This window comes from Nonomuraea sp. MG754425 (assembly GCF_021699195.1).
Lineage (GTDB): Bacteria > Actinomycetota > Actinomycetes > Streptosporangiales > Streptosporangiaceae > Nonomuraea.
Genome location: NZ_SSXE01000025.1, coordinates 1 through 56,197, shown reverse-complemented (window position 1 = coordinate 56,197; position 56,197 = coordinate 1). Strand labels below are relative to the sequence as shown.

Below are 56,197 nucleotides of genomic sequence, written 5' to 3'. Positions count from 1 at the left end.
TTGCCGCCGTGCGCGTCGGGGGTGATCGTCATGCGGGCCTCGTTCGCGCCGGGGGCCACGCCGACCGTGCCGTGCATCGGGTCGAGCGGCAGCGCCACGCTGAAGTCGCTGTTGCGGGCGTGGTAGACGGCCACGCCGCGGCCGAGGTCGATGTCGTAGCGCCAGACGCGCTCCTCCAGCGGCGGCTGGAGCATGGCCGTCGTGTGGGTGCCGGTCAGCGCCCCGAAGTGGGGGAACGTCGTGGACACCGCCCAGTCCCTGGCCGGGGTGATCGAGACGAAGTGCAGCGCCAGCGTGTCGCCCGGCTCGGCGCCCTCGACGTGGAAGGGACCCGAGACGGGGTTCAGGTAGGGGAACTCGCACACCCGGGACGGCAGGTCGGCCACGGTCCGGACCCGGCCGCCGAAGCAGTCTTCGGTGTACAGCTCCAGGATCGTGCCCGGACGTACCGTGCCGACCGGCGGCCGGCCGCCGAAGGTGTAGCTCAGCTCCTCCGGCTCGGGACGGTAGGAGACGACGTTCATCAGACCTCCGGCGGTAGGACGGCCCGGCGGACCCGGGGCGGCGGGCGCGGCGCGACCGGGCGGGCCCGGCAGCCGGGCCGCACGCGGACGGACGGTCGCCGCGCCGCCGACGAGTATCCTCCCTCTGCGCTCCCCGGCGGAAGGACCTTCCCGCGCGTGGCGGCCCGGCCTCAGCCCCGGTCGCGTTTCCTGGCGTTGTCGGCCAGGATCAGCACCACCACGCCGGCCGCCGCCACCCCTAAGTACGCCGGCACCGGCAGGTCCACCAGCCGGTGCAGGAACCCCCACTCGCGGTCGAACCACACCCGGCCGGCGAAGCCCGCGAGCCCCTGGATGACGGCGATCACGGCGACGAAACTGATGAGCCCTCTCATGCCTCCACGATCGCGGCGAGGGGCCCGCCCCGGCATCGAACCTTGGGCGAGCCCCCCGCTACTTAAGTCGCGCTCACGGGTAGAGGCCGCGCATCTGGTGCACCTCGGCCACCCGGCCCACGCCGATCACGTGGGCCGCCTCCCGCAGCGTCAGGCCGCGGTCGGCGGCCAGTGACGTGACCTCGGAGAAGGCTCCCAGCATCAGCTCGCGCAGCTTGAGCTCGACGTCACCCGAGCTCCACGTGTACGCCTGCATGTTCTGCACCCACTCCAGGTACGACACGATCACCCCGCCCGCGTTGGCCAGGATGTCGGGCACCACCGTGGTGCCGTTGCCGACGAGGATCTCGTCGGCCTCGGGCGTGGTGGGGCCGTTGGCGCCCTCGACGATCAGGCGGGCGCGGATCCGGGGCGCGTTGGCCTCGGTGATCACGCCTTCGAGCGCGGCCGGGACGAGCACGTCCACGTCCAGCTCGAACAGCTCGTCGTGGCCCAGTGCGTCGGCCTGGTGGAAGCCGCGTACGCCGCCGGTCTCGGCCGCGTACGCGCGCAGCTTGGCGATGTCGAGGCCCCCGGCCGCGTGGACCGCGCCGCTGACGTCGGAGACCGCCACCACCTTGCACCCGGCGTCGGACAGGTACTGCGCGGCCGGCGCGCCCACCTTTCCGAAGCCCTGCACGGCGACGGTCACGCCCTCGGGCGAGCGGCCGAGCGCGGCCAGCGCCGCGATCTGCACGCCGCGCGAGGTCGCGCCGGAGCGGCCGAGCGAGCCGCCCAGCGTCGTCGGCTTGCCGGTGACCACCCCGGGCACCGAGTAGCCGGCGTTGACGCTGTAGGTGTCCATGATCCAGGCCATGGTCTGCTCGTCGGTGCCGACGTCGGGTGCCGGGATGTCCTTCTCCGGGCCGATCAGCGGCAGGATCTCGTTGACGTAGCGGCGGGTCAGCCGCTCCAGCTCGCGGGTGGTGAGCACGGCCGGGTCGATGGCCACGCCGCCCTTGGCGCCGCCGTACGGGATGCCGACCAGCGCGCACTTCCACGTCATCCACATCGCGAGCGCGGTCACCTCGTGGATGTCGGTCGCGGGATGAAACCGCAGGCCGCCCTTGGCCGGGCCGCGCGAGACGTTGTGCTGGACCCGGTAGCCCTGGACGACGTCGAGCCGGCCGTCCTCGCGCCGCACCGGGACGGAGACGGTCAGCGAGCGGCGCGGCGTGGCCAGCATCGTGCGCAGCCCGTCGTCGAGCCCGAGATGCCCGGCCGCCTGGTCGAGTTGGTGGAGAGCGGAGTCGAGGGCCTGACGGCCCGGAGTGATCAGGGCCGGCGTCTTTGACGGCACCATGATGCTCATGGAGAACTTCCTCCTGGTATGTACGCCCTTTTGCGGAAAAAGCGCCGTTGCCTTTCCCTTTTTGGGCGTTGTTGTCACGATCATCCTACGGCGGGTGGTTTGGCCTTGCCTAGTTGTTGGAAGAAATCCAAGCCGGCGATCGGATGCTGTGGACCGTGCCACTCTGGCAGGCTAACGATGCGAGAGTGTGCCGAACCGTCGAACTGAGGGGTGGAATGCCCGCACTGGTGGTGGGGCCGATGTTGCGTCACGTCGACACCGACAGCGCCTCGATCTGGGTGGAGACCGCCGAACCCTGCACGGTCACTGTGGAAGCGGACGGCAGGTCTTACCGGTCGCCTACCTTCACCGTGCACGGACACCACTACGCGATCGTGGATCTCGTTGCGTTGTCCCAGGATATCGCGTCGTACTCGGTGAAGCTCGACGGGGAGCAGGTATGGCCCATGGCGGGTCGCCCGCCGAGCCGGATCCGGCTGCTGCCCGCCGAAGGGGCGCGGCGGGTGGCGTTCGGATCGTGCCGTACGAGCGTGCCGCACGACGCCGCCCACGTACGCAGCCACGGCGACGACGTCCTGCGCGCCTTCGGCGAGCACCTGCCCGACGCCGCCGAGGAGGAGTGGCCCGACCTGCTGCTGCTCCTCGGCGACCAGGTCTACGCCGACAACCCCTCGCCCGACATGCTGGCCTACATCCACGCCCGCAGGGACACCGAGCCGCAGGGCGAGATCGCCGACTTCGAGGAGTACGCCGAGCTGTACCGCCAGGCGTGGACCGAGACGGAGATCCGCTGGCTGCTGTCCACCGTGCCGACCGCGATGATCTTCGACGACCACGACCTGCGCGACGACTGGAACACCTCGCAGCCCTGGCGCGAGCAGATGGCCCGCACGCCCTGGTGGCGGCGCAGGGTCGTGGCGGGGCTGGGGGCGTACTGGATCTACCAGCATCTCGGCAACCTCTCGCCCGCCGAGCGCGCGGACGACGAACTGCTGGCCAAGCTGATGGCCGGCGACGGCGGCGCGGCTCTCGACGAGTTCGCCGAACGGGCCGACGCCGAGCCGAGCAGCAACCGCTGGAGCTACGCCCGCGACCTCGGCGCCACGCGTCTGATCATGGTGGACACCCGCTGCGCCAGGCAGGTCACCCCCGGCGACCGGCGGATGCTCGACCCGGGGGAGTGGGCCTGGCTGGAGGACCAGGTGCGCCGGCCCGCCGAGCGCATCATCATCGGCTCGTCGATCCCGTTCCTGCTCCCCGAGGGCGTCCACGGCGTGCAGAACTGGAACGAGGCCCTGTGCGACGGCAAGTGGGGGCCGCTCGTGCGGCGCTGGTCGGAGGCCCTGCGCCAGGCCATCGACCTGGAGCACTGGGCGGCCTTCCGGCGCTCGTTCGACGACCTCGCGCGGCTGCTCGTCGGGCTGGGCAAGCCGGTGCTGATCCTGTCGGGCGACGTGCACTACTCCTACCTGGCCAAGGTCGACCGGGGCCCGGTCTTCCAGATCGTCTGCTCGCCCATCCGCAACCCGCTCAGCCGGCTGCTGCGCTGGGCCAACGTCTTCACCCAGTTTTCGATCGCCACGCTGGTGGGCAGCCTGCTGGCGCGGCTGGCGGGCATCCCGCGCCCGCCGTTCCGCTGGAAGGTCGTCAAGGGCCCGTGGTTCCAGAACGCGCTGGCCATGCTCACCCTCCCCGACCAGATCACCTGGTACGGCTCCACCGGTGAGGTGGTCAAACCGATCGACACCGCCCGCCTACGCTGACACCCATGCGTGAAGATGCCTGTGCCGTCGCCGTGCCCTTCTACGACCTCTGGCACGGGGACGGCCACGTGCCCATGGTCCGCGAACTGCTGCCCCCGCTGCTGGCGGGCGTGCGGCGGAGCGTCGTCGAGATCGGCGCCGGCACCGGCCTGATCACCGAGCTGATCGCCCGCGAGACCCCCGCCGAGATCTACGCCGTCGAGCCGTCGCTCGGCATGCGCTCCGTGCTGCTGTCCCGCCTGGCCGCCGACCCCGGTCTGCTGCGCCGGGTGACCGTGCTGCCGTGCGGTGCGCTGGATCTTGAGGTGGACGAGCCGGTCGAGGCCGTCGTGATGATCTCGGTGCTGCAGAGCTTCGCCGCCGCCGGGCGGGCCGAGCTGTGGCGGGTGCTGCGCGACGGGCTGGAGCCGGGCGGGCGGCTGGTGTTCAACTGGCGCGACCGCGCGCCCGCCGTGCCAGGAGACCTCGAGGTCCTGGGCTCCTACCAGGTCGGCAGGCACACGTACGCGGTCGCCGGGCAGGTCCTGGCGGCCGAGGGGGAGCGCGTCACCTCGCGGTTCGTCTACCGGGTCGAGCGGCGCGGCACGGTGCTCAGCGCGGACGAGGTGATCACCACCGCGCACTGGCCCGCCGGGCACGTCGTGGCGGCCGAGCTGAAGGAGGCGGGGTTCGAGCCGGGCGACGCCCCGGCGGGCATGCAGGTGTGGCACGCGGCAGGGCCCGCCCACGTACGGTGAACGGGCCCCGCTGATCGATCGCTCAGCGGATCACGTGGTTCTCAGCTCGTAGAGCGCGTCGGCGAGCTGGGAGACCGCCCACAGCAGGTCCTCCTCCGAGACCGCGATCGGCGGCGCCAGCCGGATCGTGGAGCCGTGCGTGTCCTTGGCCAGCACGCCCCGCTTGAGCAGCGCCTTGGACACCTCGCGCCCGGTGGCGATCGACGGGTCGATGTCCACGCCCGCCCACAGGCCGCGCCCGCGCACCTCCACCACGCCCTGGCCGATCAGCTCGCGCAGCTTCGCGTGCAGCACCTCGCCGAGCTTGGTGGCGCGCGCCTGGAACTCGCCGGTGTTCAGGATCTCGATGACCGCGTTGGCGACCGCGCAGGCCAGCGGGTTGCCGCCGAACGTGGACCCGTGCTGCCCCGGGTGGATGATGCCCAGCACGTCGCGGTCGGCGGCGATGGCCGAGACCGGCACGACGCCGCCGCCGAGCGCCTTGCCCAGCACGTAGATGTCGGGCACGACCCCCTCATGGTCGCACGCGAACGTCTGCCCCGTGCGTCCCAGCCCCGACTGCACCTCGTCGGCGATCATCAGGACGCCCTCGGCCGTGCACAGCGCCCGGAGCTCGCTCAGGTACCCGTCCGGCGGCACCAGCACCCCGGCCTCGCCCTGGATCGGCTCGACCAGCACGGCCACCGTGTTCGCGTCCATGGCCGCCCGGACCGCCTCGACCGACGCGTACGGGACGATCCGGAAACCCGGCGTGTACGGGCCGAAGTTGTCGTGCGCCTCAGGGTCGGTGGAGAAGCTGACGATCGTGGTGGTGCGGCCGTGGAAGTTGTCCTCCATCACGATGATGTTGGCCTGCTCGGGCTCGACGCCCTTGACCTCGTAGCCCCACTTGCGCGCCACCTTGATGGCGGTCTCGACGGCCTCGGCGCCGGTGTTCATGGGCAGGACCAGGTCCTTGCCCGTCAGGTCGCCGAGGCCCGTGCAGAACTGCGCGAACTGGTCGTGGTAGAAGGCGCGGCTGGTCAGCGTGAGCCGTTCGAGCTGCTCCTTCGCGGCCTCGATGATCTTCGGGTGGCCGTGGCCGAAGTTGAGCGAGGAGTAGCCCGCCAAACAGTCGAGATACCGCTTGCCCTCGACGTCGGTGACCCACGCGCCGTGCGCCTCGTGGATCACCACCGGCAGTGGATGGTAGTTGTGCGCCCCGCGGCGCTCGCTCACTTCGATCAGCTCTGCGCTGGTGGTCATGATCAGTTCTCCCCCCTGATCTCAAGTGTGCAGCACTTGGGCCCGCCGCCCGCCTTACGCAGCTCCGACAGCTCGACCGGGATCACCTCGTACCCACGCCGCTTGAGCTCCAACTGCAGATCGGACGCCTCGGAGCTGACGACCACGTTCGTGCCGTCGCTGACCGCGTTGAGGCCGAGCACCTCGGCGTCCCGGGCGGTCGCGATCACCGCGTCGGGGAACATGCGGCGCAGCACCGAGAGGCTGCCCGGCGAGAAGGCCGCGGGGTAGTAGGCCACGTTGTGCCCGTCGAGCGGGAACAGCGCCGTGTCCAGGTGGTAGTAGCGCGGGTCCACCAGCGTCAGCGAGACCACCGGGCGGCCCAGGTACTCCTGCGCCTCCTGGTGGGCCACCACGTCGGTGCGGAAGCCCGTGCCGGCCAGGATGACGTCGTCGAGCGTGAGGAAGTCGCCCTCACCCTCGTTCACGTGCGACGGCTCCAGCGTCGGGTAGCCGCGCTCCTCGAACCAGCGCAGGTAGGCGGGCCCCTCGGGGCCGCGCTGCGGGTAGGCGAAGCGCGCGCCGTAGGCACGTCCGCCCACGACGAGCGCGCCGTTCGCGGCGAACACCATGTCAGGGAGCCCATCGATCGGGTCGATCAGGCTCACCTCGTGGCCGAGTTCCTCGTACGCCGCCTTCAGGCCCTCCCACTGCCGGACCGCCACGTCGCGATCCGCGCCGGCCTCGGGGTCCATCCACGGATTGATGGCGTACTCGACCGTGAAGTACTCAGGGCGGCACATGAGGAAGTGTTTGGGCATGCATCACTCCATCGGCTCTTACGCAGGGGAAATCCCCACCTCAGGGGATTGAGGACAGCCTAAGAACGCGCGTTTGCGCAGGCCAAGTGGGCGGCATTGCGTGTCGGTGCGATTTTGTTGCGTCTGTCAGCCCGCGGCCGTGGATTCGTTGCGCGGCTCCGGCGGAGCGGCTCCGGGAGGCGTGTCGACCAGCCTCGACAGCACGATGGAGCTCTTGGTCCGGACCACGAACGTCATCGCCGCGATGCGCTCGATCACCCGCTCCACGTGCCGGACGTCCGTGGCCCTGATGTGCAGCAACGCGTCCGCCTCGCCGGTGATCGTGGCCGCCGCCACCACCTCGGGGAACCTGGCCATGGCCAGCGCGATGTCCGACGGCTTGGTCTTGCCCTGGCAGAACAGCTCGACGTACGCCTCCGTCGTCCAGCCGAGCGCCCGCGGCGAGACCCGTGCGCTGAACCCCGTGATCGCCCCCGTGTCGCGGAGCCGGTCCACCCGCCGCTTCACCGCCGACGCGCTCAGCCCCACCTGCTGGCCGATCTCCGCATAGGTCCGGCGGGCGTCGTCGACGAGCGCCGCGATGATGTCACGATCGAGCTGGTCCAGTTCCACGCGCTCTGTATACCGCCTGGCCAGGCTGGCGCGCGACGAGCGGCGCGCGGGAGACTGGGCGGGTTGACCATGACCGAAAGGCATCCGCCAATATGAGCACCACGAGCTTCCCCGAGGGCTTCGTGTGGGGAGTTTCGACGTCGGCATTCCAGATCGAGGGGGCCACGGCCGCGCACGGCCGTCTGCCGTCCATTTGGGATGACTTTTCCGCGGACCGGGCGGAGGCGTGCGACCATTACCACCGGTATCGCGAGGACGTTCAGCTCATGAAAGAGCTGGGAATGCCCGCCTACCGGTTCTCGGTGAGCTGGGCCCGGATTCTCCCCGAAGGGCGCGGCGCACCCAACGCGGCCGGCCTCGACTTCTACGACCGGCTGGTGGACGAACTGGCCGGCGCGGGCGTCACCCCCTACGCCACCCTCTACCACTGGGACCTGCCGCAGGCCCTGGAGGAGCGCGGCGGCTGGCCGTCCCGCGACACGGCCGAGCGGTTCGCCGAGTACGCCGCCGCCGTCCACCAGCGGCTCGGCGACCGGGTGGACACCTGGTTCACGCTGAACGAGCCGTGGGTGGCGGCCTTCCTCGGGTACGGCTCCGGCATCCACGCCCCGGGCCGCAGGTCCGCCGCCGACGCCTTCCGGGCCGCCCACCACATGCTGCTCGGCCACGGCCTGGCCGTGCAGGCCCTGCGCGCGGGCGGGGCCGCCAAGGTCGGCGCCGTGCTGAACATCTCGCCCGTCATGACGCCCGCCCAGGTGAGCGACTTCGGCAGGGAACTGTCGGCGGAGGACGCCGCGGCGGTGGCCAGGATCGACACCCTGGTCAACCGGCAGTTCCTGGAGCCGATGCTGCGCGGGGCGTACCCGGCCGAGCTGCTGCCCGTCGTCGAGCGGCACGGCGGGCTCGACCACGTCCACGACGGCGACCTGGAGACCATCGCCCAGCCCCTCGACCTGCTCGGCGTCAACTACTACACCCCGCTGGTCGTCCAGGCGCAGCCGAGCGAGCCCGCCGACCCCGCCTATCCGGGCAGTGCGGGAATCCTGTTCTGCACCATTCCCACGGCGGTCACCGCCATGGGCTGGCCGATCGTGCCGAATTGCCTCTCGCTGCTTCTCCGCCGCCTTTCCCGGGAATATCCGGGGCTCGATCTGATGATCACCGAGAATGGCGCGGACTTCGTGGACGTGGTGACCGGCGACGGCATTCACGACGTCGAGCGGATCAGTTTCATCGAGGAGCACCTGCGCGCCCTGCGCGCGGCGATCGACGACGGCGCGCGGGTGCGCGGATATCTCGTCTGGACCTTGCTCGACAATCTCGAATGGGCGGACGGCTACCGGCGCAAGTTCGGCCTCGTGCACGTCGACTTCGCCACCCAGCGGCGGCGGCTCAAGGACAGCGCGCTGTGGTACCGCGACGTCATCCGGCGCAACGGCCTGGCCGAGACGCGGCCCAGGCGGCCCACCCTGGAGACGGTGGCCGCCCGCGCGGGCGTCTCCAGGGCCACGGTCTCGCGCGTCGTCAACGGCGAGTCGTCGGTGAGCGACGAGGTCAGGACCTCGGTGATGCAGGCCGTCAACGAGCTCGGCTACGTGCCCAACCTGGCCGCCCGCAGCCTCGTCACCCGCCGGACCAACGCGGTCGCCCTGGTCCTGTCCGTGCCCAGGCAGGGCGGCGACGCGCTCACCTCCGCCGTGGTCCAGTACGTCACGAGCCTGCTGGAGGGGGCCGGCAAGCAGATCACGCTGATGCTCGCCGACACCGCCGAGAGCCACCGGCGCATCGCCGCCCACGTCGAGGCCCGGCTCGCCGACGGCGTCGTGCTGCTGCCGCCCGACCGGGGCGACACGCTGGCCGAGCGGCTCTCCCGGACCGGGGTGCCCCTCGTGCTGCTGGGCAAGCCGCCGATCGCGTCGCTGGTGCCGTACGTGGACGTGGACAACGCGGGCGGGGCGGCCACCGCCACCGAGCACCTGCTCGCGCTCGGCCGCCGCCGCATCGGCATGGTGTGCGGCCCCACGGACCTGGTCACCGTCCAGGACCGGCTGGCCGGCCACCGTGCGGCGCTCCAGCGCGCGGGCCTGACGCCGCACCTGGGCCTGGCCGACGACCTCACCCGCGCCGCGGGCGCCGAGGCCACCCGGCGGCTGCTCAGCGACTCGCCGTCGCTCGACGCCGTCTTCGCCGCCACCGACCAGCTCGCCATCGGGGCCCTGCGGGCGGCGGGGGAGCTGGGCCGGCGGGTGCCGGAGGACCTCGCGATCGTGGGGTTCGACGACGTGGACGCCGCCTCGGCCACCACCCCCGGCCTGACCACCGTGCGCGTGCCGGTGGCCGACCTGGCGCTGGCGCTGGCCCGGCTGCTGCTCTCACGTCTGGAGGGACGGCACGCGACCTCGGTCGTGCTGCCCGCGCGGCTCGTGATCCGGGGCTCGGCGTAACCTTCGACGATATTCCATGGCGCTGTCAGCGCCGCGCTAGTTTGATGACTAAATGATCACGAAATCGCGAACCTTCGCAACGAGGGCGGAAATAGCGCGAAGAGCTGGATATCTTCCCCGGGGGTACTGACGACGCCCGGACGACGGGAGGCAGGCTCGTTGAGCGAGGAGTTCCGGACGGCCATCGAGGACATGGCCAAGGAGTACAACCAGCAGGCCGTCCGGCTGCGGGCGGCCTACGGCAAGCTGGTCGAGCTGACGGCGACCGCCGAGTCCGCCGACCGCATGATCACGGTGACCGTGGGCCCGCGCGGCCAGGTGCAGCGCATCGACCTGGACCCGCGCGTGTACCGCAGGCTCTCGCCGTCGCAGCTCTCGCGGGCGATCCTGGAGCAGATCGGCGCGGCGACGAGCGACGTGGCCGAGCAGACCGAACAGCTCATGCGGCCGTTCGTGCCGAAGGGCCTGCCCTTCGACCAGCTCTACGGCGACGGCGCGAGCTTCGAGTCGTTCCTCCCGCAGCCGGTGCGGCTGCCCGGCGAGGACGCACGTGGTCAGTGACGGCGGCTACCAGGTCACGTGGCAGGACATCCGGCGCCGGTCGGCGCGGGCCGACGCCGACGCCGGCGTCCTGCGCGAACAGCGGGAGAACCTGCGCCAGGGCTTCGACGAGGTGGGCAACCCGCTGGGCGATGACCAGTACGGCGCGGAGCTCGAACGCAACCTGCCCGCCGTCCGCGAGAGCCTCTTCGCCTCCTTCGACGCCTACATCGCCCAGGTCGAGTACCTGCGCGATGGCCTGTGGAACACCTCCCGCACCTACGAGTACGCCGAAGAGCTGACCTCGTACGAGCCGGCCCCGGACGACCGGTGAGCCCCTTTGGGGTTCGACGGCTTCCTGGTGCCCGACTGGGCCAAACCGTACGTGGGCTACGCCGTCGGCATGGACTGGCCCGAAGGTGACGAGGACGGCTGCTTCCGGCTGGCCGACCTGTGCGTCGCCACCGCCACGAAGGTCGGCGCGCGAGCCGGGCTGGACGACTACCTCGGGATCGGCGAGAGCTGGGACGGCGACGCGCTGGAGGCGTTCCTCGGGCACGTCCGGCTCACCGCCGACCCGGCTCTGACGCAGCTCGTCGAGGAGCTCGTCGACACCGCCGTCGGCCTCAACGAGCTGGGCGTCCAGGTCCAGTACGTGAAACGGATGATCGAGGTCTCGGTCTGGTTCCTGATCTTCCAGATCGGCTGGCTGCTGGCCATGGCGTTCGGGCCGTGGGGCGGGCTGTCCTTCGCCCTGATCGGGAGCCGGGTGCAACTGGCCCGGCTGACCATCGCCCAGCTCGGCAAACGGCTGCTCATCAACGTCGGCCTGTTCGGCGTGCTGCTCGCCGGCATGGACGCGATCGTGCAGGCCACCCAGGACCGGCGGGACCACCTCGATTGGGAGCAGCTCATGACGTCCGCCGGCACCGGCGCCACGCTGGGAGCCTTCCTGACGCTGTTCACCGGGCTCGCGCCCGCCAGGTCGATGTGGGGGCTGATGGGCCGCTCCGGGCTGGCCGGCGGGGCGAGCGACCTGTTCGGCCAGCTCCTCGCCGGGGAGCCGCTCGACGCGGACCGGCTGCTGAAGAGCTTCACCTCGGGCGTCCTGGGCGGCGCGGACGCGCAGTGGGCGAGCTGGTCACCCGGCGCGCACCACCTCGACGACGGCTCCGGTCCTGGCGGCCCCGGCTCCGGCGGTTCCGGCGACGGCCCCTCCGCGAGCGCGGACCACACCGCGCCCACCTTGGAGCCGGCCACCTCGAAGGCGGCGCCGTCGGAGTCAGCCACGTCGCTGTCGGCCATGTCGGAGTCGGCCACGTCATCGCCGGCCACGAAGCCGTCGTCCACGACGGCCGCGCACGCCGGGCAGGCCACGGTCCACGACTTGTCCGGCACGGGAAACGCTCAGGAGATCATCCCCACCAAGCAGAACAGCAGCGTCGACGAGCTGATCAACAAGTCACCGGACCCGCCCGCCGCCCCCAAGCCGGGCCAGACCGGGCCCGCCGGGGCGCATCCGGCGGACCCGTCCGCCGCCGCGCGCGAGGAGGCGAGCCCGTTTCAGATCCTCGACGACACCGGCATCCCGGGCGACGGGTACACGCCGTCCGGGCTGTGGGGCAGGTACGGCGCCGCGGGGGTGCTGATCCAGACCCTCGATGCCGAGGGGCGGCCGCGCTATCTCCTGATGCAGCAGGGCGAGATGGACTACCTCTCGAACGCGGGGCGCTGGCAGTTGCCCGGTGGCGCGCTCGACAGCCTGGAGAGCCCCACCCAGGGCGCCGCCCGCGAGATCAGCGAGGAACTCGGCGTCAACCAGGACTACCTGGACCGGCTTGAGCTGGTCGGCGCGCTCCCGATCGAGATCGAGCCGGGCTGGACGTACACCAATCTGGCCGCCAGGGGCGAGAAGTTCACGGCGAAGCTCGACCCGTACGAGGTGAGCTCGGCCAAATGGTTCACCGCCGGCGAACTGGCCGGGATGGCGAACGAGGGCTCGTTGCATCCCGCCCTGGCGGAGGCCCTGCCCGAGCTGCTGTCCCTTTACGACGGCGATGCCCACCCCAGCGGGCGGACCGCACCTTCGAGCCTCGCCGACCTCGGCCTCCATTCCGCGACCCCGCCGCCCCTCACCGGACTCGCCGCCGAGGCGAACGGCCCGTTCACCGGACCCCTGCGCAGGAGCGACTCGGGCCTGCTGTACGTCGCCCCCGCTCCGCACGTCCCCTTGGACGCGCCCTTCGGCGCCCGCGCGGTCGAGGGCTCCTTCGGCGAGGCGATCTGGGCCGACGTGATCGGCAACGTGTCCGGGAAGGAGGCCCGGTCGATCACGCGTTACGCCGGCGACCACTACACGGAGATCAACGGCCTGCTGCGGGAGTTCGGCGGTCTGCCTCCTGAGAGGGTGATGAGGCGGCCCGGGGTGCGGTTGCTGGTCGCCGACATCCTGAACCTCGACAACGTCGTGAGCCGTCAGCCGGTGCCGGTGTCGATCGACGTGGTCCGCGGCCTGTTCGGGGTGGAGATCGTCTTCAGCGTGCCCGTGGAAGAGCTGCCGGGCACCGTGCAGACGGACCCCGCCTTCTTCTCGACCGGCCTCCAGAAGAATCCGAACCTCGAGCACGACGCCATGCTGCGCCTGCGGGTGCCCGAGGGCACGCCCGCCATGTACGCGGCCCCGTTCAGCGAATATTCGTGGGAAGTGGAGCTGCTACTGGGCAGGGGTGTTTCGTACTTCGTCGAGGACGTGCGGATGCAGGATGGAATCTGGCAGATCTTCGGATGGGTTCTGCCGAGAGGTGCCGGGTGACGGAGGAGAGGCGGACATGTCGCTGAAGGACCAGCCCCGGTTCCGGACCGTGCGGAGTCCGGAGAGTTACGAGCGGACGACGTCCGGGGCCGTCCGCTACGTTCCCGTGCTCATGGGCGAGGCCGTCGTCGGTTACCTGTGGGCCGCGGTCGCGGGTGACGCGGCCGGATTCGTCCGGCGGGAGAGTGGCGGGGACGTCGCCGCCAACGCCGCCGTCGCGTGGGTGCGGCGGCTGCGCTGGGCGAAGGCGGGCGGCCTGACCCCCGTGCGGGCGCTGCGGCACTGGGCCGGGCAGGACGAGGACGAGCGGGCGGGCCGGGTGCCCGCGGACGCGGAGTCGGAGCTGCCCGCCCTCCGGGAGCTTCAGGACCTGGCCGCCGCGGAGTGAGGCGGCCTCACAGCCGCTGCTCCCTGAACAGGTGCGGGAAGACCTTGGAGACCTTGGACAGCAGGTACTCGCCGTAGGTGCCGGTGAAGTCCACCTGGCCGTCCCAGCGGCGTCCGGGCGCGTAGGGGAGGGGCGGGACCTCGCTGTCCCAGCCGGGGTCGAAGAAGAACGGGAAGCTGAGGCGCTCGTTGCCGCTGCGGTTGCGGACGCGGTGCGGCGTCGAGCGGTACCGGCCGCCGGTGAGCTTGTCGAGCATGTCGCCGATGTTGCACACGAACGTGCCCGCGATCGGGGGCGCGTCGATCCAGCCCTCCTCGGCGCGGACCTGGAGGCCGCCGTTGCCGTCCTGGAGCAGCAGGGTCAGCAGGCCGTAGTCGGTGTGCTCGCCGACGCCCCAGGTGTCGGGGTCGTCGGCCTGGCCCGGCGGATAGTGAAATATCCGGAAAAGGATGGTGGGGTGGGCCGTGTAGCTCGTACGGAAGTAGTCCTCCGGCAGTTCCAGGCTCAGCGCGATCCCGCCCATCACCGCCTGCCCGACGTCCGTCATCCGGCGAAGGTAGTCCAGCACCGCCTCCCGCAGCTCGGGCACCTGGGCGGGGAAGAGGTTCGGCCCGTGCAGGGGCGTAGTCCCCGGCGGCTGCTCGGCCCCGAAGTAGACGCCCTCCTTCAGGTCGGGCCGTCCCGAGGTCAGCTCGCCGCCTACCGGGAAGAACCCGCGCCAGGCCCGGCCGCCCCGTTCCATCGAGATCTCGTTCTTGGCCTGCTCCGGCAGCGCGAAGAAGCGCCGGCTCGCGGCGTCGAGCCGCTCGACGAGCGCCTGTGGCACGCCGTGGCCCGAGACGTAGAAGAACCCGTTGTCGCGGCAGGCCGCGCCGATCGCGTCCGCGACGGCCTGCTTCCCGACGCCCGCCGCGCCCGCGACGAGGAGCGGGGCGATGTCGATCACCGGCAATTCGCTCACCACACCATTGTCGCCCGGGACACCCACAACCGGACGGGGCCCCGCGCGGGGGCTGCGGGCCGGACGAGGCGAGCACGGAAGACTCCGCCACGAGGGGCTGCCGCGAGGGGCTGCGGCGAGGAACCGTCGCGAGGCCGCCCCAAGGCCGGCGCGAGGTTGTGGCGCAAGGCCGCCGTGAGGGCGTCGTGAGGGCGGCGTCGGACGTGGGCGGGACCGGGCGGAGACGCCTCCCGCCCGGGCCCGTCAGGACGCCGCCGAGCCGTGCCGGCTCAGGACGTCGCGAACGTGAACCAGTTGACGTTGACGAAGTCGGCCGGCTGGCCGGAGGAGAAGGTCAGGTACACGGTGTGCGTGCCCGTCACGCCCGAGATGTTCGCCGGCACCGTGCGCCAGCTCTGCCACCCGCCCGTGTTCGAGAGCGCGAAGTCGCCGATCGGCGTGGCCGTCGGGCTGTCGAGGCGGACCTGTACCAGACCGCCCACGCCGGCCCCGGCACCCGAGGCGACCCGGGCCCGGAACTGCGTGGCGGCCGTCGAGCCGAAGTTGACGCCGTCGTAGCGCAGCCAGTCGCCGTTGGCGATCGCCCCGACGTTCTGGCCGCCGCCGCTGTCGGTGGTGGTCTCGACGATGGTGCCCGACTGCCCCTGGTAGCTCTCGGCCTGGATCGTCGAGCGGGCGTCAACGCCGCCCGGAGGGTTGGTCGGGTCGGTGCCGCCGCTGCCGCTCTGCCACACCGCCACGTAGTCGACCATCATCGGCCGCCCCGAGACGGTGGCCGCGGTCGGGGTGGAGCCGCCGAGCGCGTTGGGGAAGGCCCCGCCCATCGCCACGTTGAGCAGCAGGAAGTAGCCGGCGTGACCGGTCATGTTGGCCCAGGTCGTGGCGTCGAACTGGGACTGGGTCACGCTGTGGAACTGCTGGCCGTCCACGTACCAGCGCAGTTGGTTGGGGCTGACGCTGCGGTCCCACTCGAAGCGGTAGGTGTGGTAGGCCGCCTGGCAGGTCGAGCCGGGGCAGGCGCGGTTCGCGCCGAGGCCGGTGGTCTCGTTGCACGGCCCGCCCGGGTTGACGCCGCAGTGCAGCACGGCCCAGACCGAGTTGATGCCGTTGACGTTCTCCATGATGTCGAACTCGCCGATCGCCGGCCAGTTCCAGTAGTTCCCCCGGTACGGCGCGCCGAGCGCCCAGAACGCCGGCCAGTAGCCGAGCGCGGCCTCGCCGGTGACGTTCGGCATCTGGATGCGGCTCTCGATGCGCAGGATGCGCCCGTCGGCGGGCTTGAAGTCGGCCCGCCGGGTCTCGATGCGCGCCGAGGTCCACTCGCCCGAGGAACTCTTCAGCGGGGTGATGCGCAGGTTGCCGGAGCCGTCGAGGCTGAGGTTGGCGGTGCTGGAGGTGTAGTTCTGGACCTCGCCGGTGCCCCAGTTGGCCGGGCCGCCGGGGTAGGCGTGGCCGGTGTCGATGATCCAGTTGCTCGACGAGGGCAGGGTGTTGGCGGTGCCGTTGAAGTCGTCGGACCAGACGAGGGACCAGCCGGACGGGGTGGCGGGGACGCTGGCCGAGGCGCTGACGGCCGTCTTGACGAGCAGGCCGCTGAGCGCGACGAGCACCGCGGCGACGGCCGCCATGCGGCGCCGGCGCCGGATCGTGGTTGTCATACTCGCTCCAGGGGGGGGTACCGGAGCGCGCTGGGAGAGAGCGCTCTCTCAACGATCTGAGCACAGCGTTTACCGGCTGTCAACAAACCACACAGACGTCCAGGCGGCGCGGTGCGGGGCGTCCCGGAGAGCGCTCTCGAACGGATCCGGCGGAGAGACGCGGACGGCGCCGCACCCCCGGGGGGTGCGGCGCCGCGCGAGCGTGGGGAAAGGGCAGGCTACCCCTTCTCCGCCTCTCCGTTCGCCTGCTCCATGGCGTCCTCGGGCGAGGCCTCGAGGTCCTGCTCGGCGTCGGCGGCGGCCTGGGCGGAAGCCTTGTCCAGGCGCACCCAGCTCGTCACGCTCTCCACCGCGAACAGCACGAACAGGTAGGCCGTCAGCACCGCCAGCACCGGCGTCAGCGCGCCGAGCGCCGCGCCCACACCGATCACCAGCAGGCGCAGCTCCCAGCCGAGCCCGGCCCGGAACACCCAGGCGGGCGGCCAGATGCTCTGCCGCGTGCGGTAGACGGTGTCGTAGGTGTGGTAGCCGACGACGTACACAAGCACGAACAGCAGCCACTTCGGCGCGTCGGCCGCCAGGCCGACGGCGATGATGGTGAAGAACTCGGCCGCGCGCACCAGCGGCGGGGTGAGCCAGTCGAAGCGGCCCAGGTGGTTGCGCGGCGTCGTGGGCAGCACGAGCAGCAGCACGATGGCCACGGGAAGCAGCAGGATGGGGCCACCGGGCTCGAGCAGCCCCGTGACCGTGAGGGCGATGACGGCGAGCAGGGCCACGAGCGTGGCGGGCACGGGGGTCAGGCCGGTGCCCAGCCTGGTGGACAGGGCCTGGCCGAGCGGGCCGTCGTCGCGGTAGGCGACGATGCGGGCGGTCTGGATGCGGCGGCGTTCCTCGTCGGGGTCCGGCGTGGGGGTGGCCATGGCCTGCGGGTGGGTGATCATACGAGCGACCTCATGAGGCGTCCGGTGAGGGTGTAGGCGGCGGCGACGGAGCCCCAGATCACGAGGGTGATGAAGGTGATCCGGGCGTCGAAGAGGGCGGCGGTGATCGCGATGGCCGCGAAACGTTCGCCGATGGGGAAGACGATCATCTTACGCGCCCAGTGGACCGCACGGTACTTGCCGGCCTTCGTCCACATCTTCAGCACGCCCCTGACACCCTGGCTGCGCTGCTCCTTGCGGGTGGTCAGCTTCTGGCGCAGCTCGCGGTCGTCGGGGGCGTCGAGGGAGATCGTGGGCAGCGGGGACGGGGGCTTGCGGCGGTTGGCGGCGCCGAAGGAGAAGTCGAGCAGGTGGCGTACGGACTGCAGGCCGAGCGCGGCCAGCGCCAGGATCCAGATCTCGTCGCCGTTGCCGGAGGCGATCCAGCCGACGGCCAGGCCCGCGAAGACGACGTACTCCTTGAACCGGTCGAACGTGGCGTCCAGCCAGGCCCCCAGCACGCCGAACTTGCGGGCGTAGCGGGCGACCTGCCCGTCGACGCAGTCGAAGACGAAGGCGAAGTAGATGAGCACCCCGCCCGCCACCATCCAGGGCCGGTCGCCGGTGGCGAAGCAGGCGGCGGCGGCCACGCCGAGCAGGATCGAGATCAGCGTCACCTGGTTGGGCGTCAGCCCGCGCCGGGCGGCCCAGCGGGCGATGTAGCGGGAGTAGGTGGAGACGAAGTACGTGGTGAAGAAGCCGTCGGCGCCCTTGACCGCGTTGTTGAGCCGGGAGCGGTCTTCGTTCATGCCGGCCATCTCGGAGCCGGCCTCGTTGACCTCCTCCTGGGTGGTGACCCGGCGGTAGAACAGGTCGCGGCGGCCCCGGATGCCGACCGACACGCCGCTGCGCACCAGGCCGAACACGATGAGCTGGAGGAGGTCGTCGTCGTCGCCGAAGCGGTCGGTCATGGCGGCCAGCTCGCGGCAGGTCTGCGCCAGTGTCGGGGCGTTGCGCGCGCTGATGTGGAGCGGGCCGAGCAGCACCGCGTTGGGTCTGGTCACGGCGTGGGTCGCGGTGCCCACGGAGATCACGCGGCCCGACTTGCTGATGCGGGCGCGCACCGGCAGCCCCTCGACGCGGTTCATGCCGATCTCGGGGTCGGCCTCGTCGACGGGGATGCGCTCCTCGGTGGCACTGTCGTCGGCGGTGTTGTCCTCGGTGCCGAGTTCGCTGTCCTCCGTCACCTCCACCCGTGGCTCTTTCGCGACGAGCGCCAGCGCACCACGCTTGGTCTTGGTGATCTGGTAGATCAGCTCGTCGTGGACGACAGAGTTCTCAGGGATGATGAACAGGCTCTCCGTCGCTTGCTCGGCGACGTCGGCCAGGGCGCGCAGAGCGGTCGCCACGTTGTCCGTCGGGATGGCGGCCAGGCGCGGATCCATCGAGGTGAGCTGGCTGCGCAGCCGTTCGGACACGGTGGGATTGCCGGGAAGCGCGGCCAGCCTCAGGCCGGTCGGAGAGATGTCGGGGCCGGGCGAGGCGCCCAGCAGGACCACGCGGGTCATGACTCCCTTTCGAGGCGGTAGCGGGGGGTTGAACGACGGGTAATGCGGGGACAGACGTCAAAGTGTAGTGAGAGTGACGCAAAGTCGCGTCACCGAAGCATGACCGTAACGTCCCGTCCGCCGGTATACAGGTCGGCCGTAAGATGTGCGAGTGAGTCTCTACCGTGACGAAGGCGTGGTCCTGCGCACTCAGAAGCTCGGTGAGGCCGACCGTATCGTCACGATCCTGGCCAAGCGTACGGGCAAGATCAGGGCGGTGGCGCGCGGCGTGCGCCGCACCAAGTCGCGCTTCGGGGCCAGGCTGGAGCCGTTCACGCACGTTGACCTGCAGTTGCACACCGGCCGCACCCTCGACGTCGTCACGCAGGCCGAGACGATCAGGCCCTACGGGGAGGCGCTGACCGCCGACTACCCCCGCTACACCGCCGGCAGCGCGATGCTGGAGACCGCCGACCGGCTGACGCACGGGGAGAAGGAGCCCGCGCTGCGGCAGTTCCTGCTGCTGGTGGGCGGGCTGCGCACGCTCGCCGACCGCGATCACGAGGCCCGGCTGATCCTCGACGCCTACTTCCTGCGCTCCCTGGCCGTGGCGGGTTACGCCCCGGCCCTGGAGGCGTGCGCGAAGTGCCAGGCGCCGGCGATCAGGGCGTTCGCCATCGTGGCGGGCGGCGTGGTGTGCGGGGCGTGCAAGCCGGCCGGCTCGGCCGTGCCCGCGGCCGAGACGATCGGGCTCATGACGGCGCTGCTGCGCGGCGACTGGGCCGTCGCCGACTCTTCGGAGTCACGCCATCGCAGTGAGTGCAGCGGCCTGGTCGCGGCGTATCTGCAATGGCACCTCGAACACGGAATACGCTCTCTCCGACACGTCGAAAGGGAGCCCGCGTGAACGTACGTCCTCCGTCCCCGCACCCGTCGGGGGCGACCCCGCCGGCCATTCCGCGCGAGCTGGTGCCCCGGCACGTCGCGATCGTCATGGACGGCAACGGCCGCTGGGCCAAGTCCAGGGGCCTGCCCCGCACCGAGGGGCACAAGGCGGGGGAGTCCTCGCTGTTCGACGTCATCGAGGGGGCCATCGAGCTGGGCGTCCCCTACCTGAGCGCGTACGCGTTCTCGACCGAGAACTGGAAGCGCTCGCCCGACGAGGTGCGCTTCCTGATGGGCTTCAACCGCGACGTGATCCGGCGGCGGCGCGACGAGCTCAACGCCATGGGCGTGCGCGTGCGCTGGGCGGGCCGGCCGGGGCGGTTGTGGAAGAGCGTCATCTCCGAGCTGCAGACGGCCGAGGAGATGACGGTGGCCAACCGGACACTCACGTTGCAGTTCTGTGTCAATTACGGCGGTCAGGCCGAGATCGTGGACGCGGCGCTCAAACTGGCCGCGGACATCGCGGCCGGGCGGGTCAAGCCGGGCAAGGTCAACGAGAAGGTGTTCGGCCGCTATCTCGACGAGCCGGACATCCCGGCGGTCGACCTGTTCCTGCGCTCGTCGGGGGAGCAGCGCTTCTCCAACTTCCTGCTGTGGCAGTCGGCCTACGCCGAGATGGTGTTCCTCGACCGGCTGTGGCCCGACTTCGACCGGCGCGACCTGTGGGAGGCGTGCGAGGTCTACGCCAAGCGCGACAGGCGCTACGGCGGAGCCATTCCGAACAAGGTCTGACCGCCGTGGCGGCCCTGCTGAGGGGGTTGACCCTGCTGCCGTCGCGACTTCGGCGGCTGAGCGCGGCTGAGCGTGGTTGAGCGCGGTTGGAGTGCTCTCGGGGACGTCCTGGCGGGGGTGGTCAGGCGGGGGTGGTCAGGCGCGGCGGCGGGCGCGGTAGGCGGCCACGTGCATGCGGTTGCCGCAGGTGCGGCTGTCGCAGTAGACGCGGGAGCGGTTGCGGGACTCGTCCACGAAGACGCGGTCGCAGTCGGGGGCCGAGCAGGTGCGCAGGCGTTCGGCCTCGCCCTCGACCAGCAGGTGGGCCAGGGCCACCCCGCAGTCGGCCGCCACGTGCTCGGCAAGGGTGGCGTCGGCGGCGTGGTAGTGCACGTGCAGGGCGTGGCCGTCGTGCTCGGTCAGGCGGGGGGTGATGCGGGTCTCGCCCAGGAGACCGTTGAGAGTGTGCACCGCCGTGTGCGGGTCGGGGGCGGTGAAGACGCGGTGGAACGCCTCCCGCACGATGCGCACCTGGCCCAGATCGCGGGACGTGAGCGTGCTGACGCCGCTGATCTTGTGGGATTCCACGAACGCCTGCAGCTCCGCCAGGCTGGACAGGCCCTCCTCGCCGCCGGTGGAAGGCGAGGTGTTGACCAGTTCGACAACGGTGGCGAGAGAATGCACCATGTCATGGCCAAACGGCATGTTGACTCCTGTCCGCGCCGGGTTCTAGCGTGGTCGCAGCGTATCTCTTGTGCGGGGTTCGGGGGTTTCCATGAGCGCACATCGCCGTATCGTGCTGATCGCGATCGCCGGCGCGCTGATCATCTCCACCTCCGCCCCGCTGGTCCGGTTATCCGGTGTATCGCCGGCCACCTCCGCGCTGTTCCGCTGCGCGTACGCGGTGCCGCCCATGCTGCTGCTGGCCTGGATGGAGCGGCGCAGGCTGGGGCCCCTGCCGCGCAGGGCCGTGCTGACGAGCTGGCTCGCGGGCGTGGTGTTCGCGCTCGACCTGCTGCTCTGGCACCACGCGATCGACTTCGTGGGCGCGGGGCTGGCGACCGTGCTGGGCAACCTCCAGGTGTTCATCGTGGCGTTCGCGGCCTGGGCGCTGTTCAAGGAGCGGCCCTCCACGCCGCTGATGATCGCCGCGCCGGTCGTGTTCGCCGGGGTCGTGCTGATCTCCGGGGTGTTCGACGACGCCGCCTACGGCAGCGATCCGCTGATGGGCGTGCTCGCCGGGGTGGCGACGTCCCTGGCGTACGCGGCGTACCTGCTGCTGCTGAAGGGCGGCTCCGCACGGGCCGCGGGGCCGCTGGCGCACGCGACCGTGGTGGCCACGGTGGCCATCGCGCTGCTCAGCCCCGTGTTCGGCGGCGCGGACTTCGTGCCCGTCTGGCCGGCCCACGGGTGGTTGCTGCTGCTCGCGCTGGGGCCGCAGGTGATCGGGTGGTCGCTGATCACGTACTCGCTGCCCCGCCAGCCGGCGGCGCTCACCGCGCTGCTGCTGCTCGTGCAGCCCATGACCACGGTGGCGATCTCCACGGTGGCGCTCGGCGAGCGGCCCTCGTCGGTGCAGCTCGCCGGATGCGCGGTGATCGTGCTGGGCGTCTTGTACGGCTCCCGCCGCGCGGCTCAGCCCGTGCCGGCCGGGACCGGGCAGGACGAGCAGGACGCGCAGGTGCCGAAGACCTCGACCGTGTGAGTGATCTCGGTGAACCCGTGCTCACTGCCCACCGCCTCGGCCCAGCGTTCGACGGCCGGGCCCGCCACCTCCACGGTGCGCCCGCATCTGCGGCACACCAGATGGTGGTGATGGGTGTCGGTCTCGCACGCGCGGTAGACCGACTCTCCGTCGTCGGTGCGCAGCACGTCGACCTGGCCCTTGTCGGCCAGGGCCTGCAACGCCCGGTAGACGGTGGTCAGCCCGATCTTCGCTCCGTGCAGGCGCATCTCGGCATAGACGTCCTGCGCGCTGCGGAATCCCTCGCTCTGGCGGAGAGTGTCGTGCACTGCATCGCGCCTTGTGGTCATGCGACCTCCTCGACGCGCAGCTTTGGTCGCTCGCTCAATGTCGACTCCTGGGTACGTCCTCGGCGTACGAATTTACCGACACCGAGGGCCAGGACGAAGCCGGCGAGCGCAAGAAGCACGATCGCGGCGCCCGGCGGGACCCTGGAGGAGTAGGTGGAGGCGAGCAGACCGCCCACGGAGGCGAGCACGCCGAACACCATGGCCAGCCCCATCGTGGTGCGGAAACCGCGGGTGAGCTGCTGGCTGGTGGCCACCGGGATCACCATCAGCGCGCTGACGAGCAGCAGGCCGACCACCCGCATGGCGATGACGACGGTGAGCGCCGCGGTGACGGCGATGAGCAGGCTCAGGAAGCGCACGGGCAGGCCGCTGGCCCTGGCCATCTCCTCGTCCTGGCAGAGCACGAACAGCTCCCTGCCGAAGATCAGGACGACCGCGATGACGGCGGCGGCCAGCGCGCCGATGACCCAGATGTCCTCGACGGTGACGCTGGCGATGGCGCCGAACAGGTAGGAGTTGAGCTTGGCGTTGCTGCCGCCGGGCGCGATGGCCATGAGCAGCACGCCGCCCGCGATGCCGCCGTAGAACATCAGCGCGAGCGCCACGTCGCCGCTGGTGCGCCCGCGCGCCCTGACCAGCTCGATGGCGACGGCCCCGGCGATCGACACGAGCACGGCGGTGAGCACGGGGGCGGTGCCGGTCAGGAAGCCCAGCGCCACGCCGGTCAGCGCCACGTGCCCGATGCCGTCGCCCAGCAGCGAGAGCCGGCGCTGCACGATGAACGTGCCGACGGCCGGCGCGCAGAGCCCCACCAGCAGCGCCGCGACCAGCGCGAGCTGGAACAGCTCCTCCTGAAGAAGTTCGACGATCAACTCGGTTCTCCCTGCCACCCGGTGAGCGGGCCCGCGACGGGGCTGGTGACGTGCTCCGGCGCGTGCGGGTGCTGGTGCTCGTGGCCGGGTCGGGCGCAGTCGCCCTCCGGGCGGGGCGGCCGGCCGTCGTGGGCGACGCGGCCCTCGCGGATCACCACGCCGCGTGTGATGACCGGTTCGAGCGGGCCCAGCTCGTGCGCCACCAGGACCACGGTCTTGCCCGCGCCGACCAGCCCGGACAGCGTGTCGGCGAGCAGCCGCTGGGTCTCGGCGTCCACGCCGGCGGTGGGCTCGTCCATCACGTACGTGTCGGGCTCGCCGGCCAGCGCGCGGGCGATGAGCACCCGCTGCTGCTGCCCCCCTGACAGTGACTGCACGGGGTCGCCCGCCCTGTCGGCGAGCCGGACGGCCTCCAGGGCGTCGGACACGGCGGCCCGGTCGGCCGCGCTGGTCCGGCGCAGCCTGCTCTGCCTGGCGATCCGGCCCGAGGCGACGACCTCGCGGACGGTGGCGGGCACGCCGCCGCCGACCTGGAGCCGCTGCGGCACGTAGCCGATGCGCCACCAGTCGCGGAACCGCGCGGGCGGCCTGCCGTACACGAGGGTCTGGCCGCCGGTCAGCGGGGTGAGGCCGAGCAGCGCGCGCACCAGCGTCGACTTGCCCGAGCCGTTGGCGCCCAGGAGGGCGACGACCTCACCGGGACGGACGGTCAGGTCGATCCCCCGGAGGACGGGCTTGCCCTCATAGGAGACCCGGCCACCGGTCATCGCGAAGGCCGTTTCGCTCATGCTGTACACCCCAGTGCTGTTTGTATGGTTTTGAGGTTATCGCGCATGGCGGACAGATAATCGCCGGAGGGCTTGCTCTCCAGCGGGTCGAGCACGGCGGTCTTGGCCCCGACCTGGCTCGCGAGCACCTCGGCCACCTTGGGGCTGACCAGGGACTCGGTGAAGATCGTGGTGACGCCCTCGGCCTTGGCCAGCTTGGCCACCTCCGACAGGCGGGCGGGCGACGGCTCGGTCTCGGGGTCGAGCGTGATGCCGACCTGCTTGAGCCGGTACCGGTCGGCCAGGTAGCCGAACGCCTCGTGCGCGGTCACCAGCGTCTTGGTCGCGCACGTGCTCAGGGCCTGGGTGAACTCCTGGTCGAGCGCGCCGAGCGTGGCGGCCGTCTTGGCGGCGCGGTCCTGGTAGCCCTGGGCGTGCGCGGGGTCGGCGGCGGCCAGGCGCTCGCCGAGCTTGGTGGCGACGGTGGCCAGGCGGGAGGGGTCGAGCCAGAGGTGCGGGTCGTAGGGGAGCTCCTCGTGCCCGTGCTCCTCCTCGCCTTCCTCGTGCCCGTGCTCGCCCGCCGGGATCGTGGTGACGGCGGTGGCGGCGTCGAAGCTCGTGTCCGGCTCGACGGCCTCGTCCACGGCCGGCTGGATGCCCTTGATGTAGACGGTCAGCGCGGCGTTCCTGATGTCGGTGACCTGCTGGATGCCCAGCTCCACGTCGTGCGGCTCGACGCCGGGCGCGGTCACGGTCGTCACCTGCGCGTCGGGGCCCCCGATCTGCTCGGTCAGCCACTGCAACGGGTAGAACGCGGCGACGACCTCGGGCTTCTCGCCGGTGGCGGCGCCCGGCCCGGCAGCGGTCTCGGCGGAGCCGGAGCCGCAGGCCGAAGCGGTGAGCAGAGTGGCTCCGACCAGCAGACCGGCAGCGGACGACCGGGAAAATCCTGACATCATGGGAGTCAGTATGCGCCAAAATGAAAACGGTTGTCAAAATCCGGCCGGACGGGTGCGGAGGGATGCCGACGGCGGCTGGGGGCCAGGCGCGCCGTGCGGCATCCCGTCATCACCCCGGTGATCGTGCGCCGGCAGAGCCGTTGCCGGAGCCCGGGGTGACGTCTTCCCGCGCGCCCAGCCGCCGCTCGCCCGTGTAGACGTTCATGGAGTTCCCGCGCAGGAAACCGATGAGCGTCAGCCCCTGCTCCTCGGCCAGATCGACCGCGAGCGAGGACGGCGCCGAGACGGCGGCGAGCACCGGCACACCACCCATGACCGCCTTCTGCACCAGCTCGAACGAGGCCCGCCCCGACACCATGAGCACGGTGCCGCGCAGCGGCAGCCGCCCGGCGCGCAGCGCCCAGCCGAGCAGCTTGTCCACGGCGTTGTGGCGGCCCACGTCCTCGCGTACGCACAAGGGCTCGCCGTCGGCCGTGAACAGGCCGGCCGCGTGCAGGCCCCCGGTCCGGTCGAAGACCCGCTGGGCCGCGCGCAGCCGGTCCGGCAGAGCCGCGACGGTGGACTGCGCCAGCTCGACCGGGTCGTCGCCGGAGCGCCAGCGGGCCACGGTGCGCACCGCCTCCAGCGACGCCTTCCCGCAGACGCCGCACGAGGAGGTGGTGTAGAAGTTGCGCGGCTCGGGGGCGGGCACGCCGGGGGCGAGCCGCACGTCGAGCACGTTGTAGGTGTTCCCGCCGTCCACGGTCGCGCCCGCGCAGTAGCGGATCGTGGAGATCTCCTCCGCCGCGGCCACGGCCCCCTCGCTGACCAGGAACCCGGCGGCCAGGTCGAAGTCGTCGCCCGGCGTGCGCATGGTCACGGTCAGCGGGGTGCCGTCGAGCCGGATCTCCAGCGGCTCCTCGGCGGCCAGTGAGTCGATCTTGCGCATTCTGGAGGCGTCCTGCACGCGCAGGATGCGCTTCTTGACGGCGACCCTAGACATATCCGTACCCGAAGCGCCCCTTCACGCAGAGGTTGCCCTTCGTGACCGGGTTGTCGTGCGGCGAGGACACCTTGACGATCTTGTTGTCCTGCACGTGCAGGGTCAGGTTGCAGCCGACCCCGCAGTAGCTGCAGATCGTCGTGGTCTCCGTCTGCTTCGTCTCGTCCCAGGTGCCCTCCGCCCGCATGTCGAACTCGGTCTTGAACGACAGCGCGCCCGTCGGGCAGACCTCGACGCAGTTGCCGCAGTAGACGCAGGCCGAGTCGGTGAGCGGGGCGTCGAACTCCGTGGAGATCTCCGAGTCGAAGCCCCGGCCCGCGACGGAGATGGCGAAGGAGTTCTGCCACTGGTCGCCGCAGGCGTCCACGCACTTGTAGCACAGGATGCACTTGGCGTAGTCGCGGACGTACAGGTCGTTGTCCACCTTGGCGGGCTGCTCGACCGTGGCCGCGGTGTCGCCGAACCTGGCGGGCTCGGCGCCGTACTCCTCGCTCCACTCGGCCGCGCGCGGCGTCGTGGACAGGTCGACCGAGGAGCCGAGCAGTTCCAGCACGACCTTGCGGCTCTGCCGGGCCCGCTCGGTGTCGGTGCCGACCTTCATGCCGGCCTCGGCCTTCCTGGAGCAGGCCGGGGCCAGCGTCCTGGCGCCCTCCACCTCCACGACGCAGACCCGGCAGGCGTTCTTCGGGGTGAGCGTGTCGCCGTAGCAGAGGGTCGGGATGTCCTTGCCGGCCACGTGGCAGGCGTCGAGGATCGTCGAGCCCTCCGGCACCCGTACGCCCTCGCCGTCGATCTGGACGTCGATGAGCCGGCGGGGCGGCTGCAGCGGGATCATTTGCTGAACACTCCCAGACGGTCGATGGCCGATTCGACGGCGTTCCAGGCGGTCTGCCCGAGGCCGCAGATGGAGGCGTCGCGCATGGTCTGCCCGACCTCGCGCAACAGCACCAGGTCGCGGTCGTCGACCCGGTTCGACAGGCGGTGCAGGGCCTCCTCCTGGCGTACGGTGCCCACCCGGCAGGGCACGCACTGGCCGCAGGACTCGTCACGGAAGAACTCCGCGATGCGCAGCAGCAGCCCCTTCAGGTCCACCGTGTCGTCGATGACGAGCACCACACCGGAGCCGAGCGTCGCGCCCGCGTTCCTGGTGCCCTCGAACGTGAGCGGGATGTCCAGGTCCGTGACGAACGCGCCCGCCGCGCCGCCGAGCAGCACCGCCCGGGTCGTGCCGGTCGTGCCGGTCGCCTCCAGCAACTCGCGCAGGGTCGCGCCGAACGTCAGCTCGTAGACGCCCGGTCTCTCGACCGCGCCCGAGACGCAGAACAGCTTGGGCTCGGCCGCCACGTACGCCTGCGCCCCGCGCTCCAGGATCGGCAGCACGTTCACCAGCGTCTCGACGTTGTTGACCACGGTCGGCTTGCCGAACAGGCCCTTCTCCACCGGGAAGGGCGGCTTGCTGCGCGGCTCGCCGCGCCGCCCCTCGATGGAGTTGAAGATCGCGGTCTCCTCGCCGCAGATGTACGCGCCCGCACCCCTGCGCAGCTCGATGTCGAACGACAGGCCCTTGCCGAGGATGTCGTCGCCGAGCAGCCCCCGGGAGCGGGCGGTCGCGATCGCGTGCAGCAGGCGGGCGGTCGCCCTCGGGTACTCGCCCCTGATGTAGAGGTAGCCCTTCGTGCAGCCGGTGGCGTAGGCGGCGATCGTCATCGCCTCCACCAGCGCGTACGGGTCGCCCTCCATCACGACCCGGTCCTTGAACGTGCCCGGCTCGCTCTCGTCGGCGTTGCACACCAGGTAGTGCGGGCGGTCGGGCTGGCGGGCGGTGGCGTCCCACTTGCGGCCGGTGGGGAAGGCGGCGCCGCCCCTGCCGACCAGGCCGGACTCCAGGACCTCGCGGATCACCCCGGCGGGGCCGAGCTCGAAGGCCCGGCGCAGCGCGGTGTAGCCGCCGGCCGCCCGGTAGTCGTCCAGGCTGGCCGGATCGACGACGCCGATCCGGCGCAGCAGGACCAGATCGGGGCTGCCGGCCTGGGGCACCGCCTCCCCGACGGGGGTCTCGCCGGCGACCTCGAGGCTGGGCGCGTGCCCGTTGGCGCTCGGGACCACGCCGGTGATGGTGGTGATCGTGTCGGGGGTGGCGGGGGCGTACACCTCGGCGCGGTGCGGGCGGCCGGCCTGCAGGGCGAGGGCGGCCGGGGCCCGCTCGCACAGGCCCAGGCAGGGGCTCTCCTGCCAGTCCGTGCCCGGCGGGCCGAAGCGCTCCTCGGCCCGGTCGCGTACCGCCTGCCCGCCCTTGGACTGGCAGGCCAGGTCGGTGCACACGTGCAGCACCCGTTCGGGCCTGGGCTTCACGGAGAACAGCGAGTAGAACGTGGCCACCCCGTACGCCTCGGCCGGCGGGACGGTCAGCCGGCGGCAGATGTACTCCAGCGCCCCCTCGCTGATCCAGCCCACCCGGTCGTTGACCGCGTGCAACGCGGGCAGCAGCAGGTCGCGGGCGGCCTCGGAACGGGCGGCCATCCGCAGGTCGAGGTCGGTGCGCGAGCCGCCGACCCAGGCGGTGGCGGGCGGCCCGAGCAGGTCGTCCACGGCCGCGCGCTCCTCCTGTGACGGCTCGGCGCCGCGGAATCTCAGATCCATCCGTTCACCCGGCCTTGACGAGCTTCTCGACGCGTACGGCGGCGGCCTTGAACTCGGCCGTGCCCGCGATCGGGCAGGTGGCCTCGATCGTTAGGGAGTTGGTGTCCACCTCGTCGGGGAAGTGGAACGTCATGAACACCAGGCCGGGACGCAGCCCGGGATCGATGTAGACCGGGGCCACCACCGAGCCGCGCCGCGAGCTGATCCGCACGTCCTCGCCCGCCGCCAGGCCGAGCCGTTCGGCGTCCTCGGGGCACATCTCGATCGTCTCGCCGCGCCGCAGCGGCGAGGCGAACCCGGACGACTGCACCCCGGTGTTGTAGGAGTCCAGCCGCCGCCCGGTCGTCAGGCGCAGCGGGTACTCCTCGTCCACCAGGTCCACCGGCGGCGAGTGCCGCAGCACCGCGAACGGCGCCGGCGTGCCCCGCCTGACCGGGTCGCTCTCCCAGAGCCTGCCGTGCAGGTAGGGGGGCTCCAGCTCGTCCTCGGACGGGCAGGGCCACTGGATGCCCTGCAACTCGGCCAGCCGCTGGTAGGTCATGCCCTTGTGCTGCGGCGACAGGGAACGCAGCTCGTTCCAGACCTCCTCCGCGCCGTCGTAGTGCCAGTCGTGGCCGAGCCTGCGGGCGAGCTCGCACATGATCTCGATGTCGTCGCGGGCCTCGCCCGGTGGTTCCAGGGCCTTGCGCACCCGTTGCACCCGCCGCTCGCTGTTGGTGAACGTGCCGTCCGCCTCGCACCAGGCGGCGCTGGCGGGCAGCACGACGTCGGCCATCTGCGCGGTCTTGGTGAGGAAGATGTCCTGCACGACGAGGTGGTCGAGCATGGACAGGCGTTTGATGCAGGCCAGCGAGTCGGCCTCCGACTGCACCGGGTTCTCGCCGATCATGTAGCAGGTGGTCACCTCGCCCTCGGCCATGGCCTCCAGCATCTGGGTGAGGTTGTAGCCGTAGCGGGGCTGGATCTCGCGGCCCCAGACGCTCTCGAACCGCTCGCGGATCTTCGGGTCGAGGATGTCCTGGAAGCCGGGCAGGCGGTTGGGGATGGCGCCCATGTCGCCGCCGCCCTGCACGTTGTTCTGGCCGCGCAGCGGCGACAGGCCCGAGCCGTAGCGGCCGACGTGGCCGGTCAGCAGGGACAGGTTGATCAGCGCCCGTACGTTGTCGGTGGCGTTGTGGTGCTCGGTGATGCCGAGCGTCCAGCAGAGCTGGGCGCGGTCGGCGCGGGCGTAGGCGTGGGCCAGTTCGCGGATCGCCTCCGCCGGTACCCCCGTCACCTGCTCGGCGACGGTGAGCGTCCAGGGTTCGACGCACTCCTTGAACTCCTCGAAGCCGACCGTGGCGCGCTCGATGAACGCCTCGTTGTGCAGCCCCGCGTGGATGATCTCGCGGGCCACCGCGTGGGCGAGGGGGATGTCGGTGCCCACGTTGAGCCCCAGCCACAGGTCCGCCCACTGGGCGGTGCCGGTGCGGCGCGGGTCCACCGCGAACATCCTGGCGCCGTTGTGGATGCCCTTCAGCACGTGCTGGAAGAAGATGGGGTGGGCGTTGCGGGCCGCCGATCCCCACATCACTATCACGTCGGTGTCCTCGACCTCCTGGTAGGAGGAGGTGCCGCCGCCGCTGCCGAACACCGCCGACAGGCCGGCCACGCTGGGGGCGTGACAGGTGCGGTTGCAGGAGTCCACGTTGTTGGTGCCGACGACCACGCGGGTGAACTTCTGCCCGATGTAGTTCATCTCGTTGGTGGAGCGGGCGCACGACAACATCGCGAAGCTGTCGGGGCCGTGCCGTTCTATGTTGCGGCGGAAGCCCTCTGCCGCGAGCTCCAACGCCTCCTCCCACGACGCCTTGCGCAGGACGCCGTTCTCGCGTACCAGTGGATGGGTCAGGCGGTCATAGCTCATGATCCCTCCATTCCGTATACAATCTACGGTATTCCGCGCTAACCCGCACGGACCAGGTTCTCGTTCAGCAGGTCGCTGACCGCGTGGATCGCGCGCAGCGTGGGCACTTCGGCGCCGGTCAGGTCGGCCAGTTCGACCACCGCGGCCAGCAGCACGTCGAGCTCCAGCGGTTTGCCCTTCTCCAGGTCCTGGAGCGTGGACGTCTTGTGCTCGCCCGCCCGCTCCGCGCCGCGCAGGCGGCGCTCGATGGAGATCCCCGGATCGCAGCCCACCCGCCGGGCCACGTCGATCGTCTCGCGCATCATGGCCACGACCAGTTCCCGCGCGCCGTCGTGGCGGCAGATCCCGGCCATGGTCGCCCTGGCCAGCGCGCTGATCGGGTTGAAGGCGATGTTTCCCATGAGTTTGATCCAGACGTCCCGGCGGAGATCGCGCTCCACCGGGCACTTCAGCCCGCCCTCGACGGCGGCCCGGCTGAAGGCGGCGCACCGCTCGGTCAGCTCGCCGCCGGGCTCGCCGATGGAGAAGCGGGTGCCTTCGAGGTGGCGGATCACGCCGGGTTCCTCGATCTCCGTGGCGGCGTACACCACGCAGCCGATGGCGCGGTGCAGGGGCAGCGCGGCCGTCACCGCGCCGCCCGGATCGACGCTCTCGATGCGATAGCCCTCGTACGGGCCGGGGAGCCCGTGGAAGTACCACCACGGGATGCCGTTCTGCGCGGCGATGACGCTCGTGGCCTCGTGCAGCAGCGGCTCGATCATGGGGCCCGCGGAGGCGTAGCTGTTCGCCTTGAGGCCCAGGAAGATGTGGTCCACCGGCCCGACCTCGGTGGGGTCGTCGGTGGCATGGGGATGGGCGACGAAGTCGCCCCTGGGGGTGAGCACCCGCACACCGGCGCGGCGAATCGCCTGGAGGTGCGCGCCCCTCGCGATGAGGTGCACCTCGACACCCGCCCGGTGGAGGGCGGCCCCCACGTATGCGCCGATGGCGCCGGCGCCAAGAACAGCGACCTTCATGCTGCGCTCTCCGTTCTCGCGTCGGATCGTGTATTCCGTATACAGTATGGAAAAACACGGGTCAAGGAGTGTGCCGATGACCGTTCTGCGGCATGGACCAGTGGTGGAAGCGATCTCATGGGGCCGAGCGCGGGCTCTCGCGGCCGGATCGGCCCGCCCGTCGAGGCCCTCCCCGGTGGCCCTGCGGGAGGCGATCGGGCGCCGGCTCGCCGGGCCCCTGCGCGCCCTGGTGCCGGTGCCGGGGACGGACGTCTCGGCGATGGACGGGTACGCCGTCGCCGGTCCGGGGCCGTGGCGGGTGACCGGGCGCGTGCTGGCCGGGGGAGCGCCGTACGCCGGGCCGCTGCGTGCGGGGGAGGCGGTGGAGATCGCCACCGGAGCCCCGGTGCCCGCCGGGTCGGCGGCGGTGCTGCCGTACGAGCGCGCCGACCTGCGCGATGGCCGGCTGGCGGGCGAGTTCGAGCAGGGCAGGCACATCCGGTGGCGGGGCGAGGACATCCCCGAGGGGACGGTCGTGCTCGACGCGGGCGCGGTGCTGACGCCGGTCGCGCTCGGCCTGGCCGCCGCCCTGGGCCACGACACGCTCCTGGTCCGGCCGCGCCCCAGGGTCGCGGTGCTGGTCACCGGCGACGAGGTGGTGCACGAAGGACGGCCCGCGCCGGGCCGGGTCCGCGACGCGATCGGGCCGTTCCTGCCGGGGCTGGTGGCGTGGGCGGGCGGGCTCGTCACGGACACGGTCCGGCTCCCCGACGGGCCCGGACCGCTGCGCGCCGCACTCGACGCCCGGCCCTCCTGGCCCGCCGGACCGGCAGGTGCGGGTGGTGGGCATGAGGTCGTCGTGGTGTGCGGGGCGTCGTCGAAGGGGCCCGCCGACCACCTGCGGGCGGTGCTCGACGACCTCGGCGCCGAGGTGATCGTGGACGGCGTCGCCGTACGTCCCGGGCACCCGCAACTCCTGGCCCGGCTGCCCGGCGGCCGGCTCGTGGCGGGCCTGCCGGGCAACCCGTTCGCGGCCCTGGCCGCCGGGCTCACCCTGCTGGCCCCCGTCCTGCGCGAAATGGCCGGCGCGCCCGCCGCCCGGCGGACCGGGACCCTGTCCGGAGCGGTGCGGGCGCACCCTCGTGACACCCGCCTGGTGCCGGTCAGAACGGCAGGTCAGAGGGCGGAGCCGGTGGGGCACGACCGGCCCGGATCGTTGTGGGGTGCGGCGCTGGCGGATGCCCTGGCGGTGGTCCCGCCGGGCTGGTCCGGCGAGCGGGTCGAACTGATCGAGTTGCCCGCTGGGGGCTAGACAGGCCGATCTCAAGGGAGTAACCATTGCGTTCATACGGTATGCAGTATGCGGAAGACAGCATTTCGTCGCCGGGAAAGGGTGGCACGATGTCGGAAACGATCTCAGGCGGTCATCTCGTAGCCAAGGCGCTCAAGGCCGAGGGCGTGGATGTGATCTACACGCTCTGCGGCGGCCACATCATCGACATCTACGACGGCTGCGTCGATGAGGGCATCGAGGTCATCGACGTACGCCACGAGCAGGTAGCCGCGCACGCCGCGGACGGATACGCGCGCATCACCGGCAAGCCCGGCTGCGCCGTCGTCACCGCGGGGCCGGGCACGACCGACGCCGTCACCGGGGTGGCCAACGCCTTCCGCGCGGAGAGCCCGATGTTGCTCATCGGCGGCCAGGGCGCGCTGAGCCAGCACAAGATGGGCTCGTTGCAGGACCTGCCGCACGTGGACATGATGAGCCCGATCACGAAGTTCGCGGCCACGGTGCCCAGCACCGAACGTGTGGCCGACATCGTGTCGATGGCCTTCCGCGAGTGTTACCACGGAGCGCCGGGGCCGTCGTTCCTGGAGATCCCGCGTGACGTGCTCGACGCGAAGGTGCCGGTGGACAAGGCCCGCCTGCCCAAGCCGGGCCACTACCGCGCCTCCACCCGCCAGCAGGGCGACCCCGAGGCCATCGAGCGGCTCGCCGACCTGCTCGCGCACGCCGAGAAGCCGTGCATCCTGCTCGGCAGCCAGGTCTGGACGTGCCGGGCGACCGACGCGGCCACCGACTTCGTGCGCACGCTGAACGTGCCCGCGTACATGAACGGCTCGGGCCGCGGCACGCTCCCGCCCGGCGACCCGCACCACTTCCAGCTCAGCCGCCGGTACGCCTTCACCGAGGCCGACCTCATCATCATCGTCGGCACCCCGTTCGACTTCCGCATGGGCTACGGCAAGCGCCTGTCGCCGACGGCCACGGTCGTCCAGATCGACCTCGACTACCGCACCGTCGGCAAGAACCGCGACATCGACCTCGGCATCGTCGGCGACGCCGGCCTCATCCTCGCCGCCGCGGCCCAGGCCGCCAGCGGGCGCGTCGAGAACGGCGCGACCCGCCGCAAGGAGTGGCTGGAGGAGCTGCGCAACGTCGAGAAGCAGTCCTTCGACAAGCGCCTGCCCCGCCAGCTCTCCGGCGCCCAGCCGATCGACCCCTACCGCCTCGTCCACGAGATCAACGAGTTCCTCACCGAGGACACGATCTACATCGGCGACGGCGGCGACATCGTCACCTTCTCCGGCCAGGTCGTGCAGCCCAAGTCGCCCGGCCACTGGATGGACCCGGGCCCGCTCGGCACCCTCGGCGTCGGCATGGCCTTCGCGATGGCGGCCAAGCAGGCGCGGCGCGACAAGGAGGTGCTGTGCCTGTTCGGCGACGGCGCCTTCAGCCTGACCGGCTGGGACTTCGAGACGATGGTCCGCTTCGACCTGCCGTTCATCGGCGTCATCGGCAACAACTCCTCGATGAACCAGATCAGGTACGGCCAGGCCGCCAAGTACGGCCAGGACCGCGCGCGCGTCGGCAACACCCTCGGCGACATCCGCTACGGCGAGTTCGCCAAGCTCCTCGGCGGATACGGCGAGGAGGTCCGCGACCCCGCCGAGATCCGCCCGGCCCTGGAGCGGGCCCGCGAGTCGGGCAAGCCCGCGCTGATCAACGTCTGGGTCGACCCAGAGGTGTACGCCCCCGGAACCATGAACCAGACCATGTACAAGTAGGGGAAACGCAGAGATGAAGGCTCTCGAAGGTGTCCGCGTCCTCGACATGACCCATGTCCAGTCCGGCCCGTCGGCCACCCAGATGCTCGCCTGGCTGGGCGCCGACGTGGTCAAGCTGGAGGCCCCGACCGGTGACATCACCCGGCAACAGCTCCGCGACGTGCCCGATGTCGACAGCCTCTACTTCACGATGCTCAACTGCAACAAGCGCAGCATCACCCTCAACATGAAGAGCGAGCGCGGCAAGGAGATCTTCACCGAGCTGGTGCGCGGCGCCGACATCCTGGTGGAGAACTTCGGGCCCGGCGCGGTGGACCGCATGGGCTTCTCCTGGGAGCGCCTCCAGGAACTCAACCCCCGCCTCATCTACGCCTCGATCAAGGGCTTCGGCCAGGGCAGGTACGCCAAGTTCAAGGCGTACGAGGTGATCGCCCAGGCCATGGGCGGCTCGATGAGCACCACGGGCTTCGAGGAGGGCCCGCCGCTGGCCACGGGCGCGCAGATCGGCGACTCGGGCACCGGCATCCACGCGGTCGCCGGCATCCTGGCCGCCCTCTACCAGCGCGGGCAGTCGGGACGCGGGCAGCGCGTGCAGGTGGCCATGCAGCACGCGGTGCTGAACCTGTGCCGCGTCAAGCTGCGCGACCAGCAGCGCCTGGCGCACGGGCCGCTGCGCGAGTACCCCAACAGGACGTTCGGCGTCGAGGTGCCGCGCTCGGGCAACGCCAGCGGCGGCGGCCAGCCGGGCTGGGCGGTGCGCTGCGCCCCGGGCGGCCCGAACGACTACATCTACGTCATCGTGCAGCCGGTCGGCTGGAAGCCGATCGCGGGCATCATCGGCCGCCCCGAGCTGACCGACGACCCCGAGTGGGCGACGCCGGAGGCGCGCCTGTCGAAGCTGGACAAGATGTTCCAGCTCATCGAGGAGTGGACGATCCGCCACGACAAGTGGACGGTGCTGGACCGGCTCAACGCCGAGAACATCCCGTGCGGCCCGATCCTGTCCACCAGGGAGCTGGTGGAGGACGAGAGCCTGCGCGAGGAGGGCATCGTCGTGTCGGTCGAGCACCCGGAGCGCGGCGAGTTCGTGACCGTGGGCAGCCCGCTGCAACTGTCGGACTCGCCGGTCGACGTCCGCACCCCGCCGCTGCTCGGCGAGCACAACCAGGAGATCTACGGCGAGCTCGGCGTCACCCCCGACGAGCTGGCGCAGCTCAAGACGAACGGAGTCATCTGACGTGGCCGCGAGGGAAGTCATCGACAAGGCGCTCGCGGAGGGGCGCACGGCACTGACCGCCCCCGAGGGCCGTGAGCTGTGCCAGGAGTACGGCATCGCCACCCCGGGCGAGGGCCTGGCCACCTCGGCCGACGAGGCGGTGCGGCTGGCCGCGGAGATCGGGTTCCCGGTCGTGCTGAAGATCGTCTCGCCGGACATCCTGCACAAGACCGACGCCGGCGGCGTGCTGGTCGGGCTGCGGACCGAGGACGAGGTACGGGAGGGCCACGACCGGATCCTGGCCAACGCCCGCGCCCACGACCCCGACGCCAGGATCGACGGCGTCCAGGTGCAGCAGCTCGTCGGCGGCGGCCACGAGGTCATCGTCGGCGCGGTCACCGACCCGACCTTCGGCAAGGTCGTCGCGTTCGGGCTGGGTGGCGTCCTGGTCGAGGTGCTCAAGGACGTGACCTTCCGGCTTGCCCCGGTTTCGGGTGATGATGCGCTCAGCATGCTGGACGACATCAGGGCGGCCGAGGTGCTGCGCGGCGCCCGGGGGGCCGAACCCGCCGACAGGCAGGCGCTGGCCGCGCTGATCGAGCGCGTCGGCCGGCTCGTCACGGACATCCCCGAGATCGTCGAGGTGGACCTCAACCCCGTCTTCGCCGACGCGCGCGGCGCGGTCGCCGCCGACGTGCGCATCCTCATCGGCGAGCCGTCGCCCGAGGTCGAGCGGCTGCCGCGTGAGGAGATCCTGCGGCAGATGAACCGCATCTTCAAGCCGCGCTCGGTCGCCGTGATCGGCGCCTCCGCCGAGGACGGCAAGATCGGCAACTCGGTCATGAAGAACCTCATCAACGGCGGCTACCGGGGGCAGATCCATCCGATCAACCCCAAGGCCGACGAGATCATGGGGCTCAAGGCGTACAAGAGCGTGGCGGACGTGCCCGGCGACGTGGACGTGGCCGTGTTCGCCATCCCCGCCAAGTTCGTCGCGCCGGCACTGGAGGAGGTCGGCGAGAAGGGCGTGGCCGGCGCCGTGATGATCCCGTCCGGCTTCGCCGAGACCGGGAACGTCGAAGGCCAGAAGGAGATCGTCGAGATCGCCCGCAGGCACGGCGTGCGCATGCTCGGCCCCAACATCTACGGCTACTACTACACGCCCGAGAACCTCTGCGCGACCTTCTGCACCCCGTACGACGTGCGCGGGAGCGTGGCGCTGACCTCGCAGAGCGGCGGCATCGGGATGGCCATCCTGGGCTTCAGCCGCACCACCAAGATGGGCGTCTCGGCGATCGTCGGCGTCGGCAACAAGGCCGACGTGGACGAGGACGACCTGCTCACCTTCTTCGAGCAGGACGACAACACCAGGGCCGTGGCCATGCACCTGGAGGACCTCAAGGACGGCCGCGGCTTCGTCGAGGCCGCCCGCCGCGTGGTCAAGGAGAAGCCGGTCATCGTGCTCAAGGCCGGGCGCACCGCGATGGGCGCGCGGGCCGCGGGCTCGCACACCGGCGCGCTGGCCGGCGACGACAAGGTCTACGACGACATCCTGCGCCAGGCCGGCGTGGTGCGCGCCCCCGGGCTCAACGACATGCTGGAGTACGCCCGCGCGCTGCCGATCCTGCCCGCCCCCAAGGGCGAGAACGTCGTCATCATCACCGGCGCGGGCGGCTCGGGCGTGCTGCTGTCCGACGCCATCGTGGACGCCGGGCTGACCCTCATGGACATCCCCGACGACCTGGACCAGGCGTTCCGCGCCTACATCCCGCCGTTCGGCGCGGCGGGCAACCCCATCGACATCACCGGCGGCGAGCCCCCTTCGACCTACGAGAACACGGTCCGCCTCGGCCTGCGCGACGAGCGTATCCACGCGCTCGTGCTGGGCTACTGGCACACGATCGTGACGCCGCCGATGGTCTTCGCCGAGCTGATCGCGCGCGTGGTCGCGGAGGAGCGGGCGAAGGGCAACGTCAAGCCGGTCGTGGCGTCACTGGCCGGCGACACCGAGGTTGAGGAGGCCAGCGAGTACCTGTTCGAGCACGGCGTGGTCGCGTACCCGTACACGACGGAGAAGCCCGTGGCGGTCCTCGGTGCGAAGTACCGCTGGGCCAGGGCGGCCGGTCTGCTGGGCTAAGAGCCGAGTTCCAGCAGCGCCGGGCGAGGGGGCAATTCGGGGCGCAGAGGAAGGCAACACACCCCCCAGGAGGTCCGAAGGTGGACACATCGAACACACCACCGGCGACGGCCACGCCGCCGGTCGAGGATCAACGAGTATGGAAAGCGGGCCGGCTTGAGCCGATGCCCATCAGGAAGCTCCCCGACGCGCCCCCCTCGGTGCACATCATCGGGCCGACGGTCTTTCTCGTCGCGCTCGGCGTGGGCATGGGCGAGTCGTACATGTGGCCGCGGCTGGTGCTGCTGTTCGGCCCCGAGATCAGGTGGCTGTTCCTGATCGGCGTCACCCTCCAGGCCGTGGTGATGCTGGAGATGGCCCGGTACGCCATGGCCACGGGGGAGAGCATCTTCACCGGCGCGGCCAGGGTGTTCAAGCCGCTGATGTGGTTCTTCTTCATCGTGGCGATCGCCGTCTACATCTGGCCGGGCCACCTGTCGGCCGGGGCGGCGGCGTTCGAGGAGGTCACCGGCATCCCCTGGATGGTGACGGCGATCACCGGATTAATCGTCGTCGGCGTGGTCTTCACCCTCGCCAAGGTGATCTACAACCTGCTCGAGAGCGTGCTCTCCCTGCTGATCGGCGTGCTCGTGCTGGGCACCGCCGTGATCGCGGCCATGGTCGGCTCCTGGGGCGACGTGGTCACCACGATCACCGGCATGTTCTCCTTCGGCTACCTGCCGCCGCAGGCCCTCACGGCCGCCTGGTTCCCCGTCATCGTGGGCGCCTGCGCCTTCGCCGGCCCGTCGGGCATGCAGCAGATGTGGTACACGCTGCACCTGCGTGACTCCGGCGCCGGCATGGGCGTGCACCAGCCGAAGGTGCGCGGGCTGCGGCACGCGGGCGAGGAGGAGGAGCGGCCCACCCACGGGTTCATGTTCGACACCGAGGACCCGGCCGAGATGGCCAAGTGGAAGGGCTGGCGGCGCTGGGTCACGTTCGACGCGCTGCTGCTGTTCTGGGGCATCACCATGCTCGTCACGATCTCCTTCACGGTGATCGCGCAGGCCGCGGTGCGGATCGACCCGGGCGTACGACAGGTCATCCAGGGCGACGACCGGGAGGTGGCGCTGACCGCGATGTCCAACGCCGTCTCCTCGGCGGGCAGTTCGGTTCTCGGGGTCGTGTTCCTCGGGTTCATCGCGCTGATCGGCCTGAACGCGACGCTGGGGCTGTTCGACTCGTTCTCGCGCGGCCAGGCCGACATGACCTTCCACTTCATCCCCAAGACCCGCAAGCTCGGCATGTCGCGCCTGTACGGCGTCTTCCTGTGGGGCGTGATCCTGTTCGGGATCCTGATCCTGCTCTTCGGACCCGCCGACGGGCCCAGCGGCATCCTCGACACGCTGGCGTTCCTGTCCACGTTCGCCATGGGCGCGTACTGCGTGACGCTGCTCCTGGTGAACAACCGCATGCTGCCCAAGCCGATCAGGCCGAGATGGTGGTCGAACGCGATCATCGGCTTCGGCGCGGTCTTCTATCTCGGCATGCTCTTCTACAGCCTGTTCGCCTACGGCGTGGTCGTGGGCTGATGATCGGACGGCACAGCCTCGAACTCGCCCTGCCAGGGGCGTCGATCGGAGCCGTCGCCGGAGCCATGGCCGGTGGGCTGACCCTGTTCGCGGGGCAGCCCACCGCGATGGCGGCGCTGGCGGCGCTGGCACTCGCCACGCCGCTGGCGCTCTTCGGCGGCCTGTACGGCATGCTGCTCGGTCACAACGTCTTCCGCCCGGGGACCTTCGGGCCGATCGGCCTGTACTGGATGGCCGCCTTCCCGGTGTCCCGGCTGACACAGGAGATCGCGGCCCCCACGGGTGGGCTCATCGAGGGCGTGCCCGCGTTCCTGGCCTACCAGGCGATGATCGCCCTCGGTTTCGCGATCGGCTTCCTCTGGCTGCACGAGAGGGTCATGCCGCACTGGCTGATGCGCGTGGCCGGCGACAACCCGCTCGCCCAGGACCTGCTCGACAAGTACGTGCGCTTCGCCCGGCTCATGCGCACCCGGAAAAGGCCCCGGAAGGGGGACGCGTAGATGGTCCCGGCCATGGAGCTGCCGTTCTGGATCTGGGCCGCCACCATCGGCGGTTTCTGCGTGGTGCTCGCGTTCGACTTCTGGCTCGTGGCCCGCAACCCGCACGAACCCAGCTTCAAGGAGTGCGTGGCCTGGGTCTCGTTCTACGTGGCGCTGGCCGTGGGCTTCGGCGTCGGGCTGCTGCTGCTCTCGGGGCCCGCGCACGGCGGGGAGTTCTTCGCCGGGTGGATCACCGAGTACTCGCTCAGCGTGGACAACCTGTTCGTCTTCCTGCTGATCATGAGCCGGTTCCAGGTGCCGCGGCAGTACCGGCAGAAGGTGCTGCTCATCGGCATCATCCTGGCGCTGCTCATGCGCGGCGGCTTCATCGCCGCCGGAGCCGAGGCGGTCACCAGGTTCGACTGGCTCTTCTACGTTTTCGGCGCGTTCCTCGTCTACACCGCGTGGAAGCTGGTCGGCAGCGAGGAGGAGGGGGCGGAGTTCTCCGAGAACATCGCCCTGCGCACGGTGCGCCGGGTGCTGCCGACGACGGACACCTATCACGGCGCCCGCCTCACCGTGCACCACGGCCGCCGGATGGTCACCCCGATGCTGATCGTGATGGTCGCCATCGGGACCACCGACCTGCTGTTCGCGCTGGACTCGATCCCGGCCATCTTCGGCCTCACCAAGGAGCCCTACCTGGTCTTCACCGCCAACGCCTTCGCCCTCATGGGGCTGCGGCAGTTGTTCTTCCTCCTCGGCGGCCTGCTCGACCGGCTGGTCTACCTGAGCAAGGGCCTGTCGGTGGTGCTGGCCTTCATCGGCGTGAAGCTGATCCTCGAGGCCCTGCACCACGACGGGGTGTCGTGGGCGCCGGAGATCCCGATCATGGTCTCGCTCGGGGTCATCATCGGCACCCTCGCCGTCACGACGGTGCTGAGCCTGCTCAAGTCGGCCCGCGATGCCAGGAAGGCGAAGGAGCCGGAGACCGCGGATCGTTGAACCGGGCCGCGCGCGGGGCCGGCGGCTGCCCTCCGGGGTGGCCGCTCCCTGCCGCGGCTCGACGTCGTGGCTTCGTCTCGTCTCTCAGTGCCGCGGTTCGGTGCCGCGGGCTCTTCGCACGTCGTGGCCGGAGCTCCACTGCCGCAGGTAGTGCTCGGCGTCGTCGGCCGAGTAGTGCTTCCTGAGCGCGGCGTTCAGGCCGATGCCCATGGCCCGGCCGTCCGCCGCCTGGCCCAGGGGATCACCGAGGAGAAAGCGGATGAACGCCTTCATGGTCATGCACCTCCGATCGGTCTGGCTCCCACCCTCCACCTGGGGTGTTTCGGAGCGGGTGGCCTTGTGTGACGGTCGCGTCAACCGAGCTGCCGGGGCCGGCGGCGGCGCACCGGCTTGGGGGCGGGCTCCAGCGGCTCGTTCTCCCGCTGTTCCATGTAGGAGGCCCGGGTGTGCTCGGTGTGCTCGCGCATGATCTTGGCGGCCCGGCGCTCGTCGCCCGCCTCGATGGCGTCGATCAGCGCCTTGTGCTCGTCCCACGAGGCCATGCCGCGCTGGCGGGCCACCGGCGTGTGGTACCAGCGCACCCGCCGGGCCACCTGGGAGGCCAGCTCGGCCAGCACCTTGTTGCCCGACAGGTCGGTGACCAGGGCGTGCAGCTCGGAGTTGGTCGCCACGGCGTCGTCCACGTCGTCGGAGCGGACGGCGGCGATGCCGCGCTCGCAAAGGACGCGCAGCCGCCGTACGCCGTCCTCGCCGGCGTGCTGCGCGGCGAGCCTGGCGGACTCGGTCTCCAGCAGCGTGCGGACCGCGAGGAGCTGATCGGCCTCCTCCAGCGTGGGCACGTGCACGAACGCGCCCTGGCCCGGGTGGAGATCGACCCAGCCCTCGCCGCTGAGCTGCTGGAGCGCCTCGCGTACGGGCTGCCTGGAGACTCCGAGCAGCTCGGCCAGCTCGCTCTCCACGAGGTGCTGACCGGGCTTGAGCTGGCCGGAGACGATGAGCTCTTGGATAGCCTCGATCACGCTCTCCCGGAGCGTGGCGGGGCGGGGAATCTTGGCGGCCGCCGTCTGACCGGCCTGATCCGACAGCAACATGGTCAAGTCTCCAGGAATAGGCGCATTTGGTTTTTCGTCGACTGCCTACAGCATACCGTCCAGGGGTTCTTTCCGGCCGTGAGCCTCGTCACAGAGCGTCGCGTCGTGGCGGCCTGTGTGACAGAGGGTCGTCTCGCGGGGCGCGACGCTGTCACAGCGGGATGGTGGCGGGCAGTCCCGGGATGCGCAGGCGCGGCGTGGCCAGGGCCGGCAACGCCGCCAGCGCGGCGGCGGCCAGGAGTGCTCCGCCGGGGGCCGTCAGCGCGGTGAGGGCCAGGCCCGCCGCCAGCACGCCGGCCAGGGCCTTGGCGCTGTAGACGACGGCGTGGATCTCGGTGGCCCGCTCGGTGCCGAACAGTTCGCGGACGAGGCTGGCGAGCAGCGGGTAGAAGGCCCCGCCGCCCAGCCCGGCCGCCAGCGCCCCCAGCCACAGCAGCGGCCCCGCGCCGGCCCCCTCGTGCGCGTTCTGGACGGCCACCGCCAGCAGGATCTGGCCCAGGGCGAGCGAGCCGAAGACGGCGGCCAGGACCCGCCGGCGGCCGAACTGCTCCGCCGCCCGCATCGCCGCCGAGCGGCCCGCGCCGTTGAGCGCCACGAGCAGGGCCACCGCGCCCCACGCGCCGGTGCCCGCCACCACGATCACGTCGAACACCGAGACCGCGCCCGCGCACACCAGCATCAAGGCGAGCGCCGGAAGCGTGCGCGTGCGCAGGGCCTGCGCGAGCCCGAACTGCTTGACGGCCTCGGGGGAGGTGCGCAGCCGGGCCGCGTCCAGGGCGTGGGTGCGCGGGTCCACGTCGCCGGGCCACCACAGAGGCGGCGGCAGCCGGAGGCGGCGGGCGGCGGTCGCGATGACGGCGGTGGCGAGCGCGGCGCAGGCCAGGAAGGCGACCGGGGTCGTGCCCGGGGCGATCCCCGCCCAGAGCAGCAGGGGCACGGCCCCGTAGCCGAAGGCGCCGGTGATGAGGCCGACGCGGGCGGCGGGCCGTTCGGGATACCAGGAGGAGACGACCTCGCCGCAGACCCCGTAGACCAGGCCCGCGCCCAGCCCGCCGAGCACGGCGTAACCGATGAGCGCGAGGAGCCCGCCGGCGGAGAGCAGCGCCGCCGGATCGCCTCCCGCAGGCGGGGAGACCCCGGCGACCGCGGCCCCCGCGACTGGGGCAACGGCGGGGACGGCCAGGGCGGCCGTGGCCAGGCCGAGGCCGGACAGGGCGGCTCCGGCCGCCAGGCAGGCGCGCACGCCGAGCCGCCGCCGTCTGACGAGGTGGAGCGCGGGCAGGGCGCCGGCGGCCTGGCAGGCGATCCAGACCGTCAGCAGGGTCAGCCCGCCGTCCTGCCCGGTGAGCAGGGCGGCGAAGCCGTACTGGAGCGGGCTGATCGCCGCCATCGCGGCCAGCGCCAGCCGGAACATGCGGGTGCGGTCGGCCGGGACGGGCCCGGGGCGGTACGGCCGGCCCCGCCAATCCCTGATTGCATTCTCCATACTGTATGGAATATCCCGCACCAGACGGCCTGTCGAGACCCTAGACGAAGGATACTCCATACGGTATACCGTCTACAAAGGAGGCTCGAATGGACCTGTACGAGTACCAGGCGAAGGAGCTCTTCGGGCGTCACGGGATCCCGGTTCCCGCAGGCCGGACCGCCGCCACACCGGCCGAGGCCCGCGCGATCGCGGCCGGGCTGAACGCGCCCGTCGTCATCAAGGCCCAGGTGAAGACCGGCGGCCGGGGCAAGGCGGGCGGGATCAGGGCGGCGGCGGGCCCGGCCGCGGCCGAGGCGGAGGCCGCCCGGGTCATCGGGATGGACATCAAGGGGCACACCGCGCGCCGCGTGCTGGTGGAGTCCGCGACGGTGCCGTTCGAGGAGTACTACGCGGCCTTCCTGGTGGACCGCGCCGAGGGCGGGTTCCTGGCGATGGTGTCGGGCCAGGGCGGCATGGAGATCGAGGAACTGGCCGCCACCGACCCCGACGCCATCGTGAAGCTGCCCATCGACCCCGTGGCGGGCGTGGACGCCGACACCGCCAGGCTGCTCGCGGCCAAGGCGGGCCTGCCCGAGCAGGCGGCCGAGGTCCTGGAACGGCTGTGGCGGGTGCTCGTCGCGGAGGACGCGCTGCTCGTCGAGGTGAACCCGCTGATCTGCACCACCGACCAGCGGATCGTGGCGCTCGACGGCAAGGTCACCCTCGACGGCAACGCGGCCTTCCGCCACTCCTGGGAGGACTACGACGAGCGCACCGGCAGCCTGGAGGACCGCGCCAGGGCCAAAGGGCTCAACTACGTGAAGCTGGACGGCACGGTCGGCGTGATCGGCAACGGCGCCGGGCTGGTGATGAGCACGCTCGACGTGGTGGCGGGCGCCGGCGCGGACCCGGCGAACTTCCTGGACATCGGCGGCGGCGCGTCCGCCCAGGTCATGGCCGACGGCCTGGAGATCATCCTGGGCGACCCCGACGTGCGCTCGGTGCTGGTCAACGTCTTCGGCGGCATCACGACCTGCGACGCGGTGGCCAACGGCATCGTCACCGCGCTCGAACTGCTCGGCGAGCGTGGCCGCGGCCGGCCCATCGTCGTACGGCTGGACGGCAACAACGCCGAGGTGGGCCGGCGCATCCTCAGCGACGCCCGGCACCCGGCGGTACGCCAGGTCTCCACCATGGACGGCGCCGCCGAGATGGCGGCCAGACTCGCGGCAGGTGCGTAAATGGCGATCTTTCTGACCAAGGACAGCCGGGTGCTCGTCCAGGGCATGACGGGCGCGGAGGGCACCCGGCACACGGCGCGGATGCTCGCCGCCGGCACCGACGTCACGGCCGGGGTGACGCCCGGCAAGGGCGGCCGGTCGGTGGACTTCGGCGAGCGCACGGTGCCGGTGTTCGGCTCGGTCGCCGAGGCGGTCGAGCAGACCGGGGCGGACGTGTCGGTGGTCTTCGTGCCGCCGCGCTTCACCGCCTCGGCCGTCGAGGAGGCGGTGGCGGCGCGGGTGCCGCTCTGCGTGGTGATCACGGAGGGCGTGCCGGTGCACGACGCCGTCCGCTTCCGCGCCCTGGCCGGCGGCGCGACCAGGGTCATCGGGCCCAACTGCCCCGGCCTGATCAGCCCCGGCCAGTCGTCGGCCGGGATCATCCCCGCCGACATCACCTCGGCGGGCCGCATCGGGCTGGTCTCCAAGTCCGGCACGCTGACCTACCAGCTCATGTACGAGCTGCGCGACCTCGGCTTCTCCACCGCCGTCGGCATCGGCGGCGACCCGGTGATCGGCACCACGCACATCGACTGCCTCCAGGCGTTCCAGGACGACCCGGGCACCGACGCCATCGTCATGATCGGCGAGATCGGCGGCGACGCCGAGGAGCGGGCCGCCGCCTACATCGCGGCGAACGTCACCAAGCCCGTGGTCGCGTACGTGGCCGGGTTCACCGCCCCGGAGGGCAAGACGATGGGGCACGCGGGCGCGATCGTGTCCGGTTCGTCGGGCACCGCCCAGGCCAAGAAGGAGGCCCTGGAGGCGGTCGGCGTGCGGGTGGGCCGGACTCCTTCGGAGACCGCCCGGCTGATGCGCTCGGTGTTGCCGAAGGCGGCGTCATGAGGTTCGCCGTCAACCTGTCCATCCTCTTCACGGACCTGCCGCTGCTGGAGCGCCCGGCCGCGGCGGCCAAGCACGGGTTCGACGCCGTGGAGCTGTGGTGGCCGTTCGACGGCCCCGACCCCGGCGGCGTGGCGCTGGCGGAGTTGCGCCGGGCCGTCGAGGACGCGGGCGTACGCCTGACCGGGCTGAACTTCGACGCCGGCGACATGGCGGCGGGCGAGCGCGGGCTGCTGGCCAGGCCCAGGGGCTCGGCCCGGTTCCAGGCCAACATCGACGTCGCCGTGCGCCTGGCCGGCGAACTCGGCTGCACGGTGCTCAACGCGCTGTACGGCAACGGCCCCGGCACCGACGCCGACCTGGCGGTGGCGAACCTGCGCGGGGCGGCCGACGCCGCGCGGGACATCGGCGCGACCGTGGTCGTCGAGGCGCTGAACTCCCACGACAACCCGCTCTACCCGATCACGTCGTCGGAGGCGGCGTTCGAGCTCATCGACCGGGTGGACCGGGACAACGTGGCGTTCCTGGCCGACCTCTACCACCTGCACCGGATGGGCGAGGACGTGCTCGCGCTCATCGACCGGCACGCGGGCCGGTTCGGGCACGTGCAGATCGCCGACGACCCCGGCAGGGGGCGGCCGGGGAGCGGGCGGATGCCGTACCCGGAGATCTTCGCGCGGCTGGAAGCGGCGGGTTACCGCGGTCACGTGGGCCTGGAGTACCGGCACCAGGGGCCGGGCGCGTTCGACTGGAGGCGGGCATGAACATCGGGTTCGTCGGCTTGGGGATCATGGGCAGCCCGATGGCGGCCAACCTCCTCAAAGCCGGATATGTCGTGACTGGTTATGACGTGAGTGCCGAGCGCGTTGGGCACCTGGCCGCCCTGGGCGGCAAGGGCGCCGCCGGCGTGGTGGACGCGGTCGCCGGCGCCGACGTCGTGATCACGATGCTGCCCGACTCGCCGCAGGTCGAGGAGGTCGCACCGCTCATCGTCGAGTACGGCCGGCCGAACCTGCTCTACATCGACATGAGCACGATCAAGCCCGAGACCTCCCGCTGGGTCGCCCGGCAGGCCGCGGCGGTCGGCGTACGGGCCCTGGACGCCCCCGTGAGCGGCGGCGAGCGCGGCGCGGTGGACGGCACCCTGTCGATCATGGTCGGCGGGGCGCCCGAGGACGTCGAGGAGGCCAGGCCCGTCCTGGAGCGGCTCGGCGTCACGATCGTCCACGTCGGCCCGGCCGGCGCGGGCCAGACCGTCAAGGCCGCCAACCAGCTCGTCGTGGGCGGCATCTACGGGCTGGTGGCGGAGGCGATCGTGCTGCTGGAGGCGTCCGGCGTGGACCCGGCGCCGGGGCTCGACGTGCTGGCCGGCGGCCTGGCGGGCTCCCGGATCCTGGAGCTCAAGCGGCACACCATGGTCCGGCGGGAGTTCGCCCCCGGCTTCCGCATCGACCTGCACCACAAGGACATGGGCATCGCCCTGGCCGCCGCCCGCGAGGCCGGCGTCAGCCTGCCGCTCACCGGGCAGGTCGCCCAGCTCGTGGCCGCGGCCAGAGCGCAGGGCCACGGCTCGCTCGACCACTCCGCCCTGCTGAAGGTGATCGAAAGGCTGAACGCATGACGAAGGTCCCGTGCATGGAGGCCGTGGTGCGGGTGCTGGAGTCGGAGGGCGTGGACACGGTCTTCGGCATCCCCGGCGCGGCCATCCTGCCCTTCTACGCCGCGCTCCAGAACAGCTCGATCCGGCACGTCACCGTCCGCCACGAGGAGGGCGGCACCCACGCGGCCGACGGCTGGGCCAGGGTCACCGGGAACGTCGGCGTCTGCGTCGGCACCAGCGGCCCGGCGGGCACGAACATGATCACCGGCCTGTACACCGCGCTGGCCGACTCCATCCCCATCATCTGCGTCACCGGCCAGGCCGTGACCTCCAAGCTGCACCAGGAGGCGTTCCAGGCGGTGGACATCGTGGAGATCGCCCGCCCGGTGACCAAGTGGGCCGTCCAGCTCAAGGAGCCCGCCCAGGCGCCGTGGCTGTTCCGTGAGGCGTTCCGGGTCGCCCGCTCGGGACGGCCCGGCCCGGTGCTCATCGACCTGCCGCTCGACGTCCAGCGCGGCTCCTGCCGCTACGACCCCGCCCTGGACGCGCCGCTGCCCGTCGAGGCGCCGGAACCGCTGCCCAAGGCCGTCCGCGCGGCCATGGACCTGCTGGAGGCGGCCCGGCGGCCGATCATCCTGGCCGGCGGGGGCGTGATCATCGGCGAGGCGACCGACGAGCTGCGGGCGCTGGCCGAGCACCTCCAGGTCCCGGTGCAGGTGACGCTCATGGGCAAGGGCGCCTTCCCCGAGGACCACCCGCTGTTCGCCGGGATGGCCGGCATCCAGACGCAGACCCGGTGGGGCAACGCCGCGTTCCTGGAGAGCGACATGGTGCTGGCCGTGGGCGCCCGGTTCGGCGACCGGCACACCGGCGACCTCGACGTCTACCGGCGGGGCCGCACGTTCGTGCACGTGGACATCGACCCCATGCAGATCGGCCGGGTCTTCGAGCCCGACCTCGGCGTGCTCGGCCACGCCCGGCCCGTGCTGGCCGGGCTGCGCGACGAGGCCCGCCGCCGCGGCGGCCCGCGCGAGCCGGGCAGGTGGCCGCGGCGGGTCGCCGAACTGCGCGGCACCCTGGGACGCCGCGACGACTTCGACGACGTGCCCATCAAGCCGCCCAGGGTGTTCAGGGAGATCAACGAGTACTTCCCGCGCGACACCACGTTCGTCACCGCCATCGGGCTCTACCAGATCTGGTCCGGCCAGTTCCAGACCACCTACCTGCCGCGCCGCTACCTGGTCTGCGGGCAGGCCGGGCCGCTGGGCTGGGAGGTGCCCGCGGCCATGGGGGTCAAGCTCGCCCACCCGGAGCGGCAGGTCGTGGCGGTGGTCGGCGACTACTCCTTCCAGTTCCTGATGGAGGAGGTGGCGGTGGCGGCGCAGTACCGGGTGCCGTTCGTCATCGTCATGATCAACAACGAGTACCTGGGGCTGATCCGGCAGGCGGAACTGCCGTACGAGATGAACTACGCCGTGGACCTGCACTACGGCGAGGGCGGCATCGACCACGTCAAGGCCATGGAGGCGTTCGGCTGCCCGGCGCGCCGGGTCGAGTTGCCCGGCGACATCCGCGACGCGCTGGCGTGGGCGAGCGCGCAGGCGGCGGCCAAGCGCCTGCCGGTGCTGGTCGAGGTGATGGTGGAGCGCGAGGCCAACGCCGCCATGGGGCCCTCGCTGGAGGCGATCAAGGAGTTCGAGCCGGTGCCCGAGCTCATCGCCGCCGACTGGTCCGACTGAGGTCCGACCGGGATCCGACCAGGCTCTGATCGAGTGGGACCGAGAGCCGGCCGAGACTCTACTGAGGAGGAGCTTATGCGGCTCAAGCCGGGTACGTCCTGGCGGGACGCCTACGAGCAAGCGTGTACGGCGGCCCCTGAAGCCTTCCACGACGACCGGGTGCTGAACCACTGGGGCGGTGTCTGGCACCGCGACGGGCGGCCGGTGCCCGGCTTCTCGCCGCTCGACGGCACCGCCATCGCCGGCCCGCCCAGGCTCGACCGGGCGGGCGCGGCACGGGCCGTCGCGGGCGCGGCCGAGGAGCACCGGCGCTGGCGGCACCTTCCGCTCGCCGAACGCAAGGCCATGGTGTCGGCCGCGGTGGAGTCCATGGCCGCGCACCGCGACCTGCTGGCCCTGCTGCTGGTCTGGGAGATCGGCAAGCCGTGGAAGACGGCCTGCGCCGACGTCGACCGCTGCCTCGACGGCGTGCGCTGGTACGTCGAGGAGATCGACCGCATGGTGGACGGCCGCACGCCGCTGCCCGGCCCCGTCAGCAACATCGCGAGCTGGAACTATCCGATGAGCGTGCTCATGCACGCCATGCTCGTGCAGGCGCTGGCCGGCAACGCCGTGATCGCCAAGACCCCCACCGACGGCGGGTTGTGCTGCCTGACCCTCGCCTGCGCGCTGGCCGTACGCGAAGGGCTGCCGTTCACGCTGGTCAGCGGGGGAGGGGCGGAGCTGTCACCGGTGCTCGTCGGCTCCACCGCGCTGGGCTGCGTGTCGTTCGTGGGCGGCAGGGACGCCGGGGCGAAGGTCGCCACCTCCCTGGCCGACCTCGGCCGGCGGCACGTCCTGGAGCAGGAGGGGCTCAACTGCTGGGGCATCTGGGAGTACGGCGACTGGGACCTGCTCGCCCGCCAGTTGCGCGGCTCCTTCGACTACGCCAAGCAGCGCTGCACCGCCTACCCGCGCTTCGTCGTGCAGCGCTCGCTGTTCCACGAGTTCCTGGCCGCCTACCTGGAGGCCGTCGGCTCGCTGCGGTTCGGCCACCCGCTGGCCGTCGCGGAACCGGACGACCCGCTGCCCGCGCTCGACTTCGGGCCGCTGATCAACGCCTCGAAGGCCAAGGAACTGGCCGACCAGGTGAACGAGGCGGTGACGCGGGGCGGCGTGCCCATCCACCGGGCCTCGCTCGAGTCCGGCCACTTCCTGCCGGGCCAGGACACCTCCGCCTACTTCGCCCCGACCGCGCTGCTCAACCCGCCCCCGTCCTCACCCCTCCACCACGCCGAGCCGTTCGGCCCGGTGGACACCGTCGTCCTGGTGGACACCGAGGCGGAGCTGCTGGCCGCCATGAACGCCAGCAACGGCGCGCTGGTCGCCACGCTGTCCTGCGACGAGGAGGAGACCTACCGGCGGCTGTCGCCCGAGGTGCGCGCCTTCAAGGTCGGCCACAACCGGCCGCGTTCGCGCGGGGACCGCGAGGAGCTGTTCGGCGGGCTCGGCGCGTCGTGGCGCGGCGCGTTCGTCGGCGGCGACCTGCTCGTCCGCGCCGCCACCGTCGGCCAGGACGCCGAGCGCCTGCCGGGCAACTTCCCCAGTTACACGCTGCTGCCCTGACGGGCGCTCAGAAGATCCCGAAGCGGGTCGCCGCGAGGAGCACCAGGAACGTCAGCATGGCGACCCGCATCACCTTCCCGCCCGCCCCCAGCGACGGCCACGACAGGTAGGCCAGCCAGCCCACGAAGGCGAGCACCGGCAGCACGGCCAGCCCGCCCAGCGGGTTGGCCGCGGCGAACCCCGCCAGCAGCAGGATCACCAGCACCACCGGCGTCACCCACCGGGGCACCTGCGTGAACAGGAACGTCATCGGCACCGCGCTGCGCCGCTCGACCGTCTTGCGCAGGCCGGTCGCGCCAGGCGTGAAGTACTGCTCGCCCTGGGGCTGCTTGTTGTCAGGGGCCACGCACCAGAGCCTACGGGGAACGGCCACGGCACGGGCGCGGACCTTCCCGGCAAAGGCCCCCAGGATCCGGCAAATCGCCGCCACGGAGGCGGGAGATACCTCGCCCGCCGGCCTGTGGCGGCCCGTCCGCACCTTTAGGCTGGTCGGGTGCTCGCCGTGATCCGATACACCGTTCCAGAGTCCCAGTCCCAAGACTTCGTCAAGCAGGGCCACACCATCCTTGACACGTTCGCCACCCAGCCCGGCTACCTGCGGGGCAGGCTGGCCCGCTCGGTCGACGAGCCCAATCTGTGGGCCCTGGTCACGGAATGGGAGGGCGCGGGCTTCTACCGCCGGGCGCTGTCCGCCGCCCGAATGGTGATGTATCCCCTGATGATCCTGATGCTGAACGAGCCCAGTGCGTTCGAGGACGTCTACACCCGCGACGGGGCGTAGCATTACTGGCGCGCGAGAGCGGGTGCCCGTCCCCTAAGCTGGGATCTCACCAAATTTCCCTCGCCGACCTCCAGCCGGAAAGAGAATCATCCAAAATGGCACGACGCACCGACGTCATGGACACCATCGTCAGCCTCGCCAAGCGCCGCGGGCTCGTTTACCCGTCGAGCGAGATCTACGGCGGACTGCGCGCGTCCTGGGACTACGGTCCACTGGGCGTCGAGCTGAAGAACAACGTCAAGCGGCAGTGGTGGCTGTCGATGGTCCAGTCGCGTGACGACGTGGTGGGCCTCGACTCCTGCGTCATCCTGGCCCCCGAGGTGTGGCGGGCCAGCGGCCACGTCGAGACCTTCACCGACCCGCTGACCGAATGCCTGTCCTGCCACAAGCGCTTCCGCGCCGATCACCTGATCGAGGCGTACGAGGAGAAGAACGGCAAGGCCCCCGAGTCCGGCCTGGCCGACATCACCTGCCCCAACTGCGGCAACAAGGGCACCTTCACCGAGCCCAGGCAGTTCAGCGGCCTGCTCAAGACCTACCTCGGCCCGATCGAGGACGAGTCGGGCCTGGCCTACCTGCGGCCCGAGACCGCGCAGGGCATCTTCATCAACTACCTCAACGTGCAGCAGTCGGCGCGCAAGAAGATCCCGTTCGGCATCGGCCAGACCGGCAAGTCGTTCCGCAACGAGATCACGCCGGGCAACTTCATCTTCCGCACCCGCGAGTTCGAGCAGATGGAGATGGAGTTCTTCGTCAAGCCCGGCACCGACGAGGAGTGGCACCAGTACTGGATCGACGAGCGCTACCGCTGGTACTCCGACCTGGGCATCAACAAGGACAACCTGCGCCTCTACGAGCACCCCCAGGACAAACTGTCCCACTACTCCAAGCGCACGGTCGACATCGAGTACCGCTTCAACTTCACCGGCACCGAGTGGGGTGAGCTCGAGGGCGTCGCCAACCGCACCGACTTCGACCTCACCGCCCACTCCAAGGCGTCGGGCGTCGACCTCAGCTTCTTCGAGCAGGAGAGCGGCGAGCGCTACGTCCCCTACGTCATCGAGCCGGCGGCCGGCGTCGACCGGGCCGCGCTGACGTTCCTGCTCGACGCCTACAGCGAGGACGAGGCGCCCAACGCCAAGGGCGTCATGGAGAAGCGCACCGTCATGCGGCTCGACCACCGGCTCGCCCCGGTCAAGGCCGCGGTGCTGCCGCTCTCGCGCAACGCCGACCTGTCGCCGAAGGCGCGCGACCTGGCCGCCCAGCTCCGGCGGCGGTGGAACGTCGAGTTCGACGACGCCGGCGCGATCGGCCGCCGCTACCGGCGCCAGGACGAGATCGGCACGCCGTTCTGCATCACGGTCGACTTCGACACCCTCGAGGACCACGCGGTGACGATCCGCGAGCGCGACACGATGGCGCAGGAGCGCATCGCGATCGACGGCGTCGAGTCGTACCTGCGCCAGCACCTGAACGACTGACCGTCCGGCGACGGGAATAGGGGCTGCTCCTCGGGAGCGGCCCCTTTTCGCGTGTTACTCCGGCCCTCGACCGAAAAACCGTGTAAAGGCGATGGTTACGCCAGCTTTCGCGGTCTCTTGATGACATTCGCAGCAAGACATCGAGGGGACGAGGAATCCATGCGTACATCACGTTTCGCTCTTGTGGTGCTCGCCGCCGGCGCACTGCTGCTGACCGGAAGCGCGGCGTTCGCCGATCCGGAGCCGACCGCTCTGGAACTGCGCGTCGTCGTGGACGAGTGCCACCACGGAAGCGTCCAGCCGTGACGGAGCCCGCGCTGCTGGAGCGCGCCCTGTTCGAGGTCAAGCGCGTGATCGTGGGCCAGGACCGGATGGTCGAGCGGCTGCTCGTGGCGGTCGTCGCCAAGGGGCACTGCCTGCTCGAAGGCGTCCCCGGCATCGCCAAGACGCTGGCCGCCGAGACCCTGGCCACGGTGGCCGGGGGGACGTTCGCGCGTATCCAGTTCACGCCTGACCTGGTGCCGTCCGACATCGTCGGCACGAGGATCTACCGGCCCTCCACGGAGTCGTTCGACGTCGAACTCGGCCCCGTCATGGTGAACCTGCTGCTGGCCGACGAGATCAACCGGGCGCCCGCGAAGGTGCAGTCCGCGCTGCTGGAGATCATGGCCGAGCGCCAGGTGAGCATCGGCGGTGTCACGTACGAGGTGCCCAGGCCGTTCCTGGTGCTGGCCACCCAGAACCCGATCGAGTCCGAGGGCGTCTACCACCTGCCCGAGGCACAGCGCGACCGCTTCCTCATGAAGATCGACGTGGACTATCCCAGCGAGTCGGAAGAGCTGGCGATCGTCTACCGCATGAGCGTGGACCCGCCCACGCCCCAGAACGTGCTCGACCCGGAGCAGGTCGTCGCCCTGCAACGCCGGGCCGAGCGGGTCTTCGTGCACCACGCGGTCGCCGAGTACGCCGTCCGCCTGGTCTACGCCACCCGCGACCCCGAGCGGTACGGGGTGCCGGACGTCGGGCGGCTGCTGGCCTTCGGCGTCAGCCCCAGGGCCACGCTGGGCCTGCTGGCGGCCGGCCGGGCGTTGGCGCTGCTGCGGGGGCGCGACTACGTGCTGCCGGAGGACGTACGGGACCTGGCGCACGACGTCATGGCGCACCGGCTCGTGCTCTCCTTCGACGCGCTGGCCGACGGGGTGCCGCCCCGGCAGGTCGTGGACCGGGTGGTGGCGGCGGTGCCGCTGCCGGTCATCGCCCCCAGCCAGGAGACGCCTCCGTACGAGTTGCCGCGGCCCGAGACGCGGCGGGACGCGGTGGCATGAAGCCGTACCTGATGGCCGAGCCCGCGCTGCGCAGGCTCGAACTGACGATCACCAGGAGACTGGATGGACTGCTCCAGGGGGAGCGTCTGGGACTGGTGCCGGGGCCGGGCAGCGAGCCCGCGGAGTCCCGGCCGTACCAGCCGGAGGACGACGTGCGGCGGATGGACTGGAACGTCACCGCCCGTACGAACGAGCCGCACGTCCGTGACCTGGTCGCGGACCGGGAGCTGGAGATCTGGGGGCTGCTCGACGCCACCGCCAGCATGGACTTCGGGACCGCGGCGATGGAGAAGCGGGAGCTGGCCGTGTCGGCCCTGGCCGCCGTCGGCTTCCTCACCCAGCGCACGGGCAACCGGATCGGCGCCCACCTGCTGCACGGCGGCGGGGTCAGGACGCTGCCCGCCAGGACGGGCCGGCCGCACCTGATGGCGCTGCTCCAGGCGGCGTTCGCGCTGCCGCGCACCCCGCCGGGGGTGGCCGAGCCGCTGCTCGGCGTGGCGGCCGGGCAACTCGGCCGGGTGGTGCGGCGGCGCGGCCTGGTCGTGGTGGTGTCGGACTTCCTCGACGAGCCCGGCACGTGGGAGCTCCCCCTGCGCCGGCTCGCCGCCCGGCACCAGGTGCTGGCCGTGGAGGTGCTCGACCCGCGCGAGCTGACGCTGCCCGACGTGGGCATCCTCACGCTGGTCGACCCGGAGACGGGACGCCGGCGCGAGGTCGCCACCGGCAACGCCCGGCTGCGCCGCCGGTACGCCGAGGCGGCGGCCGGGCAGCGGGACGCCATCTCCCAGGGGCTGCGCCGGACCGGGGCCGCGCACCTGCGGCTGCGTACCGACCGGGACTGGGTGCGTGACCTGATGGGGCACGTCGTGCGCCAGCGCCGCCTGGCCGCGTCGGCGGTGAGCCCGTCCCGCCGGGGACGGACGTCGGAGGGAGGGGGTGACGTGGCGTGACCCTCATCTCGCCCGTCTGGCTGCTGCTGCTCGTCCCCGTGCTCCTGCTCGCCCTGCTGTACGTGATCACGGCGCTGCGGAGCAGGACCGCCTACGCCGTCCGTTTCACCAACCTCGACCTGCTCGACAAGGTGGCGCCCCGGCAGCCGGGGTGGCGCAGGCACGTGCCCGCGGCGGCGCTGCTGCTGATGTTCGCGCTGCTCGTGGTGGGCATCGCCCGGCCGTCGGCCGAGGTGCGGGTGCCCAGGGAGCGGGCCACGATCATGGTGGCGTTCGACGTGTCGGCGTCCATGGGGGCCACCGACGTCTCGCCGAACCGGTTCGAGGCGGCCAAGCAGGCGGCCAGGCAGTTCGTGAACGGGCTGCCGGAGCGGTTCAACCTGGGGCTGGTGTCGTTCTCGTCCGCGGCGTCCGTCGCGGTGCCGCCCACCAGGGACCGGCCCGCGGTGCTGAGCGCGCTCGACCGGCTCAGCCTGGACTCGGGCACGGCCATCGGCGAGGCCGTCTTCTCCTCGCTGGAGGCGATCGCCGCGCTCGACCCGGAGGAGGAGTCGCCGCCCGCGCACATCGTGCTGCTGTCCGACGGCTCCAACACGACCGGCCGCACGGCGGGCGACGCGGCGACCGAGGCGTCCTCGCGCGGCGTGCCCGTCACCACCATCGCGTACGGCACGCCGGACGGCACCATCAGCATGTCGGGCCGCGAGATGCCGGTGCCGGTGGACGGCCCCGCGCTGCGCGCCCTGGCCGAGTCGGCGGGCGGCGGCTTCTACGAGGCGGCCAGCGGCGACGAGTTGCAGGCGGTCTACGACGACATCGGCACGTCGGTCGGCTACCGCACGGAGTGGCAGGAGATCTGGCAGTGGTTCGTGGGGGCGGGGCTGCTCTTCGGGCTGATCGCGGCGGCGGCGTCGATGGCGTGGTTCTCGAGGCTGCCATGAGGGGGCTGGGCAGTCCGCGCGGGCCTGAGTTCGTCACGACGCCGGTGGGCGTCCCGGCGGACGCCCCGCCCGTCCTCCCCCTGACCACCCCGGCGGCGGCTCCCGTGCCGCCGCCCAGGGGGCGTG

The 56,197-nt window shown here is 71.5% G+C and carries 53 protein-coding genes (1 of these 53 cut by a window edge); 29 read left to right on the top strand and 24 right to left on the bottom strand.

The features are described from left to right. The 3 genes from FAF44_RS11660 to FAF44_RS11650 form a co-directional block, all read right to left on the bottom strand. Positions 1–524, bottom strand: partial view of an acetamidase/formamidase family protein gene (locus FAF44_RS11660; RefSeq protein ID WP_237103097.1) — the 5' portion only. Its footprint begins 481 nt before the window's first position; the window shows 524 of its 1,005 coding nt (coding positions 1–524); its start codon is at positions 522–524; its stop codon lies beyond the left edge, outside the window. A gap of 170 nt (positions 525–694) precedes the next feature. Next, the gene (locus FAF44_RS11655; RefSeq protein ID WP_237103096.1) at positions 695–898 is read right to left on the bottom strand and encodes a hypothetical protein; all 204 of its coding nucleotides are present in this window, start codon (positions 896–898) and stop codon (positions 695–697) included. A 73-nt stretch (positions 899–971) separates the two neighbouring features. Then, positions 972–2,249 (bottom strand): Glu/Leu/Phe/Val dehydrogenase, encoded by a 1,278-nt coding sequence (locus FAF44_RS11650; RefSeq protein WP_237103095.1) that lies wholly within the window; start codon positions 2,247–2,249, stop codon positions 972–974. 215 nt (positions 2,250–2,464) lie between these two features. Here FAF44_RS11650 and FAF44_RS11645 point away from each other — a divergent pair, with 215 nt between their 5' ends. After that, on the top strand, positions 2,465–4,012 hold the full coding sequence (locus FAF44_RS11645; RefSeq protein WP_237103094.1) for an alkaline phosphatase D family protein: 1,548 nt from the start codon (positions 2,465–2,467) through the stop codon (positions 4,010–4,012). A 5-nt stretch (positions 4,013–4,017) separates the two neighbouring features. After that, entirely contained in the window at positions 4,018–4,749 is a 732-nt protein-coding gene (locus FAF44_RS11640) for a trans-aconitate 2-methyltransferase (protein WP_237103093.1), read from the top strand. Positions 4,750–4,779: 30 nt separating this feature from the next. On the opposite strand, the gene rocD is transcribed toward FAF44_RS11640, so the two are convergent. The 3 genes from rocD to FAF44_RS11625 form a co-directional block, all read right to left on the bottom strand. Next, entirely contained in the window at positions 4,780–5,994 is a 1,215-nt protein-coding gene (gene rocD / locus FAF44_RS11635) for an ornithine--oxo-acid transaminase (RefSeq protein ID WP_237103092.1), read from the bottom strand. A gap of 2 nt (positions 5,995–5,996) precedes the next feature. Then, positions 5,997–6,794, bottom strand: a complete 798-nt coding sequence (ddaH, locus tag FAF44_RS11630; RefSeq protein ID WP_237103091.1) for a dimethylargininase — start codon at positions 6,792–6,794, stop codon at positions 5,997–5,999. Between the two features lie 126 nt (positions 6,795–6,920). Then, a complete protein-coding gene (locus FAF44_RS11625; protein WP_237103090.1) occupies positions 6,921–7,406 on the bottom strand; it encodes an Lrp/AsnC family transcriptional regulator in 486 nt (161 codons plus the stop codon). 92 nt (positions 7,407–7,498) lie between these two features. On the opposite strand from FAF44_RS11625, the gene FAF44_RS55755 reads away from it, so the two are divergent. From FAF44_RS55755 to FAF44_RS11595, 5 genes are all read left to right on the top strand, one after another. After that, a complete protein-coding gene (locus FAF44_RS55755; RefSeq protein WP_308193314.1) occupies positions 7,499–9,850 on the top strand; it encodes a GH1 family beta-glucosidase in 2,352 nt (783 codons plus the stop codon). A gap of 159 nt (positions 9,851–10,009) precedes the next feature. After that, positions 10,010–10,411, top strand: coding sequence for a YbaB/EbfC family nucleoid-associated protein (locus FAF44_RS11610; RefSeq protein WP_237103089.1), 402 nt, complete (start codon positions 10,010–10,012; stop codon positions 10,409–10,411). Continuing rightward, positions 10,401–10,724, top strand: a complete 324-nt coding sequence (locus FAF44_RS11605; protein ID WP_237103088.1) for a hypothetical protein — start codon at positions 10,401–10,403, stop codon at positions 10,722–10,724. The genes FAF44_RS11610 and FAF44_RS11605 overlap by 11 nt, the downstream gene beginning before the upstream one ends. 6 nt (positions 10,725–10,730) lie before the next feature. Continuing rightward, entirely contained in the window at positions 10,731–13,202 is a 2,472-nt protein-coding gene (locus FAF44_RS11600) for an ADP-ribosyltransferase (RefSeq protein WP_237103087.1), read from the top strand. Positions 13,203–13,218: 16 nt separating this feature from the next. Further along, on the top strand, positions 13,219–13,590 hold the full coding sequence (locus FAF44_RS11595; protein ID WP_237103086.1) for a hypothetical protein: 372 nt from the start codon (positions 13,219–13,221) through the stop codon (positions 13,588–13,590). 7 nt (positions 13,591–13,597) lie between these two features. On the opposite strand, the gene FAF44_RS11590 is transcribed toward FAF44_RS11595, so the two are convergent. The 4 genes from FAF44_RS11590 to FAF44_RS54610 form a co-directional block, all read right to left on the bottom strand. Then, entirely contained in the window at positions 13,598–14,551 is a 954-nt protein-coding gene (locus FAF44_RS11590; RefSeq protein ID WP_237103085.1) for an isopenicillin N synthase family oxygenase, read from the bottom strand. 269 nt (positions 14,552–14,820) lie between these two features. Next, positions 14,821–16,209 (bottom strand): glycoside hydrolase family 16 protein, encoded by a 1,389-nt coding sequence (locus tag FAF44_RS54620; RefSeq protein ID WP_272894376.1) that lies wholly within the window; start codon positions 16,207–16,209, stop codon positions 14,821–14,823. A gap of 218 nt (positions 16,210–16,427) precedes the next feature. Further along, the gene (locus tag FAF44_RS54615) at positions 16,428–17,150 is read right to left on the bottom strand and encodes a DUF5941 domain-containing protein (RefSeq protein WP_272894375.1); all 723 of its coding nucleotides are present in this window, start codon (positions 17,148–17,150) and stop codon (positions 16,428–16,430) included. Continuing rightward, positions 17,147–18,697: a CDP-alcohol phosphatidyltransferase family protein gene (locus FAF44_RS54610; RefSeq protein ID WP_272894374.1), complete on the bottom strand. Its 1,551-nt coding sequence runs from the start codon at positions 18,695–18,697 to the stop codon at positions 17,147–17,149. The genes FAF44_RS54615 and FAF44_RS54610 overlap by 4 nt, the downstream gene beginning before the upstream one ends. A 151-nt stretch (positions 18,698–18,848) precedes the next feature. Between FAF44_RS54610 and recO the strand changes: the two genes are divergently transcribed. Next, positions 18,849–19,583 (top strand): DNA repair protein RecO, encoded by a 735-nt coding sequence (gene recO / locus FAF44_RS11570; RefSeq protein WP_237103084.1) that lies wholly within the window; start codon positions 18,849–18,851, stop codon positions 19,581–19,583. Continuing rightward, on the top strand, positions 19,526–20,353 hold the full coding sequence (locus tag FAF44_RS11565) for an isoprenyl transferase (protein ID WP_237103083.1): 828 nt from the start codon (positions 19,526–19,528) through the stop codon (positions 20,351–20,353). Before recO ends, FAF44_RS11565 begins: the two co-directional genes overlap by 58 nt. Positions 20,354–20,488: 135 nt before the next feature. Here FAF44_RS11565 and FAF44_RS11560 read toward each other — a convergent pair whose 3' ends face one another. Continuing rightward, on the bottom strand, positions 20,489–21,019 hold the full coding sequence (locus FAF44_RS11560) for a CGNR zinc finger domain-containing protein (RefSeq protein ID WP_237103082.1): 531 nt from the start codon (positions 21,017–21,019) through the stop codon (positions 20,489–20,491). 88 nt (positions 21,020–21,107) lie between these two features. On the opposite strand from FAF44_RS11560, the gene FAF44_RS11555 reads away from it, so the two are divergent. Next, positions 21,108–22,037: a DMT family transporter gene (locus tag FAF44_RS11555; RefSeq protein ID WP_237103081.1), complete on the top strand. Its 930-nt coding sequence runs from the start codon at positions 21,108–21,110 to the stop codon at positions 22,035–22,037. Here the strand turns inward: FAF44_RS11555 and FAF44_RS11550 are convergent. The 9 genes from FAF44_RS11550 to FAF44_RS11510 all read right to left on the bottom strand — a co-directional run bounded on the left by FAF44_RS11550 (position 21,968) and on the right by FAF44_RS11510 (position 31,508). After that, complete coding sequence (locus FAF44_RS11550; RefSeq protein ID WP_237103080.1) at positions 21,968–22,366, bottom strand: Fur family transcriptional regulator; 399 nt, start codon at positions 22,364–22,366, stop codon at positions 21,968–21,970. The two genes, FAF44_RS11555 and FAF44_RS11550, sit on opposite strands and share 70 nt — an antisense overlap. Further along, the gene (locus FAF44_RS11545; RefSeq protein ID WP_237103120.1) at positions 22,363–23,235 is read right to left on the bottom strand and encodes a metal ABC transporter permease; all 873 of its coding nucleotides are present in this window, start codon (positions 23,233–23,235) and stop codon (positions 22,363–22,365) included. The genes FAF44_RS11550 and FAF44_RS11545 overlap by 4 nt, the downstream gene beginning before the upstream one ends. Next, positions 23,235–24,026, bottom strand: coding sequence for a metal ABC transporter ATP-binding protein (locus FAF44_RS11540; protein ID WP_237103079.1), 792 nt, complete (start codon positions 24,024–24,026; stop codon positions 23,235–23,237). The genes FAF44_RS11545 and FAF44_RS11540 overlap by 1 nt, the downstream gene beginning before the upstream one ends. Next, positions 24,023–24,964: a metal ABC transporter substrate-binding protein gene (locus FAF44_RS11535; RefSeq protein ID WP_237103078.1), complete on the bottom strand. Its 942-nt coding sequence runs from the start codon at positions 24,962–24,964 to the stop codon at positions 24,023–24,025. Before FAF44_RS11535 ends, FAF44_RS11540 begins: the two co-directional genes overlap by 4 nt. 109 nt (positions 24,965–25,073) lie before the next feature. Continuing rightward, entirely contained in the window at positions 25,074–25,946 is an 873-nt protein-coding gene (gene fdhD / locus FAF44_RS11530) for a formate dehydrogenase accessory sulfurtransferase FdhD (protein WP_237103077.1), read from the bottom strand. Beyond that, positions 25,939–26,781, bottom strand: coding sequence for a 2Fe-2S iron-sulfur cluster-binding protein (locus FAF44_RS11525; protein WP_237103076.1), 843 nt, complete (start codon positions 26,779–26,781; stop codon positions 25,939–25,941). The genes fdhD and FAF44_RS11525 overlap by 8 nt, the downstream gene beginning before the upstream one ends. After that, complete coding sequence (locus FAF44_RS11520) at positions 26,778–28,586, bottom strand: NAD(P)H-dependent oxidoreductase subunit E (RefSeq protein ID WP_237103075.1); 1,809 nt, start codon at positions 28,584–28,586, stop codon at positions 26,778–26,780. Before FAF44_RS11520 ends, FAF44_RS11525 begins: the two co-directional genes overlap by 4 nt. A 4-nt stretch (positions 28,587–28,590) precedes the next feature. Beyond that, positions 28,591–30,492 (bottom strand): molybdopterin oxidoreductase family protein, encoded by a 1,902-nt coding sequence (locus tag FAF44_RS11515; RefSeq protein WP_237103074.1) that lies wholly within the window; start codon positions 30,490–30,492, stop codon positions 28,591–28,593. A 38-nt stretch (positions 30,493–30,530) separates the two neighbouring features. After that, positions 30,531–31,508: a 2-dehydropantoate 2-reductase gene (locus FAF44_RS11510; protein ID WP_237103073.1), complete on the bottom strand. Its 978-nt coding sequence runs from the start codon at positions 31,506–31,508 to the stop codon at positions 30,531–30,533. 100 nt (positions 31,509–31,608) lie between these two features. On the opposite strand from FAF44_RS11510, the gene FAF44_RS11505 reads away from it, so the two are divergent. The 7 genes from FAF44_RS11505 to FAF44_RS11475 all read left to right on the top strand — a co-directional run bounded on the left by FAF44_RS11505 (position 31,609) and on the right by FAF44_RS11475 (position 40,967). Next, positions 31,609–32,799 (top strand): molybdopterin molybdotransferase MoeA, encoded by a 1,191-nt coding sequence (locus FAF44_RS11505; protein ID WP_237103119.1) that lies wholly within the window; start codon positions 31,609–31,611, stop codon positions 32,797–32,799. An 89-nt stretch (positions 32,800–32,888) separates the two neighbouring features. Next, positions 32,889–34,559 carry a thiamine pyrophosphate-binding protein gene (locus tag FAF44_RS11500; protein WP_237103072.1) on the top strand — a complete coding sequence of 557 codons (1,671 nt, stop codon included), beginning with the start codon at positions 32,889–32,891 and terminating at the stop codon, positions 34,557–34,559. A 13-nt stretch (positions 34,560–34,572) separates the two neighbouring features. Beyond that, entirely contained in the window at positions 34,573–35,796 is a 1,224-nt protein-coding gene (gene frc, locus FAF44_RS11495) for a formyl-CoA transferase (RefSeq protein WP_237103071.1), read from the top strand. Between the two features lies 1 nt (position 35,797). Then, a complete protein-coding gene (locus tag FAF44_RS11490) occupies positions 35,798–37,912 on the top strand; it encodes an acetate--CoA ligase family protein (protein ID WP_237103070.1) in 2,115 nt (704 codons plus the stop codon). 164 nt (positions 37,913–38,076) lie between these two features. Beyond that, positions 38,077–39,483: an Nramp family divalent metal transporter gene (locus FAF44_RS11485; protein WP_237103069.1), complete on the top strand. Its 1,407-nt coding sequence runs from the start codon at positions 38,077–38,079 to the stop codon at positions 39,481–39,483. Continuing rightward, on the top strand, positions 39,483–39,983 hold the full coding sequence (locus FAF44_RS11480; protein WP_237103068.1) for a hypothetical protein: 501 nt from the start codon (positions 39,483–39,485) through the stop codon (positions 39,981–39,983). The genes FAF44_RS11485 and FAF44_RS11480 overlap by 1 nt, the downstream gene beginning before the upstream one ends. A 12-nt stretch (positions 39,984–39,995) precedes the next feature. Further along, entirely contained in the window at positions 39,996–40,967 is a 972-nt protein-coding gene (locus FAF44_RS11475; RefSeq protein WP_237103067.1) for a TerC family protein, read from the top strand. A gap of 84 nt (positions 40,968–41,051) precedes the next feature. Here the strand turns inward: FAF44_RS11475 and FAF44_RS11470 are convergent, their stop codons facing one another. From FAF44_RS11470 to FAF44_RS11460, 3 genes are all read right to left on the bottom strand, one after another. After that, positions 41,052–41,240 (bottom strand): hypothetical protein, encoded by a 189-nt coding sequence (locus tag FAF44_RS11470; protein WP_237103066.1) that lies wholly within the window; start codon positions 41,238–41,240, stop codon positions 41,052–41,054. Positions 41,241–41,320: 80 nt separating this feature from the next. After that, on the bottom strand, positions 41,321–42,058 hold the full coding sequence (locus FAF44_RS11465; RefSeq protein WP_237103065.1) for a GntR family transcriptional regulator: 738 nt from the start codon (positions 42,056–42,058) through the stop codon (positions 41,321–41,323). A 151-nt stretch (positions 42,059–42,209) separates the two neighbouring features. Further along, positions 42,210–43,544 (bottom strand): MFS transporter, encoded by a 1,335-nt coding sequence (locus tag FAF44_RS11460; protein WP_237103064.1) that lies wholly within the window; start codon positions 43,542–43,544, stop codon positions 42,210–42,212. A gap of 89 nt (positions 43,545–43,633) precedes the next feature. On the opposite strand from FAF44_RS11460, the gene sucC reads away from it, so the two are divergent. The 6 genes from sucC to FAF44_RS11430 all read left to right on the top strand — a co-directional run bounded on the left by sucC (position 43,634) and on the right by FAF44_RS11430 (position 50,593). Further along, complete coding sequence (sucC, locus tag FAF44_RS11455; RefSeq protein WP_237103063.1) at positions 43,634–44,767, top strand: ADP-forming succinate--CoA ligase subunit beta; 1,134 nt, start codon at positions 43,634–43,636, stop codon at positions 44,765–44,767. Beyond that, positions 44,768–45,652 carry a succinate--CoA ligase subunit alpha gene (gene sucD / locus FAF44_RS11450; RefSeq protein WP_237103062.1) on the top strand — a complete coding sequence of 295 codons (885 nt, stop codon included), beginning with the start codon at positions 44,768–44,770 and terminating at the stop codon, positions 45,650–45,652. Further along, positions 45,649–46,413, top strand: a complete 765-nt coding sequence (locus tag FAF44_RS11445; RefSeq protein ID WP_237103061.1) for a hydroxypyruvate isomerase family protein — start codon at positions 45,649–45,651, stop codon at positions 46,411–46,413. Before sucD ends, FAF44_RS11445 begins: the two co-directional genes overlap by 4 nt. Continuing rightward, complete coding sequence (locus FAF44_RS11440; protein WP_237103060.1) at positions 46,410–47,270, top strand: NAD(P)-dependent oxidoreductase; 861 nt, start codon at positions 46,410–46,412, stop codon at positions 47,268–47,270. The genes FAF44_RS11445 and FAF44_RS11440 overlap by 4 nt, the downstream gene beginning before the upstream one ends. Then, positions 47,267–48,988 carry a glyoxylate carboligase gene (gcl, locus tag FAF44_RS11435; RefSeq protein ID WP_237103059.1) on the top strand — a complete coding sequence of 574 codons (1,722 nt, stop codon included), beginning with the start codon at positions 47,267–47,269 and terminating at the stop codon, positions 48,986–48,988. Before FAF44_RS11440 ends, gcl begins: the two co-directional genes overlap by 4 nt. A gap of 75 nt (positions 48,989–49,063) precedes the next feature. Then, positions 49,064–50,593 (top strand): aldehyde dehydrogenase family protein, encoded by a 1,530-nt coding sequence (locus FAF44_RS11430; protein WP_237103058.1) that lies wholly within the window; start codon positions 49,064–49,066, stop codon positions 50,591–50,593. A 7-nt stretch (positions 50,594–50,600) separates the two neighbouring features. Here FAF44_RS11430 and FAF44_RS11425 read toward each other — a convergent pair whose 3' ends face one another. Further along, positions 50,601–50,939: a DUF6703 family protein gene (locus FAF44_RS11425; RefSeq protein WP_237103057.1), complete on the bottom strand. Its 339-nt coding sequence runs from the start codon at positions 50,937–50,939 to the stop codon at positions 50,601–50,603. Between the two features lie 156 nt (positions 50,940–51,095). On the opposite strand from FAF44_RS11425, the gene FAF44_RS11420 reads away from it, so the two are divergent. The 6 genes from FAF44_RS11420 to FAF44_RS11395 all read left to right on the top strand — a co-directional run bounded on the left by FAF44_RS11420 (position 51,096) and on the right by FAF44_RS11395 (position 56,071). Next, entirely contained in the window at positions 51,096–51,374 is a 279-nt protein-coding gene (locus FAF44_RS11420; protein ID WP_237103056.1) for an antibiotic biosynthesis monooxygenase, read from the top strand. A gap of 95 nt (positions 51,375–51,469) precedes the next feature. Beyond that, positions 51,470–52,855 (top strand): glycine--tRNA ligase, encoded by a 1,386-nt coding sequence (locus FAF44_RS11415; protein WP_237103055.1) that lies wholly within the window; start codon positions 51,470–51,472, stop codon positions 52,853–52,855. Between the two features lie 159 nt (positions 52,856–53,014). Then, complete coding sequence (locus tag FAF44_RS11410; protein WP_237103054.1) at positions 53,015–53,161, top strand: hypothetical protein; 147 nt, start codon at positions 53,015–53,017, stop codon at positions 53,159–53,161. Continuing rightward, positions 53,158–54,180 carry a MoxR family ATPase gene (locus tag FAF44_RS11405; protein ID WP_237103053.1) on the top strand — a complete coding sequence of 341 codons (1,023 nt, stop codon included), beginning with the start codon at positions 53,158–53,160 and terminating at the stop codon, positions 54,178–54,180. Before FAF44_RS11410 ends, FAF44_RS11405 begins: the two co-directional genes overlap by 4 nt. Next, a complete protein-coding gene (locus tag FAF44_RS11400; RefSeq protein ID WP_237103052.1) occupies positions 54,177–55,130 on the top strand; it encodes a DUF58 domain-containing protein in 954 nt (317 codons plus the stop codon). The genes FAF44_RS11405 and FAF44_RS11400 overlap by 4 nt, the downstream gene beginning before the upstream one ends. Next, a complete protein-coding gene (locus tag FAF44_RS11395) occupies positions 55,127–56,071 on the top strand; it encodes a VWA domain-containing protein (protein ID WP_237103051.1) in 945 nt (314 codons plus the stop codon). The genes FAF44_RS11400 and FAF44_RS11395 overlap by 4 nt, the downstream gene beginning before the upstream one ends. Positions 56,072–56,197: the final 126 nt, after the last annotated feature.

Bases quoted from the DNA above. Each gene is read 5' to 3' on its own strand.
- FAF44_RS11440 (WP_237103060.1), top strand. From the start codon at position 46,410: ATGAACATCGGGTTCGTCGGCTTGGGGATCATGGGCAGCCCGATGGCG.
- FAF44_RS11645 (WP_237103094.1), top strand. From the start codon at position 2,465: ATGCCCGCACTGGTGGTGGGGCCGATGTTGCGTCACGTCGACACCGAC.
- FAF44_RS11560 (WP_237103082.1), bottom strand. From the start codon at position 21,019: ATGGTGCATTCTCTCGCCACCGTTGTCGAACTGGTCAACACCTCGCCT.
- FAF44_RS11475 (WP_237103067.1), top strand. From the start codon at position 39,996: ATGGAGCTGCCGTTCTGGATCTGGGCCGCCACCATCGGCGGTTTCTGC.
- FAF44_RS11640 (WP_237103093.1), top strand. From the start codon at position 4,018: ATGCGTGAAGATGCCTGTGCCGTCGCCGTGCCCTTCTACGACCTCTGG.
- FAF44_RS11415 (WP_237103055.1), top strand. From the start codon at position 51,470: ATGGCACGACGCACCGACGTCATGGACACCATCGTCAGCCTCGCCAAG.
- fdhD (WP_237103077.1), bottom strand. From the start codon at position 25,946: ATGTCTAGGGTCGCCGTCAAGAAGCGCATCCTGCGCGTGCAGGACGCC.
- FAF44_RS11510 (WP_237103073.1), bottom strand. From the start codon at position 31,508: ATGAAGGTCGCTGTTCTTGGCGCCGGCGCCATCGGCGCATACGTGGGG.
- frc (WP_237103071.1), top strand. From the start codon at position 34,573: ATGAAGGCTCTCGAAGGTGTCCGCGTCCTCGACATGACCCATGTCCAG.
- FAF44_RS54615 (WP_272894375.1), bottom strand. From the start codon at position 17,150: ATGATCACCCACCCGCAGGCCATGGCCACCCCCACGCCGGACCCCGAC.
- FAF44_RS11515 (WP_237103074.1), bottom strand. From the start codon at position 30,492: ATGAGCTATGACCGCCTGACCCATCCACTGGTACGCGAGAACGGCGTC.
- FAF44_RS54610 (WP_272894374.1), bottom strand. From the start codon at position 18,697: ATGACCCGCGTGGTCCTGCTGGGCGCCTCGCCCGGCCCCGACATCTCT.
- FAF44_RS11430 (WP_237103058.1), top strand. From the start codon at position 49,064: ATGCGGCTCAAGCCGGGTACGTCCTGGCGGGACGCCTACGAGCAAGCG.
- FAF44_RS11480 (WP_237103068.1), top strand. From the start codon at position 39,483: ATGATCGGACGGCACAGCCTCGAACTCGCCCTGCCAGGGGCGTCGATC.
- FAF44_RS11445 (WP_237103061.1), top strand. From the start codon at position 45,649: ATGAGGTTCGCCGTCAACCTGTCCATCCTCTTCACGGACCTGCCGCTG.
- FAF44_RS11655 (WP_237103096.1), bottom strand. From the start codon at position 898: ATGAGAGGGCTCATCAGTTTCGTCGCCGTGATCGCCGTCATCCAGGGG.
- FAF44_RS11565 (WP_237103083.1), top strand. From the start codon at position 19,526: ATGGCACCTCGAACACGGAATACGCTCTCTCCGACACGTCGAAAGGGA.
- rocD (WP_237103092.1), bottom strand. From the start codon at position 5,994: ATGACCACCAGCGCAGAGCTGATCGAAGTGAGCGAGCGCCGCGGGGCG.
- FAF44_RS55755 (WP_308193314.1), top strand. From the start codon at position 7,499: ATGAGCACCACGAGCTTCCCCGAGGGCTTCGTGTGGGGAGTTTCGACG.
- FAF44_RS11550 (WP_237103080.1), bottom strand. From the start codon at position 22,366: ATGACCACAAGGCGCGATGCAGTGCACGACACTCTCCGCCAGAGCGAG.
- FAF44_RS11500 (WP_237103072.1), top strand. From the start codon at position 32,889: ATGTCGGAAACGATCTCAGGCGGTCATCTCGTAGCCAAGGCGCTCAAG.
- FAF44_RS11540 (WP_237103079.1), bottom strand. From the start codon at position 24,026: ATGAGCGAAACGGCCTTCGCGATGACCGGTGGCCGGGTCTCCTATGAG.
- sucC (WP_237103063.1), top strand. From the start codon at position 43,634: ATGGACCTGTACGAGTACCAGGCGAAGGAGCTCTTCGGGCGTCACGGG.
- sucD (WP_237103062.1), top strand. From the start codon at position 44,768: ATGGCGATCTTTCTGACCAAGGACAGCCGGGTGCTCGTCCAGGGCATG.
- ddaH (WP_237103091.1), bottom strand. From the start codon at position 6,794: ATGCCCAAACACTTCCTCATGTGCCGCCCTGAGTACTTCACGGTCGAG.
- gcl (WP_237103059.1), top strand. From the start codon at position 47,267: ATGACGAAGGTCCCGTGCATGGAGGCCGTGGTGCGGGTGCTGGAGTCG.
- FAF44_RS11595 (WP_237103086.1), top strand. From the start codon at position 13,219: ATGTCGCTGAAGGACCAGCCCCGGTTCCGGACCGTGCGGAGTCCGGAG.
- FAF44_RS11535 (WP_237103078.1), bottom strand. From the start codon at position 24,964: ATGATGTCAGGATTTTCCCGGTCGTCCGCTGCCGGTCTGCTGGTCGGA.
- FAF44_RS11460 (WP_237103064.1), bottom strand. From the start codon at position 43,544: ATGGAGAATGCAATCAGGGATTGGCGGGGCCGGCCGTACCGCCCCGGG.
- FAF44_RS11525 (WP_237103076.1), bottom strand. From the start codon at position 26,781: ATGATCCCGCTGCAGCCGCCCCGCCGGCTCATCGACGTCCAGATCGAC.
- FAF44_RS11520 (WP_237103075.1), bottom strand. From the start codon at position 28,586: ATGGATCTGAGATTCCGCGGCGCCGAGCCGTCACAGGAGGAGCGCGCG.
- FAF44_RS11410 (WP_237103054.1), top strand. From the start codon at position 53,015: ATGCGTACATCACGTTTCGCTCTTGTGGTGCTCGCCGCCGGCGCACTG.
- FAF44_RS11465 (WP_237103065.1), bottom strand. From the start codon at position 42,058: ATGTTGCTGTCGGATCAGGCCGGTCAGACGGCGGCCGCCAAGATTCCC.
- FAF44_RS11650 (WP_237103095.1), bottom strand. From the start codon at position 2,249: ATGAGCATCATGGTGCCGTCAAAGACGCCGGCCCTGATCACTCCGGGC.
- FAF44_RS54620 (WP_272894376.1), bottom strand. From the start codon at position 16,209: ATGACAACCACGATCCGGCGCCGGCGCCGCATGGCGGCCGTCGCCGCG.
- FAF44_RS11555 (WP_237103081.1), top strand. From the start codon at position 21,108: ATGAGCGCACATCGCCGTATCGTGCTGATCGCGATCGCCGGCGCGCTG.
- FAF44_RS11470 (WP_237103066.1), bottom strand. From the start codon at position 41,240: ATGAAGGCGTTCATCCGCTTTCTCCTCGGTGATCCCCTGGGCCAGGCG.
- FAF44_RS11485 (WP_237103069.1), top strand. From the start codon at position 38,077: ATGCCCATCAGGAAGCTCCCCGACGCGCCCCCCTCGGTGCACATCATC.
- FAF44_RS11400 (WP_237103052.1), top strand. From the start codon at position 54,177: ATGAAGCCGTACCTGATGGCCGAGCCCGCGCTGCGCAGGCTCGAACTG.